48 protein-coding genes and 1 pseudogene (1 of these 49 running past the window's edge) are annotated in these 57,671 nt (G+C 41.4%); 20 read left to right on the forward strand and 29 right to left on the reverse strand.

The genetic code is table 11. The features are described from left to right. Window positions 1-295: 295 nt before the first annotated feature. The 3 genes from AACS98_RS11090 (at window position 296) to AACS98_RS11100 (ending at window position 4,214) form a co-directional block, all read left to right on the forward strand. The gene (locus tag AACS98_RS11090) at window positions 296-1,270 is read left to right on the forward strand and encodes an ABC transporter ATP-binding protein (RefSeq protein ID WP_066379638.1); all 975 of its coding nucleotides are present in this window, start codon (window positions 296-298) and stop codon (window positions 1,268-1,270) included. Window positions 1,271-1,647: 377 nt separating this feature from the next. Beyond that, a complete protein-coding gene (locus tag AACS98_RS11095; RefSeq protein ID WP_066379641.1) occupies window positions 1,648-3,171 on the forward strand; it encodes a polysaccharide biosynthesis/export family protein in 1,524 nt (507 codons plus the stop codon). A 206-nt stretch (window positions 3,172-3,377) separates the two neighbouring features. After that, window positions 3,378-4,214, forward strand: a complete 837-nt coding sequence (locus AACS98_RS11100) for an SPFH domain-containing protein (protein ID WP_066379643.1) — start codon at window positions 3,378-3,380, stop codon at window positions 4,212-4,214. A gap of 36 nt (window positions 4,215-4,250) precedes the next feature. Here AACS98_RS11100 and folP read toward each other — a convergent pair whose 3' ends face one another. Both folP and tpiA read right to left on the reverse strand, forming a co-directional pair. Beyond that, window positions 4,251-5,099 (reverse strand): dihydropteroate synthase, encoded by an 849-nt coding sequence (gene folP / locus AACS98_RS11105; RefSeq protein ID WP_082803690.1) that lies wholly within the window; start codon window positions 5,097-5,099, stop codon window positions 4,251-4,253. 101 nt (window positions 5,100-5,200) lie between these two features. Beyond that, window positions 5,201-5,926, reverse strand: a complete 726-nt coding sequence (tpiA, locus tag AACS98_RS11110) for a triose-phosphate isomerase (protein ID WP_082803703.1) — start codon at window positions 5,924-5,926, stop codon at window positions 5,201-5,203. Window positions 5,927-6,277: 351 nt separating this feature from the next. On the opposite strand from tpiA, the gene AACS98_RS11115 reads away from it, so the two are divergent. After that, complete coding sequence (locus tag AACS98_RS11115) at window positions 6,278-7,732, forward strand: GTP-binding protein (protein ID WP_066380065.1); 1,455 nt, start codon at window positions 6,278-6,280, stop codon at window positions 7,730-7,732. A gap of 65 nt (window positions 7,733-7,797) precedes the next feature. After that, window positions 7,798-8,766: an N-acetyl-gamma-glutamyl-phosphate reductase gene (gene argC / locus AACS98_RS11120; protein WP_066379662.1), complete on the forward strand. Its 969-nt coding sequence runs from the start codon at window positions 7,798-7,800 to the stop codon at window positions 8,764-8,766. 53 nt (window positions 8,767-8,819) lie between these two features. On the opposite strand, the gene AACS98_RS11125 is transcribed toward argC, so the two are convergent. The 6 genes from AACS98_RS11125 to AACS98_RS11150 all read right to left on the reverse strand — a co-directional run bounded on the left by AACS98_RS11125 (window position 8,820) and on the right by AACS98_RS11150 (window position 19,184). Continuing rightward, window positions 8,820-10,046: a calcium-binding protein gene (locus AACS98_RS11125; protein ID WP_066379664.1), complete on the reverse strand. Its 1,227-nt coding sequence runs from the start codon at window positions 10,044-10,046 to the stop codon at window positions 8,820-8,822. Window positions 10,047-10,475: 429 nt separating this feature from the next. Beyond that, entirely contained in the window at window positions 10,476-11,780 is a 1,305-nt protein-coding gene (locus AACS98_RS11130; protein WP_066379669.1) for a calcium-binding protein, read from the reverse strand. Window positions 11,781-12,530: 750 nt separating this feature from the next. After that, window positions 12,531-12,857, reverse strand: coding sequence for a hypothetical protein (locus AACS98_RS11135; RefSeq protein ID WP_066379671.1), 327 nt, complete (start codon window positions 12,855-12,857; stop codon window positions 12,531-12,533). A 679-nt stretch (window positions 12,858-13,536) separates the two neighbouring features. Continuing rightward, window positions 13,537-14,289, reverse strand: coding sequence for a peptidylprolyl isomerase (locus AACS98_RS11140; RefSeq protein WP_066379673.1), 753 nt, complete (start codon window positions 14,287-14,289; stop codon window positions 13,537-13,539). A 187-nt stretch (window positions 14,290-14,476) separates the two neighbouring features. Next, a complete protein-coding gene (locus AACS98_RS11145) occupies window positions 14,477-16,021 on the reverse strand; it encodes an HlyD family efflux transporter periplasmic adaptor subunit (RefSeq protein WP_066379675.1) in 1,545 nt (514 codons plus the stop codon). Window positions 16,022-16,115: 94 nt separating this feature from the next. Then, entirely contained in the window at window positions 16,116-19,184 is a 3,069-nt protein-coding gene (locus tag AACS98_RS11150) for a peptidase domain-containing ABC transporter (protein ID WP_066379676.1), read from the reverse strand. 828 nt (window positions 19,185-20,012) lie between these two features. Here AACS98_RS11150 and AACS98_RS11155 point away from each other — a divergent pair. The 4 genes from AACS98_RS11155 (at window position 20,013) to AACS98_RS11170 (ending at window position 23,444) form a co-directional block, all read left to right on the forward strand. Then, window positions 20,013-20,471 carry an SRPBCC family protein gene (locus tag AACS98_RS11155; RefSeq protein WP_066380066.1) on the forward strand — a complete coding sequence of 153 codons (459 nt, stop codon included), beginning with the start codon at window positions 20,013-20,015 and terminating at the stop codon, window positions 20,469-20,471. A gap of 274 nt (window positions 20,472-20,745) precedes the next feature. Then, window positions 20,746-21,060 carry a GNAT family N-acetyltransferase gene (locus tag AACS98_RS11160; protein ID WP_255362889.1) on the forward strand — a complete coding sequence of 105 codons (315 nt, stop codon included), beginning with the start codon at window positions 20,746-20,748 and terminating at the stop codon, window positions 21,058-21,060. Window positions 21,061-21,170: 110 nt separating this feature from the next. Further along, window positions 21,171-21,902 (forward strand): RadC family protein, encoded by a 732-nt coding sequence (gene radC / locus AACS98_RS11165; protein ID WP_066379679.1) that lies wholly within the window; start codon window positions 21,171-21,173, stop codon window positions 21,900-21,902. A gap of 288 nt (window positions 21,903-22,190) precedes the next feature. Further along, complete coding sequence (locus AACS98_RS11170) at window positions 22,191-23,444, forward strand: GTPase family protein (RefSeq protein ID WP_066379681.1); 1,254 nt, start codon at window positions 22,191-22,193, stop codon at window positions 23,442-23,444. A 34-nt stretch (window positions 23,445-23,478) separates the two neighbouring features. On the opposite strand, the gene AACS98_RS11175 is transcribed toward AACS98_RS11170, so the two are convergent. From AACS98_RS11175 to AACS98_RS11185, 3 genes are all read right to left on the reverse strand, one after another. Continuing rightward, window positions 23,479-24,711, reverse strand: a complete 1,233-nt coding sequence (locus AACS98_RS11175) for a DUF4336 domain-containing protein (protein WP_066379684.1) — start codon at window positions 24,709-24,711, stop codon at window positions 23,479-23,481. Between the two features lie 263 nt (window positions 24,712-24,974). Beyond that, a complete protein-coding gene (locus AACS98_RS11180) occupies window positions 24,975-25,781 on the reverse strand; it encodes a TIGR01548 family HAD-type hydrolase (protein ID WP_066379687.1) in 807 nt (268 codons plus the stop codon). Between the two features lie 83 nt (window positions 25,782-25,864). Further along, window positions 25,865-25,990, reverse strand: coding sequence for a hypothetical protein (locus AACS98_RS11185; RefSeq protein WP_255362887.1), 126 nt, complete (start codon window positions 25,988-25,990; stop codon window positions 25,865-25,867). Between the two features lie 155 nt (window positions 25,991-26,145). Between AACS98_RS11185 and AACS98_RS11190 the strand changes: the two genes are divergently transcribed. Next, window positions 26,146-26,445 carry a 30S ribosomal protein PSRP-3 gene (locus tag AACS98_RS11190; protein WP_015141290.1) on the forward strand — a complete coding sequence of 100 codons (300 nt, stop codon included), beginning with the start codon at window positions 26,146-26,148 and terminating at the stop codon, window positions 26,443-26,445. 163 nt (window positions 26,446-26,608) lie between these two features. Here the strand turns inward: AACS98_RS11190 and AACS98_RS11195 are convergent, their stop codons facing one another. The 7 genes from AACS98_RS11195 to AACS98_RS11225 form a co-directional block, all read right to left on the reverse strand. Further along, window positions 26,609-26,770, reverse strand: a complete 162-nt coding sequence (locus tag AACS98_RS11195; RefSeq protein WP_197480103.1) for a WD40 repeat domain-containing protein — start codon at window positions 26,768-26,770, stop codon at window positions 26,609-26,611. A 323-nt stretch (window positions 26,771-27,093) separates the two neighbouring features. Next, window positions 27,094-27,507: an ATP synthase F1 subunit epsilon gene (atpC, locus tag AACS98_RS11200; protein WP_066379690.1), complete on the reverse strand. Its 414-nt coding sequence runs from the start codon at window positions 27,505-27,507 to the stop codon at window positions 27,094-27,096. Between the two features lie 94 nt (window positions 27,508-27,601). After that, window positions 27,602-29,050: a F0F1 ATP synthase subunit beta gene (gene atpD / locus AACS98_RS11205; RefSeq protein ID WP_066379693.1), complete on the reverse strand. Its 1,449-nt coding sequence runs from the start codon at window positions 29,048-29,050 to the stop codon at window positions 27,602-27,604. Between the two features lie 288 nt (window positions 29,051-29,338). Continuing rightward, window positions 29,339-30,274, reverse strand: coding sequence for an alpha/beta fold hydrolase (locus AACS98_RS11210; RefSeq protein WP_197480102.1), 936 nt, complete (start codon window positions 30,272-30,274; stop codon window positions 29,339-29,341). Window positions 30,275-30,296: 22 nt separating this feature from the next. Beyond that, window positions 30,297-31,121, reverse strand: coding sequence for an SDR family oxidoreductase (locus AACS98_RS11215; protein WP_066379698.1), 825 nt, complete (start codon window positions 31,119-31,121; stop codon window positions 30,297-30,299). 165 nt (window positions 31,122-31,286) lie between these two features. Continuing rightward, window positions 31,287-31,934 carry a pentapeptide repeat-containing protein gene (locus AACS98_RS11220; RefSeq protein WP_197480101.1) on the reverse strand — a complete coding sequence of 216 codons (648 nt, stop codon included), beginning with the start codon at window positions 31,932-31,934 and terminating at the stop codon, window positions 31,287-31,289. A gap of 241 nt (window positions 31,935-32,175) precedes the next feature. Beyond that, entirely contained in the window at window positions 32,176-32,670 is a 495-nt protein-coding gene (locus AACS98_RS11225) for a hypothetical protein (RefSeq protein WP_066379705.1), read from the reverse strand. Between the two features lie 344 nt (window positions 32,671-33,014). Between AACS98_RS11225 and AACS98_RS11230 the strand changes: the two are divergent. Next, window positions 33,015-33,335: pseudogene (locus AACS98_RS11230) on the forward strand (RNA-guided endonuclease InsQ/TnpB family protein); the annotation flags it as partial. A gap of 807 nt (window positions 33,336-34,142) precedes the next feature. On the opposite strand, the gene hetR reads toward AACS98_RS11230, so the two are convergent. The 5 genes from hetR to AACS98_RS11260 all read right to left on the reverse strand — a co-directional run bounded on the left by hetR (window position 34,143) and on the right by AACS98_RS11260 (window position 42,171). Beyond that, entirely contained in the window at window positions 34,143-35,042 is a 900-nt protein-coding gene (hetR, locus tag AACS98_RS11240; RefSeq protein WP_066379710.1) for a heterocyst differentiation master regulator HetR, read from the reverse strand. A gap of 1,387 nt (window positions 35,043-36,429) precedes the next feature. After that, window positions 36,430-38,814 (reverse strand): DMT family transporter, encoded by a 2,385-nt coding sequence (locus AACS98_RS11245; RefSeq protein WP_066379715.1) that lies wholly within the window; start codon window positions 38,812-38,814, stop codon window positions 36,430-36,432. A 605-nt stretch (window positions 38,815-39,419) separates the two neighbouring features. Next, a complete protein-coding gene (locus AACS98_RS11250) occupies window positions 39,420-40,700 on the reverse strand; it encodes an inorganic phosphate transporter (RefSeq protein WP_369815982.1) in 1,281 nt (426 codons plus the stop codon). Between the two features lie 179 nt (window positions 40,701-40,879). Next, entirely contained in the window at window positions 40,880-41,926 is a 1,047-nt protein-coding gene (locus AACS98_RS11255) for a zinc-dependent dehydrogenase (protein WP_066379717.1), read from the reverse strand. A 65-nt stretch (window positions 41,927-41,991) separates the two neighbouring features. Beyond that, window positions 41,992-42,171 carry a hypothetical protein gene (locus AACS98_RS11260; RefSeq protein ID WP_066379720.1) on the reverse strand — a complete coding sequence of 60 codons (180 nt, stop codon included), beginning with the start codon at window positions 42,169-42,171 and terminating at the stop codon, window positions 41,992-41,994. A 237-nt stretch (window positions 42,172-42,408) separates the two neighbouring features. Between AACS98_RS11260 and AACS98_RS11265 the strand changes: the two genes are divergently transcribed. The 4 genes from AACS98_RS11265 (at window position 42,409) to patX (ending at window position 47,263) form a co-directional block, all read left to right on the forward strand. Continuing rightward, window positions 42,409-43,485: an RNA-guided endonuclease InsQ/TnpB family protein gene (locus AACS98_RS11265; protein WP_066379723.1), complete on the forward strand. Its 1,077-nt coding sequence runs from the start codon at window positions 42,409-42,411 to the stop codon at window positions 43,483-43,485. A 118-nt stretch (window positions 43,486-43,603) separates the two neighbouring features. After that, window positions 43,604-45,064, forward strand: coding sequence for a serine/threonine-protein kinase (locus AACS98_RS11270; RefSeq protein WP_066379726.1), 1,461 nt, complete (start codon window positions 43,604-43,606; stop codon window positions 45,062-45,064). A 90-nt stretch (window positions 45,065-45,154) separates the two neighbouring features. Beyond that, window positions 45,155-46,921, forward strand: a complete 1,767-nt coding sequence (locus tag AACS98_RS11275; protein ID WP_066379732.1) for an FAD-dependent oxidoreductase — start codon at window positions 45,155-45,157, stop codon at window positions 46,919-46,921. 111 nt (window positions 46,922-47,032) lie between these two features. Next, window positions 47,033-47,263, forward strand: a complete 231-nt coding sequence (gene patX, locus AACS98_RS11280; RefSeq protein ID WP_066379735.1) for a heterocyst-inhibiting protein PatX — start codon at window positions 47,033-47,035, stop codon at window positions 47,261-47,263. Window positions 47,264-47,713: 450 nt separating this feature from the next. Here the strand turns inward: patX and AACS98_RS11285 are convergent, their stop codons facing one another. Next, window positions 47,714-48,772, reverse strand: coding sequence for a class I SAM-dependent methyltransferase (locus tag AACS98_RS11285; protein WP_066379738.1), 1,059 nt, complete (start codon window positions 48,770-48,772; stop codon window positions 47,714-47,716). Window positions 48,773-49,018: 246 nt separating this feature from the next. On the opposite strand from AACS98_RS11285, the gene AACS98_RS11290 reads away from it, so the two are divergent. Continuing rightward, window positions 49,019-49,222 carry a hypothetical protein gene (locus AACS98_RS11290; protein WP_066379740.1) on the forward strand — a complete coding sequence of 68 codons (204 nt, stop codon included), beginning with the start codon at window positions 49,019-49,021 and terminating at the stop codon, window positions 49,220-49,222. 103 nt (window positions 49,223-49,325) lie between these two features. Here the strand turns inward: AACS98_RS11290 and glnA are convergent, their stop codons facing one another. Then, window positions 49,326-50,741 (reverse strand): type I glutamate--ammonia ligase, encoded by a 1,416-nt coding sequence (glnA, locus tag AACS98_RS11295; protein WP_066379743.1) that lies wholly within the window; start codon window positions 50,739-50,741, stop codon window positions 49,326-49,328. A gap of 357 nt (window positions 50,742-51,098) precedes the next feature. Between glnA and apcB the strand changes: the two genes are divergently transcribed. Together apcB and AACS98_RS11305 are read left to right on the forward strand one after the other, a co-directional pair. Further along, entirely contained in the window at window positions 51,099-51,608 is a 510-nt protein-coding gene (gene apcB / locus AACS98_RS11300; RefSeq protein WP_066379745.1) for an allophycocyanin subunit beta, read from the forward strand. Window positions 51,609-51,790: 182 nt separating this feature from the next. Beyond that, window positions 51,791-52,609: a TlyA family RNA methyltransferase gene (locus tag AACS98_RS11305; RefSeq protein ID WP_066379747.1), complete on the forward strand. Its 819-nt coding sequence runs from the start codon at window positions 51,791-51,793 to the stop codon at window positions 52,607-52,609. Here the strand turns inward: AACS98_RS11305 and AACS98_RS11310 are convergent. The 4 genes from AACS98_RS11310 to AACS98_RS11325 all read right to left on the reverse strand — a co-directional run bounded on the left by AACS98_RS11310 (window position 52,606) and on the right by AACS98_RS11325 (window position 56,327). Then, complete coding sequence (locus tag AACS98_RS11310; protein WP_066379749.1) at window positions 52,606-52,884, reverse strand: Calvin cycle protein CP12; 279 nt, start codon at window positions 52,882-52,884, stop codon at window positions 52,606-52,608. The genes AACS98_RS11305 and AACS98_RS11310 overlap by 4 nt on opposite strands. A 311-nt stretch (window positions 52,885-53,195) precedes the next feature. Next, window positions 53,196-54,542 (reverse strand): GTP-binding protein, encoded by a 1,347-nt coding sequence (locus AACS98_RS11315; protein ID WP_066379751.1) that lies wholly within the window; start codon window positions 54,540-54,542, stop codon window positions 53,196-53,198. Between the two features lie 296 nt (window positions 54,543-54,838). Then, complete coding sequence (locus AACS98_RS11320; protein ID WP_066379753.1) at window positions 54,839-55,186, reverse strand: hypothetical protein; 348 nt, start codon at window positions 55,184-55,186, stop codon at window positions 54,839-54,841. A gap of 163 nt (window positions 55,187-55,349) precedes the next feature. Further along, complete coding sequence (locus tag AACS98_RS11325; RefSeq protein ID WP_066379755.1) at window positions 55,350-56,327, reverse strand: metal ABC transporter substrate-binding protein; 978 nt, start codon at window positions 56,325-56,327, stop codon at window positions 55,350-55,352. 95 nt (window positions 56,328-56,422) lie between these two features. Here AACS98_RS11325 and AACS98_RS11330 point away from each other — a divergent pair, with 95 nt between their 5' ends. Together AACS98_RS11330 and AACS98_RS11335 are read left to right on the forward strand one after the other, a co-directional pair. Next, window positions 56,423-57,220 (forward strand): metal ABC transporter ATP-binding protein, encoded by a 798-nt coding sequence (locus tag AACS98_RS11330; protein WP_066379757.1) that lies wholly within the window; start codon window positions 56,423-56,425, stop codon window positions 57,218-57,220. Window positions 57,221-57,291: 71 nt separating this feature from the next. Next, window positions 57,292-57,671, forward strand: partial view of a hypothetical protein gene (locus AACS98_RS11335; RefSeq protein ID WP_231866959.1) — the beginning only. 2,725 nt of this gene lie beyond the right edge of the window; only the first 380 of its 3,105 coding nucleotides appear in the window; its start codon is at window positions 57,292-57,294; its stop codon lies off the right edge, out of view.

The following is a 57,671-nucleotide window of genomic DNA, read 5'->3' on the forward strand; positions in this document are numbered from 1 at the left end:
TAAGGGAGTGCTGTGAGGTAGGGGTGTAGGGGTGTAGGGGTGTGGGGGTGTAGGGGTGTAGGGGGAGATGAGGGGGATGAGGGGGATGAGGAAGCAGAGGAGATTTTTTCCCCAGAATTCTTGAATTTTGAATTTTGAATTTTGAATTTTGAATTTTGAATTGATTTGTCCCCAGTCCCCAGTTTTGCAACAATTAACAAATTGGTGGCGATCGCAGTTATCCTATGGGGTAACTTATAACCAATACTGAGTTAAACTGTCACTCTATCCATTAGTATCTGTTACTTGAACCGAGATGAAGTCTTTAGCAGACAACCCTGATTCTCACCAGACTCCTCCAGACACACCCGCAGTAGTCATTACTTCCGAGTTGCGAAAAGTCTATCGTACTGGCTTTTGGATGAATCAAAAAGTTGTCTCCCTTAAGGGCTGTTCTTTAACGGTTTATCAGGGTGAAACTTTTGGGTTACTGGGGCCTAATGGTGCTGGTAAAACAACTCTGTTAAAACTGTTGCTAGGGATTATCCGCCCTACGACTGGCAGAGGCTTATTGTTAGGTAAACCTTTAGGCGATCGCACCGTTAAGCAACGCATTGGCTACTTAAGTGAAAACCCTTACTTGTATGAGTATCTTACTGGTTGGGAATTTTTACAATTAGCTGCTGGGTTATTCCAAATTCCTGCCAGTGTGCAACGTCAACGCATTCCTGAACTACTGGATTTAGTGGGTTTATCGGTACGGGATGCCCAAAAAAAACAAATGCGCCGCTACTCCAAAGGAATGTTACAACGTGTGGGAATGGCACAAGCATTAATTAATGATCCAGAATTGATATTTTTGGATGAGCCGATGTCTGGATTAGATCCTTTAGGACGCTACCGGATGCGGGAAATTATCTTATCTTTGAAAGCGGCGGGAAAAACAATTTTTTTTAACAGTCACATACTCAGTGAAGTAGAACAGATTTGCGATCGCATTGCCATTCTGGCTCACGGTGAATTAATTTGTATGGGTTCTCTTGACGAACTATTGGGTGGCAATCAAACATATCACGTTAAAGGTGAAGGTGGTGATGCTGCTATTCTCAACAAATGGCTATCTAATCTAGTATTTGAGCCTGATGGATCTTGGCACGGTATACTGCCAGAAGATTACTACGATTTTCTCTCCAGTCTCCGCTTGATGGGCGGGAAAATTATTTCTATGCAGTTATCTCGTCCATCCCTAGAAGAATTTTTCATTCAACAGCTACAAAAACAACTTCACTAAGTTTCGGTATGTATAAAATCCAAATATTAACTTGAGAATTTTGTATGGATTTACACAATTACCATTAATTAATAATCATGCGTCATCACCTAGCGATTAGGCAGAGATTAGTTTTTTTTGCTACTTTTTTTCAGAATACAAAACCCATAGCAAAATATTTAATTTTCCAGTGAGGTGAATAGTTATTTTATAGTTAATCCTGTAAAACTTTAAGCTAAATTTACTAAAAATTTAAAAACCACAAAAAATATTCTTCCGAAAAAGATTGGTTTTCAAGGAAAATTAGATGGTCGGGCAACTTAAATACTTAAGTATAGTCAAGATTAAAAGGTTTAGACAATACTTTACCGATCATAGTCTCAGAGTTTAAGGTAAATATGCTTAACACAGGTTCGCTGAAATTTCCAACCCAGCCAGCTGTGGGTGCGGCTTTATTAACGGCTGTTCATCTCATTGTGCCATCTGCCAGCATAGCTCAGGGACGACCAACTTCGCCAAATCAACCAGCAACATTTCCCAATTCACAAACTGTAACTCCCAGTCAAGCGCAAGTCTTCCCAAATACACAAACAATACCTCCGAGTAGTCAACCAGTATCTCGACAAACACAACAACCAGATACGAATTACTTATTGGGAGGCGGCGATCTTATCCGTGTAAATGTATTTGAAGTACCAGAATATACAGGTGAATACCAAATTCCTCCAGGCGGAGCGATTAACCTCCCTTTAATTGGCAGTGTTAATGTTCAGGGTTTAACAACAGAACAGGCAGCTGATATCATTACGGAAAAATACCGCCGATTTCTCAAACGTCCCCAAATTTCGATCAATCTTTTATCCCCACGTCCGATTAATATCTTAGTTGCTGGAGAGGTAACACGCCCAGGAGCTTATACTTTGAGCCTGCAAGGAGGCGCAGGTAATAATCCAGGGGTACAATATCCCACTGTATTAGCTGCACTGACCATAGCTCAAGGTGTTACCTTGGCGGCAGATGTCACCCAAGTACAGCTCAAGCGCAAAACAGCAGGTGGTGAGCAAATTGTTACTCTCAATCTCAAGGACTTAATTCAAACAGGTAATACAGCCCAAGATATTACCTTACGGGATGGAGATGTAGTTGTTGTACCAACTGCAACCACCTTTAACGTTGCAGAAGCACGTAATTTATTTGCGGCTAACTTTGCTGCTAGCCCAACTGCACCCCGCACAGTAGCCGTAATTGGTGAAGTTAATCGCCCAGGCGCGTATGTTGTCGCCGCAGCAGGTGGCACAGAGGCTGGAGGTGGTGGTTTACCCAATGTGTCACGAGCCTTACAATTAGCTGGTGGGATCACATCCCAAGCAGATATTCGGAATATTAAACTACGCCGACCCACAAGAACAGGTTCAGAACAAACTATCGATATCAATCTTTGGGAACTTTTACAAAGTGGTGATGTCAATCAAGATGTGATTGTGCAAGATGGAGATACGATTATTATCCCCACAGCTACAGAGATTAGCCCAGCAGAAGCTACTCAATTAGCTACTACCACTCTATCACCTGCCAGTATTCAAGTTGGTGTAGTGGGTGAAGTTAAACGACCTGGTGCGGTAGAACTACAACCCAATAGTTCTTTAAACCAAGCCCTACTCGCTGCTGGTGGATTTAATGATGCTAGAGCGCGTACCGGAACTGTAGAATTGGTGCGTTTGAACCCTAACGGTTCAGTTACTAAGCGGGAAGTAAAAGTTAACTTGAGCCAAGGAATTAACGAGCAAACTAATCCTATTCTCCGCAATAATGATGTGATCATAGTTAACCGTTCTACTCTTGCCAGAACTGGTGATAGTCTCAACATTGTAGCTGGGCCTCTAGGTATTATCGTTAATCTTTTGAGATTGTTCGGATTTTAACTTTATATGTACTGTGTGATTGGGGATACAAGTTAATGCTTGTAGTCCCCAATTTTTATTGAATAGTGGTTTTTACTGGTTGACAGGGCGAATAATTAAGGCTCTACTATGCCATAGCTATCCTGAAAACATGAAATTTCAACTAAAAAATGGTAGTAGGATGTCCGATCAACTAAAATCTCCTTAACAGCTAATTAGGAGTATATATGGAGCCAATTATTGCTATAGTTTTAGCACTCATGGGTTATGGTTTCGCATCTACAAAAATTATCAATGAAGGAAATGCAGCCCTAGTTGAACGTTTGGGAAGAAGACACCGCACACTCAAGCCAGGCTTAAACTTTATAGTGCCTTTGGTTGATCAGGTGGTGATGGAAGACACCACACGCGAACAGTACATAGACATCAAGCCGCAGAATGTAATCACTAAAGATAACATTTACCTAGAAGTCGATGCGGTGCTGTTTTGGCGGATTAAAGATATTGAGAAAAGCTTTTATGCTATTGAAGACTTGCAAGGTTCGTTGAATCAACTGGCTACAACCACACTCCGGGAAGTTATCGCCCAAAATACGGTAGAAGAAACCAATGTTTCTAGAGCCGAGATGGACAAAGCAATTTTAGACCAGTTGAATCATATCACAGCAGATTGGGGTGTTGATATTACTCGGTTGGATATTCAAAGAATTACACCACCGGAGAGTGTACGCAAGTCAATGGAGGAAGAGCGAGCGGCGGAAATTAAAAAACGGGCTTTGATTACGGAAGCTGAAGCCGAAAGACAAGCTGCTATTAAGAAGGCAGAAGGTACTATGACTTCAATGCAGATAATTGCGGAAGGTTTACGGAGTAATCCCGAAAGTAAGGAAATTTTGCGTTATTTGGTAGCTCAAGATTATATCAATGCTAGCTATAAGTTGGGAGAAAGCACAAATGCCAAAGTTGTATTTGTTGATCCTGGCAAAACAGGTGAATTGATGAAAGAAATGATTGCTGAATCAGCTAATACTGAAGGTAATAGTAGAAATCCTGAGCATAGTTGAAATAGGGAGTAGGGAGTGGTTGGTAGACAAAATCACCTATTGGGAGGCGCGAAATAGTGCATCTGTAACTAGAGATACATCAGACATTTCTTTAACGTCGTGAACTCGGAGGATATCCGCTCCATTCACAATCGCCGCACAACACGCCGCCGCCGTTCCCCAGACTCTGGCTTTTGGCTCTGGTTGATTTAAAATGCGACCGATGAAACTTTTGCGGGATACTCCTACTAAGATAGGACAATTGAGCGATCGCAAGGAACGCAAGCGGCGCAGTATTTCTAAATTCTGCTCATAGTTCTTAGCAAAACCAATACCAGGGTCAATGATGATTTTTTCGGCATTTATACCCAAATTCGTGGCTATTGCTATCTGTTGCCTTAAAAAACTGGCAATTTCTCCAACTACATCCTCATAGTCAGTCATTTGTTGCATTGTCTGGGGTGTACCTCGGATGTGCATCAACACAATTGGTACATCTAAACTCGCCACTGTCGGCAACATTTCCGGGTCAAATGTCCCACCAGAAATATCATTAATTATATCTGCACCTGCTTCTATAGATGCTTTTGCAACAGTAGCCCTAGTGGTATCTACGGATATGGGTACAGAAATTTCCGGTCGTAATGCCTGGATGATTGGCACTACCCGATTTAATTCTGTCTCTAAGCTGATTTGTTCTGCTCCTGGTCTAGTTGATTGACCACCGACATCGATGATATCAGCACCAGCCGCTACCAAAGCTTGCGCCTGGGAGAGAGCCGCAGACAGACTATTAAATTCACCACCATCACTAAAACTGTCAGGCGTGACATTCAACACACCCATGATATAAGTACACTGTCCCCACTCGAAACAGCGATCGCGTATAATTAGTTTACTACCCATATAGTTAAACAATAGTAGAGACGCGATTGATCGCGTCTGTACAAAAGGTAATAGTCAACAGTCATTCCTTCTCAAAACTCAAGCTAAGGACTGATGACTCTTTACTGATAATTGACAATGCGAGCAAAACTAGCAGGTTCTAGACTTGCTCCACCCACAAGCGCACCATCAATTTCTGGTTGCGCCATAATCTCATCAATGTTATTTGGCTTTACTGAACCACCATACTGAATTGGCACATCAACATTTTTTAACTGACTGCGAATCAAGCCTATAACTCGATTGGCTTCCGTCGCTTCACAAGTGTCACCAGTCCCAATTGCCCAAATTGGTTCATAAGCAATCACCAAATTATCTTGATCAACGCCTACCAAGCCGTGATGTAGTTGGCTAGTAATTAGTGATTCAGTTTCCCCAGCGTCTCTTTGCTGTTTAGTTTCACCTACACACAAAATCGGAGTTAAACCACACTTTTGGGCAGCTTTCAGGCGTAGATTCACTGTTTCGTCGGTTTCGCCGAAGTATTGCCGTCGTTCGCTATGACCGACAATTACATAACGTACACCAATTTCTACTAACATGGGGCCGGAAATTTCACCAGTGTACGCGCCACTTTCCTCCCAATGGACATTTTGCGCTCCTAGTTGTACACGGCTACCGTGTAAATTCTGGGACAAAACGCTCAGATCAGTGAAAGGAACGCACAGCAGGACTTCCCGTTCTTCAGGGGTTTCCTGTAATGCAGGCAGAAACCCTTTTAAAAACTCTAGAGATTCTGCCTGGGTTTTGAACATTTTCCAGTTACCGGCAATAACGATTTTTCGCACAGGTGATTTAGTCAAGTTCCTAACGCTACTAGATGCAATTTTCACTGTACTACTTTTTCGGATCAACCGATGCAATTAGGAATGGGGAATGGGGAATGGAAGGGACTGGGGAAATCACTGATAGTAATATTCTCGTCTGTTTAGCTGCTTTCTTAGCTAAATCAAAAAGAAGCCCCACATCTGACCCGGAGGGCAGTGTGGGATGAATTTTTGGGCGATGACGAATTGACCCACAACCAACTAGGATCAAGAGGGATTGTTAATTTTGACTTTTGTAGGCGTAAGCCTTCCCTACGGGACGCTACGCGATGCCGTAGGCTATTTTAAATTTTGAATTTGGAGCGCAGCGAGGTGACTTCCATATTGCCTGAACCGCATCACAGCAACTCACCCAACTGGGAGGAAGAACTAGATCATGCTATTTTTAGCTTTGAAGATATTCAAGCGGAACTCAACTATAAACAAGCTCAAACCGCATTACGTAACTTGGTGGAAAATCTTGACCTGAGTTCCCAAGAAAAAGCGGGTTTAGAGTCAGAAATCGCTGATTTGGAAACTATGCTGGCAAAATTAGACAGTATGGTGGTTCAAATTGCGGCTTTTGGCATGGTGGGACGGGGTAAGTCTTCTCTGTTAAATGCTTTGGTGGGACAATCAGTGTTTGAAACTGGCCCTTTACATGGTGTCACCCGTGCGGCTCAAAGTGTCAATTGGACTATTAGCGAAGAAGCCATTGGTGAAACAGAACGGGCTTTGAGGGTGACTTTACCTGCTGTTGGTAAATCTCAGGTGGAATTGATTGACACCCCAGGTTTAGATGAAATCGATGGAGAAACCCGCGCTGCATTAGCGGAACAAATAGCAAAACAGGCGGATTTGATTCTGTTTGTGATTGCGGGTGATATGACTAAGGTGGAGCATGAAGCTTTATCTCAATTACGGGAAGCTGGTAAACCGATTATCCTGGTATTTAATAAAGTAGACCAATATCCTGAAACTGACCGGATGGCAATTTACCAAAAAATCCGGGATGAAAGGGTGCGGGAATTACTCACACCGCTAGAAATAGTTATGTCCGCAGCCTCACCACTGGTAAAGACGGCTGTCTATCGTGCTGATGGTAGTAGGGGTTTACAGTTGCGTCAGGGTGCGGCTCAAGTGGCAGAGTTGAAGCTGAAGATTTTAGAGATTTTGCAGCGTGAAGGCAAGGCTTTAGTGGCGTTGAACAGTATGCTGTATGCTGATAATGTGAATGAGCAACTGGTGCAGCGTAAGTTGATGATTCGGGAGCAGAACGCTAATCAGTTGATTTGGAAGGCGGTGATGACTAAAGCTGTAGCGATCGCTCTCAATCCGGTTACGGTCGTAGATATTCTGAGTAGTATAGTGATTGATATTACTTTAATCTTAGGTTTATCTAAACTCTATAATATCCCCATGACTGAAGCTGGTGCTGTGCAACTGCTACAAAAAATCGCCATCAGTATGGGCGGTATCGGTGTCAGTGAATTATTAGCTAACTTGGGGTTAAGTGGGTTAAAAACTTTACTTGGTATCTCTGCATCAGCCACAGCCGGACTTGCGATCGCCCCCTATATTTCAGTCGCTCTCACCCAAGCGGGGGTAGCTGGTGTATCTTCCTATGGAATTGGACAAGTGACTAAAGTTTATTTAGCTAATGGTGCAACATGGGGGCCAGACGGGCCTAAAGCTGTGATTAATCGGATTTTGTCCACTCTGGATGAAACTTCAATTCTCAACCGCATCAAAGATGAACTACTGCACAAGGTAAAATTCAAAAATTAACCTGTAAAGACGCGATAAATTACGTCTGTACAAGAGTTATTGTTTCAAAATTTAAAGATAAGATTATGAATAAACCTAAAATTTTCATTGACGGCGAATCGGGAACTACAGGCTTACAGATTTACTCACGTCTCAATCAACGTGATGACATTGAGTTAGTCAGTATTGAGCCATCTAAGCGTAAGGATACGACTGAACGAGCCAAATTAATTAATGCTGTCGATGTTGTGATTCTATGTTTACCTGATGATGCAGCCCGTGAAGCTGTTAGCTTAGTTATTCATAATCAAGTGAAAATTTTGGATGCTAGTACAGCCCATCGTACAGCAACAGATTGGGTTTATGGTTTTCCAGAATTAAACCCTGAACAACGAGAAAAAATTGCTCATGCCCAGTTTGTCAGTAATCCTGGTTGTTATCCTACAGGATTTCTGGCTTGTATTCGTCCGTTGATAGTTAAGGGTGTGATTCCTGTTAATTTTCCCATCACGATTAATGCTGTGTCTGGCTACTCTGGCGGTGGTAAGAATTTAATCCAGAAGTATGATAGCTTTCATGAACAGCAAACGGGAGCAAATTCTCTTTATCCCTATGGGATTTATGGTTTGCAGTTTGGGCATAAGCACGTTAAAGAAATGCACCAGCATTCAGGGTTAGCATCCCCACCGTTGTTTGTTCCCGCAGTCGGAGATTTTGCACAGGGGATGTTAGTACAAATACCTTTACCTTTGTGGACGCTGGAAAATCCGCCATCAGGTGAAGTGATTCATCAGGCGATCGCAGACTATTATCAAGGTGAAAAGTTTGTACAAGTAGCCCCATTTCAAGATGCTACTCTCCTGCGAGATGGTACATTTTTAGATGCAATGGCAATGAACGACAGCAATATTGTACAGGTGTTCGTCTTTGCTAACGATGCTACCAAAGAAGCTTTATTAGTGGCGCGTCTCGACAACTTAGGTAAAGGCGCATCAGGTGCCGCAGTCCAGAATCTTAATATTATGTTGGGAGTTCCAGAAGATTTAAGCTTGTAATTTTGTCGGGATGAGGGAGTAGGGAGTTCAAAAAGTAAATTTGTGAGCGTTTCTTATGCGAATGCTATGGAGTCAGGTGTAATTTGGCTAGAATGTACATCTTTAATTAGGAATGCTCCTTGATTCCATGCCACATTAAACTGGAAAAGAGTTCCATTTTCAGTATCAGTGATGTTAACGTGAGACATAGGATTAACACTACCCCAGTATTGGAAAACAATCTGATCCTTACCAACCTGGAAATCTTCAATGACATCTAACTCACCCTTAAGCAAGCTATCAAAACGGTGAAAAACAAATTTATCACTTCCCTCTCCACCAACTAAGACATCATTACCACGACCACCAATCAAGATATCATCACCCCAACTACCATGCAGTTTATCGTTACCATTACCTCCTAACAGAGTATCATTGCCTTGGCCGCCTTCGAGGATGTCATCGCCTCTTTTTCCTCTGATTAAGTCATCTCCCAAGCTGCCATACATTTTGTCTGCGCCATCGGTGCCTCTGAGGTTATCATGGGAAATTGTGCCATAGATAACATCTTCACCCAAGTTGTCAATTAACGCGTCTCCTATCAAGCTAACGTCACTGAAATTAATTTGTATTACAGCGATTTGAGTATCATAATAAAACTTTCTCTGATAATTTCCGATAGCTTGACCTCTCACAACTCCTGTACCATTATTACTATCAAGACCAGTGAATTCTTCACTGTCAATAATGGTAACTTTATTACTTTCGGTTATACGTAGTTTACCTTTTTGTCGTTCTGAATCTAATTCACCTCGAATGAGAAATCTATCTAAAACCTGGATTCGATTAGGATTAGATATATCTACTACTAGGAAACCTAGTTTAGACTTAGCTGCATTATAATGAGCATTCTGATTTTCTATTTGTTGATTTCTCAGTGTTAATTCAGCTAAAAAATCAAAAGAAAATAACTCTCCAGAGGCAACAGAAAAAGTGTTGACAAGTTGAAGATTTATCTGACTATTGCCTTGAAAAGCACCGTCTATGCCAAAGATATTATTCTGACTATCAAAAACACTAAATGAGGTTTCTTGGCCAGTTGTAGCGTCAAATTCAGTAATGGCTGTTGCTACTCCCCCTTTGATGATGTTGTCTGCGTCTACAGAATTAGAAGTACCTAAAGGGTTTCCCTTAAAATTGTACAAGAACCCGCTTCCTGTTGCACTGACGAAGTTACTAACAGAATTATCACCATTTCGGGGAGATTTTTGTGGTTGTAAAAACAGAGTATCTGAAGTCATAGTCTTAAAGAATTTTGTGGTTCAAAAGGAAAGATTTCCAGAAAATTTTTACTGCTTTCAGCAAATATAAATTGAGAATTGCTAATACTCATTGGCACAATAATCAAAGTACCTGATATCTTTCATCAGTTGGGTTAGGGCAATTACAAGGCGGCGATGCACAGCTAAAAGTTCGCTCAAAAGATAGATTTTTAAGTTGTGGGCATTGCCTACCCGACTTTGATTAAAAATGGTGTAAGATATCAGGTACGCAATTATTACCCTAAACCGCGCATTCGGGTGCTGGAATATTGAGATTTTCTTATCTTTGGCTCAATGAATTGAAGAGCTTATATCCCAAATCAATCAATTATTCCAAGACATCGTAATTGGGAATTATCAACGGCAAATTACGAATTATTTGGTACTGAAAATGCAATGAAGACTTACCTATACAGTGCTTGTAGGTTCAGTAATAAATGTGTTAGCTGCAAAAGGTTGATTAAATCCAACAACTTGAGCAATCACTTCAAAGTTATTGTTAACGGTAACTCCAATCAGTGTATTTGCGCCGAGGGTGAGAAATCTGAGAGAATTTGGGTCATTGACTTGGATTTTATCTACACCATTCTCGAAGTCTACAATATCAGCGCGATCGCCAAAACCAGTTATCACAACACCTCCTAAAATGCCGGATATGCTAGCAGAACCGGCAGTGTAGAAATTAGCATTGCTATTTCCAACCACAAAGGTATCTGAAGTAGGTAGACGGAAAGCCCTACCTTCACTAAAGATTGATTCTGGTTGACCATCACCGTTGAGATCGAAGTATAAACCACCGATTAAGACATCGTACTCACCAGGTAAAGCACCACCACCATTGAGAGTGTCACTACCCAACCCGCCAACTAAGATATCATTACCATTGCCCCCAAATAGTTGGTCGTTACTGCCCAAGTCTCTGACAGCAAAGCCAGGAATATTATCACCACCGTCAAGGTAGTCATTGCCATCGCCACCATAGATGGTGTCACTACCGCCACCACCAAATACAGTGTCATTGCCGCCACCAGCATAAATTTCATCATTACCGTCGGCAGATCCAAAAGAGTCGCGATCGCCAAAAATTCGATCATCACCGCTACCAGCAGTAATAAAGTCATTACCGCCTTCGCCTACAAGGGTGTTATTACCAATGCCCCCGTATAGAGAATCATTGCCACTACCCCCGTACATTTCGTCATCACCAAAGCCGCCTGAGAGTAAGTCATCGCCACTACCCCCATCCATTTTATCGTTGCCAAAGCCGCCAATCAGCATATCATCGCCATCACCAGCTTTTAAGATGTCATCGCCACTACCCCCATTGAGGATATCGTTGCCATTACCCCCATCAAGGAAATCGTTGCCGTTACCACCCGTGAGAATGTCATCACCACTTCCTGCAATGAGGATGTCATCTCCATTACCTCCATTGAGGACATCGTTACCACCCCCAGCCCAAATAAAATCATTACCATCGCCCCCGTTGAGGATATCGTCGCCATCGTCAGGGTTTTCAAAAAAGTTGGGGTTAGGGCTTGTTAAGTCAATAGGTTGATCACCAAAGATGATGTCATCACCTTCATCTCCTCGGATGATATCGCCACCACCTAATCCTGTTAATCTGTCATTTCCCTTGAGGCCATATATCGGATCTGCACCTGATGTACCCAAAAGAGTATCATCTTGATCAGTTCCTCTGATGAAAACCATAAAATATCTCCTCCAATTTAAAATCTTTGCAATGATTGAACTGTTGTTGTTGTTTGCACAGATAACTACTCTGTTTATCAACCCAGTAGTCTGGTTGAGGTATTTGAGAATTTTGAAAAGTTGCTCAGGATTTTTGGCATTTGATTAACCATATCAACCCAGGTTTTGCTATCTCATTCAAAATAATCTGGTATCTAGTGGATATTTAAGTTTTGAGCTTTTTGATAGCAGACAGATGCTTTTTGTGATTTACCTTGTGTTTGTAGTGTAAAACTTAAGTTGTGATCAGCATCTGTAAAGTCTGGTTGCCAGGCGATAATTAGCTATATTCATTGTGAATGACTGCCAGCTAATGGCTGATCAAATCAAAATCTTTTTCTCTCATGAATATCTCACAAGATATATCAGCCTATATCTGAACAATTGCTATTTTACAACATAGAAAATTAATAGTATACAGATATGAAACATCTTTAATTTTAATAGTAAAATATTCGTTTTTATTATTAATTACATCACTGATTACTCTGTTAATAGAAAATTGAGTAGGAATCCAAAAACTCACATTTTTGGATTCCTTCTACCTGATGACTAAAACTTGGCTCGCTATGAGAAAACTTTTGACATCAAGGTACACTCAACTTTGATGCAAATCCAATTGCCTAGGCTTTGAGAAGAAATAACTAGCAGTTTAAACCATACATATAATTGTATATGATTATGATTTAAACTAACTAGCTCTTCTAAAGATTAGTCAACAGCAGAAACTAGCTTGAAGTATTGGCTAGATAATTTATTTTCAATGGTTAATTGTCCAGCAATAGCTTCAACAAGGGTATCGTAACCATAAGCTTCGTTGTCAACGGCTAAGGTAGCTGAATTACCATGAACATCAACGTTGAAGTTGATATGTCCATCTTTGTAGAAGTCCTGGTCGATATAGCTATCAAAATCGAAATCAATATCTGTGTCAATATGGGTGTTTAAATCTTTGTCGAAATTGACAACAGTTCCACCCCATCCACCGAAAACTTCTTGATTAGCAGTTTCCAAATAGTTCAAATCAGAAATAATCATTGGTTTCTCCTGAAAAAATGAGATTTATTTCTAGCAAACAATTTATTGTTTTTGCTTGCTTTTTCGTGAGAAGCTTGTTTGTTTCTCCTCACAATTCAAATATAACCGATCTCCACGATAAATCTATGATTTATTTTTCGATTTTCTTGATTATTTTTTGATTCAAAATCATAAAACTGCTGTAGATAAAACTTTATTTTATTAAACACAAAAACGACGACAGAAAATATCTTCTGTCGTATAAAATCAAGTTTTTTTATATTTTGACGGGAGGAAAATTCTATTTTATTTACAGTAGACAAACGAAAACATGATTAATTCAAGCATTATGTTCTTTATATATTGTTAATAATGTTGCAACAGAAGACTTTAACTTTTGATCAAGCATTTTCGACTTTGTATCCTGCTAAGTAGGAAACATAAATTAGGCATTAGAGGCTAGTATTTTTTACTAAGGTAGTAGTCTGAGTAGTTTCTATGTTTTTGCTTTCCCATCAAGGCAGTTACTACCCTTGGGGTTTCCCCAAGACTGTATTCCTCTGCCAATGCAAAGCTGCATAAGTATATTTATTTCTGGATAGCTAGTTAGCAATACATACAAAATATTGTAACTTTCTCAACTATTTGAGATTGTTGATTAACTAAGTCAAGACTTGTTGAAAATTTGCTGCTCAGGCTGCTAATTAGCGTCTAATTCTAGTTGAGTGAAAATTTTTAAGCCTTGTGTTTTTTGTTTTAACCACTCGGAAAACAATTCTGTAATGATTTTTTCGCGTAAATCTTCATTTAATGTAGCTTGATTAATTTCTTCTACCCAAATTAAATACACTCCTTTAGGAGTCGTAATAGGTTTGATAATTTGTGGCGGTGTTGCAGCAAAGACAATAGCTGCAATCTCTGGACGAAAATCTTTACGGTGTTGCACACCTTGATAACCATACATACTACGCTGTTCTGGTTCTTTGATATACATCCGCGCAATGTCTGGAAAAGTGATTTCACCTTCTTCTATGGCATAAAAGATTTCTAAAGCCACATCTCTATCATCAAATATGACTTGATATGTAACAGCCGTGACATAATCTAGTTGGTGTTGATAAAAAAACTTTTCGACTTGAGAAGCAAAGAGATGATTAGCTAACTTCTTAGCGAGGATTTGATTGCAGATTGATGCTTCAAAATCATGTTCAGAAAGATGGTGTTTTTCTAGCCATGTCAATGTATCCTGGGCTTTGACTAGCTTCTTAGTTAAGCGGAAGTTATCCCCAGCTTGCTGTATTTCCTCTGGTGTGACGGTAATTCCGGCTTCCTCTGCTGCTTGTGCAATCACTTTTTGGGATGCGATCGCCTGTAAAATCTCTGGCAGTTGGTACGATATCTTGAGATGCTGAATAATCTCTGAACTATCAATATTCAAACTTGAGATTGTCATAATCATCCTGGGGTATTTAATTTTGAATTTTGTAGGCGTAAGCCTTCCCGTAGGGTATTTTGAATTTTTAATTTTGAATTCGGAGCGTAGCGACGTGACTAATACCCTTTCTTCATGAAGATGCACTTTATTCTGTGGTGTAGAGACGTTGCATGCAACGTCTCTACATTATTTATTTGATGCAACTTCATAGAGAATTGGTATAAGGTTCTAACTTATCTTTTTGCAGTCTCTTGAACGGATCTAGAACAAAGTCAATCACTCGTTTCTGGCGAATAATTACCTCAGCAGTTGCCGTCTGACCAGCAGTTAAGCGAATCGGTTTTTCACGATTTTGGATATACTGCTGCTGTAGAGTAACTTCTAATTCAAAAGTTTCTCCAGGACTTTGGGGTATTTGACTAACTTTAGAGTTGGGAGAAATCCAAGTAACTTTACCTGGCACAATGCCATACTCTTGGAAAGGATAAGCATCAAACTTGATTTTGACTGGCATTCCCACCTTCAAGAAACCACTATCTTGACTGGGTATTTGGGCTTTAAGTACAAATTCTGCATTTTTAGGAGCAATTTGAGCAATTCTTTGCCCTGGTTGTACTACTGCCCCTGGTTTAGTGATGGGTAACTCAAAAATCATCCCATCAATAGGTGCGCGTACTACTCTTTGACGCATCTGCAACTTTAAGGATTGGATTTGGCTGCGAGTTTGGGCGATTTGCGATCGCACCGTTACTACTTGTTGTTCTAAATTTTTGAGTTGTTCCTGAATCTTCAATACAGCCAGTTTACCAGCTTGCAGAATGCTTTGATAGCTGTTTTCTGCCTCTTGTAGTCGAAGTTGGGCTTGCTTAATATCAGACTCCAACTGACTCATTGTCGCCTGATAACGACTCATCTCTTCAGTTAGGCGCAATTGTGATTGTTTAACATCAGATTGCGCTGTTTTGTAAACCCGCTTGCTTTCTTGTTCTTCTTTTTTGAGTTGATCAATTTGGGTGACAGACACCGCACCATCTTTAACAATTTGGTTAAAGCGTTCCACTTGCCTAGAATCTATACTTAGCCTTTCCTGAGCCGAATTGAGGTTATTTTGCGCCGCCTGAATCTGCTGCTGTGCTTGATTGACTAATGCTTGTTTTTCTAACTTTTGTAGGCTATGAATACTCTGCCTTAATTCCAGGTTTTGCTGTGCTTGGTTAACCTGGGACATTTTTTCTAAAGCTTGAGACTTGTTTTGTTGTTCCTGAACGTTCAGCGTTAATTGTATTTGGTTAATGATTACATCCAACTGCGCCTGTTGATTGAGTAAACCAGATAGTCTTGCTTGTGCTTCTTGCAGTTCAGTCCGTAAAATATCATCCTCCAGTTCCAACAACACCTGTCCAGCTTCTACAATGTCGCCTTCTTTCACCATCACAGTTTTGACACTGCCACCAGCAGGAGAGTCCAATTTTTGGGTTGCACCTTCAGGTTCTAGTCGTCCTCTTGCGCTTCCTGTCTCATCCACTTTAGAGAAGGTAGCCCAAGGTAAAGCAATGAACACAAAGCCGACTAATGTATATAAAACAAGGCGTGTCCATAACCTTGGTAAAGCATCCAGTAATGCTTCAGTACCATAATATAAACCTTCGCTATCGTTAGGTGTTTCTGTTTGCTCCTGAAATTGAGTAAGTTCCTGAGTCTGTTGAGGACTTACATACTGATTCACAGTTTCGGAAGTTGCATGAGGCATAGATAATTGTTGATTGTTGACTGTTGACTAATGACCAATGACTAATGACTAATGACCAATGACCAATGACTAATAACTAATGACTAAACTACAATCAACCGACTTTTGAGAGTTGCTGTTGATTTAGGTAATAGTAATGACCTTGTTTCGCAATTAATTCTTCGTGAGTACCGCTTTCCACCAATAAACCCCGATCCAAAACGAGAATCAAGTCTGCATTGCGGATAGTAGACAAACGGTGGGCAATGATCACACTGGTGCGCCCTTTGAGAATGGTTTTGAGGTTGTTTTGAATAATCCTTTCTGTTTCCGAGTCTAGGTGACTGGTAGCTTCATCAAATAACAATAAACGAGGATTTCCCATCAGCGCACGGGCGATCGCTAGACGTTGGCGTTGTCCACCAGATAGCATCCCACCACCTTCACCAATTTGGGATTCATAACCCATTGGTAGTTTCTGAATAAATTCATCTGCACCAGCTAATTTTGCGGCTTCTATGATTTCTTCTAGAGAGGCTTCTGGATGGGCTATAGAAATGTTTTCCCGAATAGTACCACCAAACAAAAAGGTATCTTGGTCAACAACACCTACTTGAGAACGGAGCGATCGCAGGGCAATACTTGTAACATCACATCCATCAATCAACACTTTCCCTTCTGTGGGCGGATATAAACCCAAAATTAACTTACTCAGGGTAGTTTTGCCAGAACCGCTACGCCCTACTAACGCTACCATCTGCTCAGGCTGGATTTCAAAGCTGATATTTTCCAACACGTTAGTCTCACTTTCTGAGTGATAGCGGAAGGTAACATTCTCAAAACGAATATGACCGCGAATTCTACCTAAAGGTGTGCGGAGTTGATGTTGTAAATCTTCTTCTGGTTCTGCCTCTAAGACATCATTAATCCGTTCTGTAGAAATCAGGATTTCCTGAAGTTGATTCCACAGTTGTGAGAGTCGTTGGAAAGGACTCAAAACGTGACCCACCAACATATTAAACGCCATTAATTGACCAATGGAGAGTTCTCCTTGAATCACTTGCCATGCACCAAACCACATCAGTGCTGCACTCACAAAGGTATTGATTGCACCACTGATCATCGAGAGGCGAATCCCAATTATTTGACCATTGAAAGCTTTTTTAACCAAATTATTCAGCAGTTCTTCCCAACGCCAACGTACTGTCTGTTCAATTGCCAAGGAGCGAACTGTGCGAATGCCTGTGAGAGATTGGATAATATAGCTGTTTTCTTCTACCCCAGCATTAAATACTTCTCTAGAAATGCGACGGAGGATACTTGTGCTAGCCAGTGCCAGAATAAAAAATGGTGGAACGGTCAATAGTACAAATAATGCCATCTGCCAGCTATACCAGAACATCAAGGCTAGATAGATGACCAAGGTCAGCATATCCAGAATGACTGATAGTGTCTGACCAATGAGGAATTGCTGAATTTTCCGGTTTTCTTGGATGCGTGAGACAATATCCCCCACGTAGCGCGACTCAAAGTAGGAAAGAGGTAAGCGGAAGGTATGCTGGATAAAACCCACCAGTAAAGAGATGCTGATCCGATTGGCGGTGTGACTGAGCAGATATGCCCGCACTCCGTTCATGGTAATGTTAAACAGACCAAAAATAATCATCCCTAAACCAACGGCGTTTAAGGTGACAAGGCTACGTTGCACAAGCACACGATCTAGCAATAACTGGGTAAATACTGGAGTGACTAGCCCAAATAATTGCATCACTACGGAAGCCATGAATATTTCTAACAACACTCCATAGTGAGGCTTGAGTAATTGAAAAAACTTCCAGACGCTGGTATTTTCCTCTTCAGTATCGTTCAGTCGGGCTGTAGGTTGTAGTAGTAAAGCAAAACCTGTCCAACCTGCGAGAAATTCTTGCTTGGTGAGACTACGTTGACCGATGGCGGGATCGCAGACAATCACTTGTTGTGTAGTGATTTTGTAGACAACTATAAAGTGTTTGTTTTCCCAGTGAGCGATCGCAGGTAGAGGTTGTTCTGCTAATTTATCTAAACTCGCTTTGACAGGACGAGCAGCAAAACCCAAGCTTTCTGCTGCTGTTGCTAGGGCTGTTAAGGATGCGCCATTACGGTTGATGTTCGTCATCTGGCGCAAGCGATTCAGACTAAAATGCTTACCCCAGTAGTTACAAATCATCACCAAGCAAGCCGCACCACAATCTGCCGCACTTTGTTGGGCGTAAAAGGGATAGCGTTGAGCAAAATTTCTCCACCAATGACCAATTTTGACTTTCGGACTCGGAAAGTAAGGGCGTGGTTTTTCTGGCTTTGATTGTTGTGCAGTCTGCATCGGAAACGGAATAACTTTCCGGTTCAAACTCATGTCGGGTGCTTGCAACCGACTCTGGCGAGGTTTTCGCGCAGTATTATTAGTAGCAGATGCTTCTAAATTGATAGATAATCCCAATTCTGGCCAATGTTGTACCGCCGTTTGCCAGTGAGAGTTTTTCAGTACATATACAATTGCGGGTTGTGTGACTTGCCAATTCTGCTGTTGAATCAGGCGCATTTCTCCAGCTACTAGCTTGCGTCCTTCTGCATTTGCCAGTTCGCCTCGATATACTAACCACCACTGAGAATTTTGATAAAGTTCTGCCGGTACTTGCCCAACTTCCAAATCGTAACGCTCAAATAAAAATAATGCTTTGAGAATACCCGGTACAGATATCGGACGCTGGGGTGTCTTGGCACAATAAGTTAGTAATAAATCCCAAACTTCAGCATGAGCAAATAAACGCGAGCGAATACTGGGATATTTCAGCATCAAAGTTTGCAGGATTTCGCCAGAAATGTAACATAATTTCAGCCCATCTGACGCTCTAGCTGTATAAATTTGCCAATCTGTTTGTGAGAATAAAGTTGCTTCACCAAATGCAGTTCCTTTAGTGAGAGTTGTAATTAAATTATCAGCATAATCCAACAACCTGACTTTACCAGCCAAGACCATATAAATTCCTGGTTCTGCGTTGGCTAATTGCCAAAACTGTTTGGCAACAGGTGGGTCTAAAACCTCTACCATTGTTAAGCAGCTTTCCAGGTCTGATTCAGAAAGCTTTTCACCAAAAAATGAAGTAATATCTTCACTTAACTGATACTTGGAAAACGCGGTTTGCACTTGTTCACCTCTCAGAAAGCATCAGATAATTAAAAATTATAATTTCTGTTTTCTCTGTTTCTAAGTTACTCAGGAATTGAAATTTCTGGCTTTTAGCAGAGAAAAACTCAAGGGAGTCCAAAAATTAATTATTCAATTATTCGGGTATTTTATCGGATAATTAATTTAGATTTTATGAAATACATATAAATAATTTGTTGGAAAAATAAAGTAAATTTTGATAAAAAATTATTATATGTATTTTGTTAGACCAAGCAACAATGTTGCATCTATGGGCTGATAGTTAACTCCTTAAAGACAATAAAACATTTCTGAATAAAGTCAATATAATGCTGATAAATTAATGCCATCTTGGCTAAAAGTGTTTTTATATATTGCATCTTTTCATCCCAACGCTAGCGACATAAAAAGACATAAAATAAAGCTACATAACTTTGCCATATTTTCACGTTAAATCAAGGGTTTTGCTGACATACTGAGTAATAAAAATACAATGAATTTGATAGTGCCAAATGTGAGCAATGCTAGTGTTAAAGGAACACCAAAAAATAAATTATCCCTATCGACTGTTAGTAGGGTGCGTCAGTAGTATATTTTCTTGGTATAGCTAGGGTTTCTCGTACTGACGCACCCTACATTTTAGAGATTTTTTTATCTAGAAGTCCCTAAAATTATGAATTTGGCAACATTTTAAGAGTCGGATATATTGCCTTAAAATCAGCCAAATTGGCAAAACAATGGAATTCTTGAGCAAAAATCCCACGGCTAAAAGCCTTGGGAAGTGTCAAAATATCCTAAATGCAGCTACCACCAACTAAAACATTGAGAATGTCCCAAATTTTTGAGCAATCAATTCAAATTAATGCTACAGCCACAGTAGTAGAACGCTGTATTACAGATTTAGCTTTGATGCACCGTTGGCTTAACCCAGTGCTGCGTTGCGAACCTGTGGGTGAAACTTGGAGTACGGATATCGGTAGTAAAAGCCGCTTTTTGATTCAAATACCACTACTGCAACCGACTTTAAACAGTGTAGTGGTGGAACGTCAACCAGGTTTAGTCGTGTGGGAATTTCAGGGATTTTTTCAAGGACGCGATCGCTGGGAATGTCAACCCACCGAAAGCGGAACTTTGCTAGTCAACCGCTTTGAGTTTAATATTCCCAACCCCTTAGTTAGTTGGGGTTTTAACTCCTTCGCCGCCAACTGGACAAAGGAAGATATGCAAGCCCAATTACGCCGTCTGAAGCGAGTCGCTGAAGAAGTACAGATTAGTAGAGGGGTGTAGGGGGAGACAAGTAAATTCAAAATTCAAAATTCAAAATACCCTACGGGAAGGCTTACGCCTACAAAATTCAAAATTAAAGAATCCTTGGGAAATGGGGATGAGGGGGATGAGGGAGAATAGCTGATAACTAATGACTAATAACTAATGACTAATGACTAATAACTAATGACTAATGACTAATGACTAATGACTAATGACTAATGACTAATGACTAATGACTAATGACTAATGACTATTAGCAACCCCAGATTTACGAACCACTTCCCGTGAAAATCTGGAAGCGCATCAAGCTACAGCTAACCATTGGGTGTTAGTCGCAGAAGATCAGCCGGTTGCATATTCTGCCTTTAGTGGACGTTTACCTGATGTGGTGCAAATCGGCGGAGTTTGGACACCGCCAGAATTGCGGGGTAAAGGTTACGCTAAATGTGTGGTAGCTGGTTCATTACTAGAGGTGCGATCGCAAGGTGTTCACCGTGCTATCCTGTTCACCAGTCCAGAAAATCTAGCCGCACAAGCAGCATACCGAGGAATTGGTTTTCATCCCACTGGTGAGAAGTTCGGATTAGTCTTGTTTAAGCAAGATTAATCTTGATGCAACAGAAAATTAAAGATTTGCTCAAGTTAAGATAATTGCGATCGCAAACAGGGCATAAATAAAAATAGTTGTATCTACTATGACTATTCTTTAATTGTTTTATGACCTATTGCCTAAGAATTGCTGACATCCCAGAAAATGAGCGTCCCCGTGAACGATTAATTACCTATGGCCCAAAAACTTTAGCCACGGCCGAGTTATTAGCAATTCTTTTAGCTACTGGGCAAGGGCCAGGCAAACTTTCCGCCGTCGGGTTAGGACAATATATCTTACAACAGTTGGGTCAACATCAACGTGACCCTTTAGCAGTATTGCGAGAAGTCACACCCGCCGAATTAATGCAAATACCAGGAGTTGGCCCGGCAAAAGCCACTACTATTTTAGCTGGGATTGAATTAGGTAAACGCGCTTTTCAATCCCGTCCCTCAGAGCGTACTCTCATTGATAGCCCAGTTGTTGCGGCTGCGGCGTTGAGTCAAGATTTAATGTGGCAAGTCCAAGAACGTTTTGCTGTGTTGTTATTAGATGTGAAAAATCGCCTACTGGGTACACAAGTGATTACCATCGGTACAGCCACAGAAACCTTAGCTTCTCCCCGTGAGATTTTTCGAGAAGTGATTCGCCAAGGTGCAACCAGGGCAATAATAGCCCATAATCACCCCTCTGGTAACTTAGAACCCAGCCCAGAAGATATAGAATTAACGCGCCAATTATTAGCAGGGGCGCAATTATTAGGAATACCGTTATTAGACCATTTGATTTTAGGCAATGGTAATCATCAAAGTTTGCGCGAAATTACCACCTTATGGAATGAATACCCCCAAGGGGATTAATTTATCTGACTTTTCACGTTATGTGGAAAAGCTAACGTGAAACCTAACCCCCTAACCCCCTTGCCTACTAGGGAAGGGGGAAAAATCAAAGCCTCTCTCCTTGTAGGGGAGAGGTTTGGAGAGGGGTTTTCCAGATTCCGCGAAAAGTCAGATTAATTTATAGTCTACATCCGCTAGTATCACTATCGATAAATCGATGGTGAATGTCAATAAGTTAACGGCACAATTGTAGTGGAAGAACTGTAATCATCCAGTTCTTAAAAGTTCAGTGAACCGAACAATGGCGCAATGATTAGACCGAACTCTTGGAAAAATCGCCTAACTAATGTCTGGAACAAGACAGGCAAAAATGTCATCCAACGCTTACCTGTAGACCAAGTTAAACAAACAGTAGCGCAATGGTTTAGCGTCAGCGAAACTGAAATTACCGAAATTTTAGAGAAAGTCCGTCAAGAACTACCAACTACAGAAGCTTTGTTAATTGGTAAGCCGCAAGCTGGTAAAAGTTCTATTGTCCGGGGACTAACAGGGGTTTCGGCGGAAATTGTTGGACAGGGATATCGTCCCCACACACAACACACTGAACGTTATGCTTATCCTTCTAATGATCTACCTTTACTGATTTTTACTGATACAGTAGGACTAGGTGATATTAGCCAAGAAACTGAGGCGATTATTCAAGAGTTGGTAGGAGATTTAGAGCAGGAAACTAAACGCGCTAGAGTCTTAATTTTAACAGTAAAAATTAATGACTTCGCCACTGATACACTCCGCCAAATTGCTCAACAGTTGCGTGAGAAATATCCAGAAGTTCCCTGTTTATTAGCTGTTACCTGCTTACATGAAATTTATCCGCCCAGTGTTTCGGATCATCCGGCTTATCCGCCAGACTATGAGGAGCTAAACCGGGCGTATACTGGGATTCAAGAAGCCTTTGCTGGATTATACGATCGCTCGCTTCTCATTGACTTTACTTTAGAAGAAGATGGTTATCATCCGGTCTTTTACGGCTTGGAAGCACTCAGGGATAATCTAGCTGAATTACTTCCCGAAGCAGAAGCACAGGCAATTTATCAGTTATTAGATAAGCAAGCGGCTGAGAAATTGGGGAATATTTACCGTGATGTGGGTAGACGTTACACTTTATCATTTGCGGTGATGGCGGCTACTGTGGCGGCTGTACCATTACCCTTTGCTACAATGCCTGTATTGACTGCTTTGCAAGTCTCGATGGTGACGCTATTAGGTAAACTTTATGGACAGAACTTGTCACCATCTCAAGCTGGTGGTATTGTGAGTGCGATCGCCGGTGGTTTTTTAGCCCAAGCTATTGGAAGGGAGTTAATTAAATTTGTACCAGGTTTTGGTAGTGCGATCGCAGCTTCTTGGGCAGCAGCTTATACTTGGTCTTTAGGGGAAACAGCCTGTGTTTACTTTGGTGATTTAATGGGTGGTAATAAACCCAACCCTCAAGAAATTCAGTCTGTAATGCAAGAGGCGTTTGAGAAAGCAAAAGAACGGTTTAAAGGAATCAAAGGTTAATCGGGTTTTGCTGTCCAAAAATAGGCTGTTACTGCTAAACTTTCTCCTTTGGTGGTGGTACAATTCGACTTTGATTTAAACCCTGATCAATCTGTCTGAGCAGTTGAAAATCTGCCTCTGGTAAAGGATAACTATCACTACTAAATAAACCAGCACTCACAGCCGGTTGTTTTTCTAAAAAAGAGAACGCTTGGCGAAACTGATATGGTTCAGCTTTAATTGGTGCGTCAAAATGACAGGGAATAATCCATTGAAAATCCCAACTGGCTACTTTCTCAGCCCAATTAATCGTTTCTCTAGGTGCGCGGTTGAGAATTAACGCCTGTAATATGGGTGCGACAAATAAACGCCCATCCCCCCGCACCGCCTGAAACGAACGCTGCCAATCGTTGCGCCATTTGAAGGGAAACAAGCCAAAATAAGCTTTATATGACCGGTCAGGGGCTTTGAAAGCCTCACGGAATACCTCCCCCCATTTGGGTACTTCTAACACGCTGGGACGGAAATACAAAGCAAATAAGGTGATGCGCTCCCATCCTTTACGGCGATTAGCTTGGTTATCGGCAACGATATCTGAGGCTTGATCTTTAGCGTGAAATAATAAGGCGTAAGGATCTAACTGAACTATAGCTGGGGGATTTTCTGGGACGGAAATCACCGCATCTGTGACTAATAAAGTGTGCGATCGCTTGTGGAAAAATGCGACTTCTGCAAATTTGCCAGGGCCAAGGTCAATAGTATCTAATATGGCATAATCAAATTCATCAGCAAAGGGGGCTTGACTGCTATCTGCTGGTAGTACAGAAGTGCGTCTACCAGGTAAACCCAACCAACTTAATGGTAAATTTAGCGGAAAACTCCATTGATTAGGTGCTACAAATACCTGTGCTTGCGGAAAAAATCGAGCAAAAGGGCCGACAAAGATTTTATGTTCTAAACCGGAAATTGTGGGCAGAATGATATATTTCACATCTCCGTGTTCTGCCACTAATTCATTCATCAGCCTCATACATTCAGGAGTCGGTGCAACAGGCGCATATACCAGCAGTCCCCCCGCATCTAACTTGACTACAGTCATGCGAATCGGGACAATCACGTAAAAAATGCCCTGCATCTGGTCAAAAGTCCAGATAGTGTCTTTAATCACCTCTTGACGCAGTGTTCGCCGCTTACCGTAAGGGTAAAGTGGCAAAGTAAACCAGAAAGGCCAGGTAAAATCTTTCTGAGTGATCTTGTCTAAATTTTCTGCCAGTTCGTCATGCACCACTCCGCGACTTCCTCCCAATTCCCAAGACTCAAACTATTTTTACTTAGGACTTACGCAAGTGTCACATTAAATATATCTTGTAGGGTGCGTCAGACTGCTTAAATGTTTTCAATAAATGTATTTTTGATATCTGACGCACCTTACTAATATGCCAGTCACATTAAATATATCTTGTAGGGTGCGTCAGACTGTTTCAATGTTGTCAATAAACGTATGTTTGATAACTGACGCACCCTACTAATATGCCAGTTGCGTAAGTCCTGTTACTGTTTTTGTTGTAGTAATAATTCCTGAATTTTATCTGAAGTGAGCTGTTCAACATTACTTAAAACCACTGCTGCACCTGCTGTGAGTAGTTTTTGTGTATAAGCCTCACTGCGGGCTGTGGTTTCCTGTACATGAGGCGGTAGAATACCCACACCAATCCAAGTCCGGTGAGGCTTCAGTTCTCTAGCTTTACCTACAGTGTACATATCCGCCACGGTATCACCTACGTAGATGACTGTTGATGTTGCCTCTAATTCATTCTCTAACTTGTTGACGGTGGCAAAAAGTCCTGTAGGATCTGGTTTACCGGGTGCATCTTCCATTGCAATCAATACCGGAGACTGTAAACCCAAACGTTTCTCTAAAACATAGGTAGCAGAAGCACGGGTTGCACCACTGAAGAACCCCCAAGCTATATCCGCTTGTGTCAATTGCTCTAAGTAGCTCTTTTGTAATAATAAGGGTTCATCACAAATATATCCCGTCCAATTGTCGGGATTTGAACCACGATAACGGGATTGAAAAAAGGCAACAATACTGTCGTAATTTAGTTGTAATTGTTCGCGGGGCTGTCCTTGACTGGCAAAGTAGCGATAAATTAATTCTTGGGATGCTTCCCAGTCATTATTCCAAATGCCTTCTGATTTGAGTTGGTCAATTTCTAAGGATGTAGGACGATAAGCACTGTTAGTAAAATATTCTACCGTGTCTGCTAATGCCCGACGATAGGAATTACCCACATCGCGGATAACACCATCAATATCAAATATAGCGATCGCTTTTGCTGAAAAGTTTTTACTCATAATCGGGGAATGGGGCATGGGGTATGGGGTATTTCCTGCTCTTGCTTTATGCCTATAAGTTTCTAGGCTCTAATTTCTATTGCCTATGGATTTGAGATAACTGTATCTTTAGCGAAATTATCCCATTTATTGACTTTCTGCCAAATCACATTAGCCAACTTTTCAGCCAGTCGGTAAATTTCCAAATCCTCAAAATCAGGTCTATTCACAATTATCTCTATCTATACAATCATCCCTAATATCTAAAATGCCCCATTCCCCATACCCAATTCTCCAACCTCTTTTGTCAAGTGACTGAGTATTAGGTTAAAATAAGCGATCGCAAACTTAGTAATTAGTAGCCGGAGATTCCCCGGAGGTATAATTGTCCAAGTTCATTTTGAAAATTCTTTGGCTAGACGAGAACGTTGCCCTAGCAGTTGATCAAGTTGTAGGCAAAGGTACAAGCCCTTTGACTAAGTATTTTTTCTGGCCTAGAAATGATGCCTGGGAAGAGTTAAAGAAAGAACTCGAATCTAAACACTGGATTTCTGATATAGATCGCGTAGAGTTGCTCAACAAGGCAACAGAAGTGATTAACTACTGGCAAGAGGAAGGTAGAAACCGTCCGATGGCAGAAGCACAGTTAAAATTCCCTGAAGTTGCCTTCACAGGTAGTGCTTGATTTGAGGGACTGGGGACTGGGGACTGGGGACTGGGTACTGGGGACTGGGGATAGAGGAAAAATATCATTCTTCACTCAGCACTCGCAACTCAGCACTCAAGACTCAACAGTGTGAACATTCCACAATTTAATGGTGTTATCATCGCCGCCTGTGGACAGAATTTTAGTGAGCATCTGGACTAAAAGCGATCGCTAAAACTGCCCGTGTATGTCCTGTTAGTGTTGCTAGCAAGGTATCACACGGGCGGTTTTGTCTTTCTAAAAACAATTGATCTGACTGGTTGGCAATATCCTGATCAAGTATCACTTCATCCGAACCGAGCAAGATTTCTTAAACTTAGTGTAACTTTTACCTCTAAGTACAAACTCTTCACACTCCGCGCGACGGCAGTCGCTTTAAGTCGGGAAACCCGCCCAACGCGCTGCCTCCCCTCCGCGTTTACCTCCGCGTTCCCACCGTACCCCTACGGGGAAGCAAGCTACGCGCAGCGTCTCCGTTAGGAGAAGTTATGATGTCTACAACAAGCCGCTTGCGCGTCTACGGCGGTAGCCGCCGCTCATACTTCTCTCCGCGTTAAAAAAACTCCATCTAAACAAAATAGGGTGAGCCAATAGCCCACCCTAAAAAATAATCTACTTACCGTACCTTTAAACCAAACCGCCAGCAGCTTGAAAGCGAGCGCGAGCGCGTTTAAAGGCTTGATTAGCCTGAATTTGAGCTTGGCGATCGCCGGCTGGTACTTGGTTCAATTTTGTTTGAGCTTGGCTATAAGCAGCACGAGCTTCTTCTTGGTTAATGCTGTCGCCACGTTCAGCACCATTCACCAGAATAGTCACTTCGTTTTCTTCAACTTCAGCGAAACCACCTAAAAGAGCGATCGCTTGCCAATCTGCGCTTTTGTTAGGGCGTACTCTTAATACACCTGTATCCAGTGCGGTTAACAGTGGCGCGTGTCCACTCAAGATACCTAGCTGACCGGTAGTGCTGGGTAAAACCACTTCATCAGCTTCAGCATCCCACACTGTTTTATCTGGGGAGATTACACGGACAGTTAGGGTCATAATTTCAAGTCAAGGGTCAACAGTTAACAGTCAACAGCCATTAGTCAAATAGCTTTGCACTAATAACTAATGACTAATGACTAATGACTAATTTCTAGCCTTTGAGTTTTTCAGCTTTGGCGATCGCTTCGTTGATGTCGCCTACCAAGTAGAAGGCTTGCTCTGGCAGATCATCCAATTCACCAGATAGAATCTTCTGGAAGCCTTTGATGGTGTCTTCCAACTTCACGTACTTACCAGGGGAACCGGTAAATACTTCCGCTACGAAGAAAGGCTGAGACAAGAAACGCTCAATCTTCCGCGCCCGTGCTACGGTGAGACGGTCTTCTTCAGACAATTCATCTAGACCCAAGATAGCGATGATGTCCTGCAATTCTTTGTAGCGTTGTAGGGTTGCTTGTACAGCGCGTGCAGTGTTGTAATGTTCGTCGCCTACAATGTTGGGTTGCAACATGGTAGAAGTAGAACCCAGAGGATCTACTGCGGGATAAATACCCTTAGCTGCCAAGCCACGAGATAGTACAGTTGTACCATCCAAGTGAGCAAAGGTGGTTGCTGGTGCGGGGTCGGTCAAGTCGTCCGCAGGTACGTATACAGCTTGAATTGAGGTAATAGAACCTTCGGTAGTGGAGGTAATCCGCTCTTGCAGTTCACCTACGTCAGTACCCAAGGTTGGCTGATATCCTACAGCAGAAGGCATCCGACCTAACAGTGCGGATACTTCAGAACCAGCTTGTACGAACCGGAAGATGTTGTCAACGAACAGCAATACGTCTTGCTTGTTCACATCCCGGAAGTATTCTGCCATTGTCAAACCAGACAAACCAACGCGCATTCTCGCTCCGGGTGGTTCGTTCATTTGACCGTAAACGAGAGCAATCTTAGATTCGTTGAGGTTGTCTTTGTTGATTACCCCAGATTCAATCATTTCGTTGTAGAGGTCGTTCCCTTCACGGGTACGTTCTCCCACGCCAGCGAACACAGACACGCCACCGTGTTGAGTTGCGATGTTGTTGATCAACTCCATCATGATCACGGTTTTGCCCACACCTGCACCGCCGAACAGACCAATTTTACCACCACGACGATAGGGGGTGAGCAGGTCAACGACCTTAATCCCTGTCTCGAATACGGATGGTTTGGTTTCTAGGTCAGTTAGCTTAGGCGCGGAACGGTGGATGGGTAGAGTTTCCTCGTTATTGACTGGCCCTTGGTTGTCTACGGGTTCGCCCAGGACGTTGAAAATTCGACCGAGGGTAGCTTTACCAACGGGTACGCTAATGGGTGCGCCTGTATCAACAACTTCCAAACCACGCACTAAACCATCGGTAGAACTCATAGCAACGGCGCGAACTTGGTTGTCGCCCAAAAGTTGCTGTACTTCGATGGTCAGGTTGATTTCTTGTCCAGCTTCGTTAGTGCCTTTGATGGTCAAGGCGTTGTAGATTTGCGGTAATTTGCCGCCGGGAAATTTTACGTCTACAACCGGACCAATGATTTGGGTAATGTAACCGATGTTTGTTTTTTCTGCGGTGGTGACCATGCTGCGCCTAATGATTGAAGCTATATTTCAGAATGGGTCTTACAAGACATAAGATTATGCAATGTCATCTTTAACTGTAGCACCGGAGGGGGACAGAGTTCCGTTAGCAATTCCTTAAAAAACAGTTCGCTGACTTTCTTCCCACCAGCTTGATTGAATGACCCAATTGTTAATCATAAATTGATTCTGAAGTTTTAAAACCTAGAGGCGAAATTAAGGTAATGCTGCACTAGCAGCTAGGGCAGCAAGGTGGGTAATTGCTGTATCTGCACCGCTTAGGATAATTGACTAATAAAGGGTGCGATAAGCGAAGCTTAAGCCTTCGGCGATCGCCTTTGATATTGGCGAAGCGATCGCTTGCACAAATTCCGTAGTAGACTCATAAGGTAAAACATTTCGCCCTGGTATTTTCACCCCTGTACTTTGCGGTAAACAAGCCAGGTACTCAGCCAAGCGATCGTCAGGTGTTTCTGTTTCCCCTTCTTTGCTAATACTAGATGCTGCTTCTCCCATCACTACCAGCGTCGGTTGCTGGATAGCAGCCATTACACTCCTATAATCTTCTCGCCAAAATCCAGCTAAAAACGAAAATACTGCATGGCGACTGTCTGGGTTAACTGCACCTGCAACTAAAGTATTTAACCATTCTTGATCAACAGCATCGGCTGAAGCAAACAGTTGACGAGTAGAGAAAGAACTCAAAAACTTAGGAGTGCGTGCATAGCGATAAAAAGCACTACCAACTGGTGAATCAAAAATATTCCACAATAGTTTTTGTCGCCATGCTGGTATCTTTTTACTAATCAAAGGCCAAGATGGAGGTACTGAAAGTACCAAACCAGCAATTAAATTTAATTCTTGTTGAACTAATTCCAGTCCTATTGGTAATGAAGCACCTTGCACTACTAAAATTACAGGTTTTTGAATAACATTTTGTAAAAAGTATCTTAACTGATTTGCCCAATCTCTAGAAGTATAAACTACACGAGGTTTATCACTTTCACCACATCCTAATAAATCGGGATTATAAATTATATTCTTGTTACCTGTATTCAACCATTCATCACAAAAACGTTGCCAGAATTTTCCTGATAACCCCACCCCAATGGGCTGAACTAATAATAAAGGAATGCTGTCAGGCTGAGAATTGCTATGTTGATGTACTGTATATGCACAGCGATAATTCTGCCAAGTATAAAACTGGGTAGATGGAGATAATTGCATATTTCCTAAGATTTACTATTTACTAAAAAATCATTTGAGGATGAATTAACGTATATCCGGCTGTTTTGATTTTCTCATTAGAAACTTTAGCATTATAAGGACGATTACTCTGAGTTGTATCATCCCAAGTTACTTTAGGTAAATTATATTTCTCTAATAGCGTATCGAGTAATTCTTTACTGGTGAGATGGGCATCATCTACTAAATTATAAATACCTTGTAATTGGTGTTGTCTGGCAAATTCTATAGCTGCCACAATATCATCTAAATGAATCCAGTTGGTGACATCGCTACCATTACCAGGGCGGGTTGTACCAGGAACTCGGCTAAAGATTTTCATCAGTTCTCTGTCTTTACCATAAATTCCGCCCAAGCGCAAGATACAAACGCGGAGATTTTCGCTAGATGCTGCTAGTAAAGTGTCTTCTGTGGCTTTCAAGATTTCTCCGTTACGATTGCTAGGTTGAGGTGGGGTTTCTTCATCTACCCATTCGCCATTCCTATCACCATAAACAGAATAACTGCCTGTATATATTAGTTGTTTAACTGTAGAATTTTGTTCTAAAACTGAAACTAAAGTTTTAGCAGTATTTAAATAAGTTTCTTCATAGACATCTGCACCTTTTGCACCCACACTTAACAAAACAACATCTTGATTTTGTAGTGCTGATGTTAATCCCTCTAAATTATTGCCTTTAGTTACTATAACTTTGTCAGCTAATGTTTGTAATGTGGGAACACGCTCAGGTGTAGTGGTGGTGACGGTAACAACAAAAGATGAGTTTTGCTGCCAATATTTAGCAATTGCACAACCAACATAACCACAGCCAATAATTGTAATATTCATGCTAATTAAGGAATGGGGGACGGGCGATAAAAAAGAGAATGACTAATGACCAATGACTAATGACTAATGACTAATGACCAATGACTAATGACCAATGACTAATGACTAATGACTAATGACTAATGACTAATGACTAATGACTAATGACTAATGACTAATGACTACTTAACGATGAATTACACCATCAGGCATAATTGCACCGGCTAAGTTAGCACCTATTAATTTTACCAGGAGGCGATCGCCTGAGCGAATTCGCGCCCCTGTTAAGTCAGCACCACGCAAATCAGCACCACTCAAATCAGCACCAATGAGGTTGGCAGCACGTAAATTAGCCTCTCTCAAATCAGCTAACAGTAAATTGGCTCGGAATAAATTAGCCTCTGATAAATCTGCACCTCTCAAATTAACTTTGTGCATGAAGGTATCACTGAGATTCGCACCGCTTAAGTTAGCATAACTGAGATTCCTGCCAGATAAATCTCGATTACTGAGATTAGCTCTGCTGAAATCTTTACCACTCAAATCTGGATTTGGGTTGGGTGGCTGATAGTTTTTCGGTGCTGTTTTTTTCGGTTGAGGTTTGGGAGAATGATGAATATGTTGATGCTTACCATTTAAAGAGCGCAACCTATCACGCGCCTCATTAATGGCTTTGAGTTTTTCTTGTGCTTTCTGTTGTAAGCGGGTGTTATCTTTAGGTAGACGATCTGGATGCCATACAAACACCAAATCTTTATAAGCTTGGTTAATTTCCTCCAGGCTTGCTCCTGGTTCTAATTCCAATACCCTATAATACCGCTCCAGATCGCTCATAAGATGTGTTAATGGAGAATCAAATTATTTTCAGACAAATGTAGCCCTCCATATATTTAAATAGGACTGGGCAGCACCGTAGTAACTATTTGTACAGTTTTATTCTACGGTAAAAAGTTAGCACTCAGAGATTATATTCAGCCTATCGCAACCTGCTAAGGCTATCAATAACCTTTTATACAAAAATTCTCTACTCCTTTTGATCTGTAAAATTCTCAGTTGTGAATTCTACATTTTTGCATTATCTTTCTATCTGTCGGTTTCTCCATCTATTAATGGCTCGCCAATATGCCGATATTGGTATTTGATAAACTTCTATAAAAATCCAAATAATAATTGATAAATGTGATAAAAAAGTTAATATTGTCCAAATATATGGCAACCAACTAATAGGATCATGAGAACTAGGAGGGAAATAATAAGCTACTATACCAATTAAAAATGTGGGTAGAAAGATAAAACTAATTGCTGCCAAGCCATAACCCCAACCTAGTTCTACACCTTCTAACTGCACCTCTGACCAATTCAACCCATTCCACCGCCACATCAAAGGAGGTTGTCGAGAAGGCATCTTAATCTGTTGTTGTTCCACATTAACAGTAAAGATTTCGTGGCAGAAATCGCAACCCATCGCTTCCATCAATGGGATGTGAGAAATCTTACCTACCCGGCAGACTGGACAGGGATAAACACCTTGAGGATCAAAAGGTTCAGAGAAGATTTTAGACCTGGGCATAATCAAACTAGGTTGTGCTTAAGAGTTAATTAGACAGATGCACAAGTAGGTTAAAATTAGTACAGCGTTAGAATTTTTCCGTCTAGTTTTTGATCATCCTCATCACCCACACCACAACACAAATAGATAAATCTGGTATCTCCAGCTAGATAAGCAACAAACTTTGCCTCCCAGATTTGTAATGAGTTTATCGCTTTTTTGCGACGTTGTGCTGGTCTTGACGCTACCAAATCAATCTGTTATCTTTATCTTCACATAAGGCATACATTAGCTTTTTTAGCTTGAACCGACAGAAGCCCCACGTCTGACACGAAGAGCAGCGTGAGATGAATGGCGGGATGATGGCACAGCGTAAAGTGTCTAGACGCAACAAAAGTTCTAATCGTCGTAAAAAAGCTATCCAAAAACTCGGTAAGCAGCACAAAAAAGTTGCTGATACTCGTAGAGATTTCCACTTCAAGACAGCTAAAGCATTGCTAGGCAACTATGATGTCATAGCTGTTGAAAAGTTGAATATCAAAGGACTAGCTCAAACAAAATTGGCTAAAAGCGTTAATGATGCCGGATGGGGGCAGTTTATAATGATACTTTCAAACAAAGCCGAAAATGCTGGTTTGAAAGTAATAGCTGTAAATCCAAACGGCACTAGCCAAGAATGTTCTAACTTTACTTTTGTTTTCTGGTTGGTGCTACTTTGTTGATTTAGCTAGCTTTGATTAGACTCGTTTTCGCCACCGAGTTGTCTTGATTATTTCCCGACCTGTCGTATTTCACTCAACAATTGAGTCGTCCTGTATCTGCGGATATTCTACCTGAGACAATTCAATTATACCAAAAAGCCTAACTAGAAGTTAGGGGAACCTCAAACCCAAATTTTCGGTAAATTTAGTTGCTAGTTTAAAACCCGTAGCCTTAGCCGTTGGGCGTAAAATATCGGCAACAACAGGGGTGGGTGCAGAACCTACCCCTATTTGTTGTGCAGCGTGAAGGTTTGTAGTGAGGGCTTGAGCCGCTTGCAAAACCCAGCTTATATGAGTTATGTTCGTTTGATTTTCCAGCCGGGCTAGCAACAATTTTGGGTAAAATTTTTACTTTTCCTGAGCGGAAGGTGAGATCATCAAGGTATTTGTTGGTATCCTGTCTAAGAGTCAAGTGTGGAATGTTTGATGCAACAATTCTGTTCATCTTACGTCTAAAAGACAAAGACAAGCAAAAAGTGTATACAAGCAAACATCAGACAGCAGTTGACTAAAATCAAAAAGCAAAATTACTTACCTACCTTCTTCTACGCTCAGGAAAAGGTTGCAGCAGGCATTGGTTGACACTAAGGAGTGATGATTGGGATGAGCAGTTGATATTAGTAGCAATCGGGATATAGAATTTCTGCTGAATGGTAGTTGAAACAATCAATGTTCGGCCAAATTATGGTTTTAATTCACAAGCATTTGAAAAACTTTCTATTCCCTGAGTGATTAGTCCTCTTTTTTGCCAAATACCATCTGTAAAATCATGGGAATACCCCCTGCTTGGTGATACTTATCTGCCCAAGCGCGGACGATTTCATCCAGTTCTTCCATTGCTTGATCCCATCGCTCTGGCGGAATATCCAGTTCTTCTACAGCGCGCATGACATTGGGTGTGCGTTCTGCCCAATCTTTCATCATGCGGAAGTATCGGGCGGTATCTTCTACCATGATGTAGGTGCGCTCTTGTTCATCTGCTGGGGCATAGAATGGACGAGTTAGAGCGTAAAAGGGCATTCCCCAAGGTGAGTCTATGCGTGTCACTGTGCCAGAGTAGAGCAGACGACGTTTAATATGCTCTCCTAAAGCCTCACTTAACGGCATTTGATGTTCTGGTGGTAAGTCTTCTTGCGATCGCCGATGCAAAAATTCGATTAACTCAATAAACTCGAAGGAGGTGACTAACTGAGCATCTGGGAGATTACTGGGTAGTTTCTGCTCTAGTTGCTTTTTCTCTTCACTGGTAAGGCTTGTGCCTGGAATGCGCGATCGCCCTGGTTGCCAAGGAAACTTTTCCATCCACACATAGGGGAACTGAATTAGATAGCGAGGTTCTTGAGAACCCAGCGTCTTCAGCAGTTTGCCCTCCATCAGAGCTTGTCTGACTTCCTCAACGATAATTTTGACTCGTTTCGGCTCTAGGTGGTGCAAATGCCCCGTCATGCGTAGGTTCTGCCCCTGCTCTAGATATGTCATGTATATGGCACACTTAGCTGCTGTCGCTGCTGCATCTAAAAACGCCCCATGTCTATGCCCGCTTGTCCGCATGGCACTGAAAGCCAGGTATAGCATGATCTGATCCATTGCACTGGGACCAAGACGTTTGATCAGATCGATGTCATTACTCATATTACAAATAGTTGAATAGCACGCTTATTAGTCTAAAAAAGTAGTAGGTCTACGCCTTAAGGAAGGTGTTTTCTTCCCTTGAGAATGTATATTATGGTCTTGCTAAAGGATAATTAGTAGCCAAAGTGTTGATTCCTCCACGCTGTAATTTCTAATAACCAGTAACATGGTTGTTACTGTCTTTATCCCTGTATCTTACCGAAAAATCGCCAATTACCTGCCAAATTTTCTCCATGATAGCCTTATCAGTTAGTAGCGAACTATATAATGGTTCTAATAAGTAACCTACAAGGACTTTTGACAGTATCCGGATTGTCTGTGTCCTTTATCCAGTCATCCTCTTTTTTGCTAATCTCACTACATTTTTTCTGTCTTAACTCTTGGGTTGCTCGGAGAGCAAAAACAGATTACTGGAGTCTATGACCAGAACCTCGATACTAACGGTAACTTTCCGACTCTGGATATTTTTGCTAATACATATATTTCCAGAGGTAACAGAGCCGAATATGATGAGAAAGTCACCTACCAACCCAGTTAACGCTCATATAATTCAAAAGGCGTTGTTACCTACCATGCAACCTGCAACTATCTTTGATTTCGTTGCAGTCTAGGCAGTTGGTTGGCGCGAAGGTCATAGATGCTAAATCAGGCAGATAATCTTACTTGCAGCTTTGCAATTGCTTTTATTTCCTCACAACATGATATTCCATATTCAGTTGTCATTTGATTTAAATTGTATGAATTAATCTATTCTTAATTTTTTTTGGCTTAATATTGAAAAAATTTATGATTATCCCTGGATCTATCAATTCTTAAAGTCATGATTTGATGACATTTAACTGAAAACCATCTCAGTTGTAAACCGTGATTATATCAATTTATCCTAAATATTTTTGGTTGATTGCTAGTGGGATCTACAGTAGTTGGCGATAAAACAACATATCATGCTTAGGGATCAAAGCCAGATATCAAAACAGTTTTGATTCTGACTCGCCTGACCCCCATTGATTGCTGTATATTTTACAGCAGATTTGGGATAAATGAGGTACAAATTTTATGAACAAAGCTTTATGCCAAGAGACTTTCAAACCTGTTCCCTGTTCCCTGTTCCCTGCTGTAGCTATGCTGTGTTGTTGATATCGTTGTTGTTAACAGTTTTTTGTGAAATCGAGAAAAAAGAGTAATTTGTAACTGAACTTGAGAACACTCCTGTGATAAAAAAGCAGAGATGTTCTGCCAGTGGCAACGTAAAATCTTTGGTTAAAGTTTTACGGTAGGATAATTTGCTTGAGAACAGTGAAACTTGACTGATAGAGGCAATGATTTTTTAGCTAGTTACTTTTACCTTTTTGGCCTAGGCTGACTACAGTGGCGCATTCGAGTTTCTTCAACCGGGTGATTGAGTTTGATTTCGCTTGGTGACGAAGTTAAAAGCTGCGGCACCAAAAGTGACGCATAAAACTCCGAAAATCTGGACGATGCTCAGGCTCTCTTGCAGCATCAATCCGGCAAAAATTACAGTTAAGATAGGTACACCAGCACCAATAATAGCTGAACGCGATGCACCTAGTTTGTTAACTCCAATGTGATTGGATACATATCCCAAGAGAGTTAATACACCCAAAATAGCAGCAGTTAAAACAATCTCTAGTATCTTAGACGGGTCAACTGCTAAATTCCAAGTGTTTGGTAAAGGTAACATCAAAAATACAAAGCTCAAAGCTAACATGGTGGCGAAGTTAATGAAAGTCAAAGACACTGGATGTATTTTGGCAGCGCACACCCTGGTGAGTAGTAAGTAGCAAGCGAAAGCGACTCCAGCCCCAATTGCTGTGAACCCACCGAAGATATTATTGCCGATCCCAGTAGTTGTAAGTCCAGCAAAGACTAGCAATTGTCCGCAGAAAATTGCGCCGAGGGCGATGGTACGAAATTTACTAGGGCGATCGCGCAGCAGTAACCAAGATAAGATGACATTAATGAGCGGGTAAATAAAGAACAGTGCGATCGCTGTGCCTGTAGCAACTTGACCAATAGCTAGGTAAATTAAAACTTGAGATAAAAACAAAAAGCAACCACTAGCAATGATCAATTGCAAATCGCTTTGTTTTTTCACACGAGTATTCGAGCGATTTTTCCCAAAAGATTCCTTAATATTTTGTAAATCTTGCCAAACTTGGGGGTGCATCATGGGAGCTAACAGCATCATCAGTGGTACAACCACCATCAAGCGTAAGGTGAGAATTAACATAATATTCCCCACAGTAGGCGAGATTAAACCTTCTAACACCAACCCTGTGGACATTTGAGATGTTTTATAAAACATCCCCTTGATGGCGACGTTATACAGCGATGACATCACTGTAGAGGACACAATCAACAAAAAGCCGATTTGGATAGGTGATAAACCAGATTTTCTGGGGCTTTGAGATGCTGGAGGTGGAGTTGATCCCCGGCGTGGTTGTGATGCTGGTGCTGGAGATGTCTGACTGGCTGATAAATTTCTGTTGAGTACAGAAATCGGTTCCTTAGCGGTAGTAGGAGTAGATGAAGATTGCGCCGGGCTGCTAGAGGTTTCCTGATTGAGTACAGAAATCGGTTCCTTAGCGGTAGTAGGAGTAGATGAAGATTGCGCCGGGCTGCTAGAGGTTTCCTGATTGAGTACAGAAATCGGTTCCTTAGCGGTAGTGGGAGTAGATGAAGATTGCGCCGGGCTGCTAGAGGTTTCCTGGTTGAGTACAGAAATTGGTTCAGGAACTTGTTTTGTTTCTGGTGCTTGAGATAGTGGGTTATGAAGTACAGAAATTGGTTCTGGGGGTGTTTCTGTAACTGGTGGTGTGTTAGTTTCGCTGTTTGAAGAAATTGTAGTCTTGCTTGTAACTGATTCTGAAGGCTGGTCTGCCGATGGTGAGACAATGATTGGTGATGGTGATGTGGGGGCAGACTGGCTGATGGTGTGACTCTGAGTAGACTTTTCCCTGAGAGTAGGAACTGACTCAGTGCGAGTGTGTTCATCTTCCTCTACAGATGACGGTGTTTGTTGAGGAGTTGAAGGACGTAACTCAGCAGGTTGCAACACAGTTGGTGGTGATACACTTACCACTGGCGCAGAATTAGACGGTGGCAGTTCCCCAGGTTGCAATACTGTAGGGGGTGACACTTTTGCTGCTATGCGAGAGGTTTCTTGGATGGTTTTTGTCAATCCCTCACGCATTTGATCAATAAAATCATCTAGAATCTTTTCTCCTTCCTGCTGTTGACTGTACATCCTAGACAACTGCTGGGAAAGATTGTTTTGATAGTTCTTGAGTTCTTGTTGTAGGGAATTAAAGGCGATCGTCAGGTTATCATCCAGAGTACCTAGGATTTTTTCAGCTTCCTGAGAGTTCTCATGAGCAGGGTTAATGCTTTGAGTTGACTTGAGTGCTGCAATTTGATGCTCTGTTTGGCTAGTGATAGCTGCTAGCGATGATTGCAGTTGGGAACAGATATGCTTGGCTAGAGCTTCTGACAATTGACGGATTAACACCTGCTGCTCAGTAATTCGCCGGACTTCTTGTAAATGTTCTTTTTCTTCGATCAGCTGGTGAATTTCATCTGTTAAACGGTCTTTTTCAGACTGCAACCGTTTAATTTCTTCTTGTAATGATCTGAGTAAATTTTGCTGGAGACTTTCTAAATCTTCCACAACAGCCCATAAAGCTGTTTCTGCTGCTCTAGATATTTCGCCTCGGACTCGTGGGTTGTCTGGCCGCTTTTCAAATCGCCCCATTAGCTTCTAACCTCTATACACCTTGACGATAAAGCTGCTTTGTGTGAATTTGCTGAGTGTTCATTCTGATTTCCACCGATTGTGTCAGATAAACTCAAAAATTTTAACAGCATTTACGGATATCAAATTCATTTGGTCATGGCTAACTCAGTGTTGGTAAGCATATAAATTTACTCACAGCCGATTACACTGAGTTTGTTTCAATGTCGCACACCTGAATAGCATCAGTCTGAGTTCATTATTCAGTGCCTAAGTGAGATTTTCTGCACAATAAAATAACTCACCTAATATAAATACTTATTATTTTTGTAGCAATACTAATTATCAGCTTATTGCAAGTCAGTACCTGAGTACAAGAGAATTGTTTAATTTGTTATATTTAGGGAAAATTGCTCAGAAATGTAGCTAGGAGAACAGTTTCTATCTTTGATATTGGGATGATGGAGTTGGTCGTACTGAAATTAAAATCATCCCATACCAAACATTTTAATTAATTAATTGCCATTTTGGCAAAATACTTCTTAACTTTGTAATTTCAGTAGATATGGGCGCAGTTAAATTAGCAAAGATAATAGTTAAACATGACACATCACGAGAATTGATATTTACAGCCAGAATATGCGCGCGATATTAAAGATCACAGCACTGAGAACTGCACTCACAGGAACAGTCACTAGCCAAGCTGCGGCTATACCTTTGAGGGTTTGGAATTTCACGGAATTTATATCTTGTACCAGTCCAATACCGACTACACCACCAACTAGGGCGTGAGAGGTGGAGACAGGTAAACCCAGGCGGGAGGCGAGTAAAATAGTGGTGGCGGTGGCAAGTTCAGCACAGAAGCCACTACTGGGTTGTAAGGAAATAATATTTTCGCCGATAGTAGCAATTACTTTTTTACCCCAGACGGCTAGACCGGCGACAATCCCAGCACCACCTAGGATTAAAATCCACAAGGGAATAGTCATGCTGTTTGTGGGTACTTGGCCTGTGTGATCAATATAAACGATCGCGGCTACAGGTGCGATCGCATTTCCCACATCATTAGAACCATGTGCAAACGCCACAAAGCAAGCACTGAGGACTTGAAAGCGGGCGAATAGGTATTCGGGACTGGGGACTGGGGACTGGGGACTGGGTAAAGGCTTTTCTTCCTCCGCTTCTTCTAACTGTCGCCAACTAATCATAGTCAGTGCAACTGCGGCGACTGCACCTATTACCAGGGGGATGTCGTGGGGTGGGATGTGAATTCCCAGTTGTGCAATTAAAAAATTGTTGATGGGTTGAGTGAACAGAGGTAGAACAATTACCCCAAATACTCCAATGAGGACTGTACTTAACCAGGGTATCCACTCTTGTAGTTGTTGAATTTGCTGTGGTTGATCCAAAATCCAGTGTTTGATTTGACTATAAAATAAAGCGGCGATCGCTCCACTGATAACTGGTGTTAAAATCCAACCAATAGTGATTGAACCAATTGTTGACCAATCAATCGCCCCGACTCCTAAAGCTACCCAACTAAAACCTGCGATCGCACCGACAACCGCATGGGATGAGGATACAGGTAAACCCCGTGTTGTGGCAATTTGTAGCCACATACCACAAGAAATCAATACTGTCAACATCCCAATAACTAAAACTTGGGGTGTAGCTGCAAATAAATCTGGTTTGGCTACTTTAGTTGCTAGGGTAGCTGTCACTTGATGACCAAATAAAACCGCACCAGTGAATTCTAAAACTCCCGCAATAATTAGTGCTTGCTTGAGAGTAATAGCTTTGGAACCAACAGAAGTTCCCATTGCATTGGCAACGTCGTTAGCTCCGAGATTCCAAGCTACATAGAAGGCTAGTATGGCTACTATCAGTAATGTAATCGATATTTCCATATAGGGGGGCAGGGGGTCAGACCAATTCAAAATTCAAAATTCAAAATTCAAAATTCAAAATTCAAAATTCAAAATTCAAAATGGGGATGGTTGACTGTTGATTGTTGACAGTTGACAGTTGACAACTGGGTAAAATTTATTCTCCTCATCCCCCCAGTCCCCAGTCCCCAGTCTCCAACTTAAGGATAAATGAGGATTTTATAAGTTTCTGGCGTAGGTGCGATCGCTTGGTCTACGGCTGCTGATAAATCTTGTAATGGGTAGCGATCGCTGATTAAAGCTTGCACATCGATGCGACGATTAAATACAATGTCTGCCGCCAGATTTTGCAGACGATAGGAGGAACTATAGCTACCCATTAAGTCGATTTCGCGACGGTAGAGAATATTGGGATTAATGGGAATTTCTACCTCGTCGGGAAATTCGGCAAAAAATAGGATTTTGCCGCCTTTACGGGTACAATCAAGGGCTTGAAAGAAAGCTTTATCACTGGGGACAGCTAATAGTGTGACATCAACACCTAGTCCACCGGTGAGACTATGAATTTTAGCAGCTAAATCGGGGTCACGAGCATCAAAAGCGGCTTCTGCACCGACACTGAGAGCTTTTTCTATTCTAGACGGTAATAAATCAGTGGCGATCGCTTTGCCCCCGAAATACTTCACCAACATCACAAACATTAAGCCAATTGGCCCTGCACCAGTTACCAATACCGTTTGTCCGGGGACAATTTGGGCTTTTTTGACAGCTTTTAAACAACAGTTGGTAGGTTCGACAAAACTGGCTTCTTCAAAACTAATATCGTCGGGGATCGGGATTAACCCACCATTCTGCACAATATGACCAGGAACTTTGACATACTCAGCAAAACCGCCACCACTGGGGTTAAACCCTGCTGTTGTCGAGATGTTTTTGTAAACATCGCACATAGAGAAATTATCATTCATGCAGTAAGCACAACGCATACAGGGGATATGGTGCATAACTGCTACCCGTTGTCCTACTTGCCAACCTACCACATCTGAACCGACTGCGGCGATCGTGCCGGCGGTTTCATGTCCAAAAATGCGCGGTGGTTCATAGAGAGGATAACGAATTTTTTTAATATCTGACTGACATAGACCGACTACTTGCACCTGTACCAAAACTTCATCTGCTTCCAGACTCGGTACGGGGACTTCTTCGTAGGAAAGTTGATTTACACCTCTAAATACCTGTGCTTTCACGTTGATTTTTCACCGCTCAACGTTACTAGATTTAACATTTCTCGCCTACGTTAAGCTATAAAGTTTTAAATTTCTAATTCCGACGATAAAACCTTGCTGGTAAATTCTAGTATCTGTTTACTCAGACATTTAAGTAATTCAATCAAAGTGAGGGGAGTTTTTTTGTAATTTTGGGACTGTCCCCGCAATACCTCAACCATTGTTTCTGGATAGTCATCGAAGTTGACAATTAAATAGACAAACATATACACCTATACATAAATATATAATTATACAGGTATTTTTATGTTTAAGCAGTATGAATTTGCTGAAAAAATTGGAGTATCGGTTAAAACCTGGCAACGATGGGATAAGAGCGTTAAACTTTCAGCTAAAAGAATATTCTCAAGAAATAAAGAAAAATCTTCAGAAAGCTATTAACAAAGCTGTACAGGAGCTAACAAACTCAGACAAGAAAGAAATTAAGTGTTGAAAAACTAGCAATGCTTTTAGCCATTAAAACAAAACTTAAGTTGAGCAAATCTCAAAAAGTAATAATGAGTAAGCACGCTGGTATTGCTAGATTTACTTACAATTGGGGTATTGCTACTTGGAATAGTTTTGTTAAAGATGGCTTAAAACCCAATAAATATCTGCTCAAAAAATTCTTTAACAATTATGTAAAACCTGAATTTACATGGATTAAACAAAAGGGAATTTGTCAAAAGATAACTCAATATGCTTTTGATAATTTAGGAGCAGCATTTGATAGATTTTTTGCTGGTAAAAGCGGTTATCCAAAATTTAAAAAGAAAGGGAAAGATGATTCTTTTACAATAGATGCTAGTGGTAAACCTATCCCCGTAGGCGGTAAATCAATTAAATTACCCACAATTGGATGGGTTAAAACTTACGAAGGTTTACCTCATACAGCTTGTAAAGCTATTACCATATCTAGAATCGCTGATAGTTGGTATGTTTCTGTTGCTTATGAGCAAGAAACTGAAATAACCGAAAAACAGCATGATGTAGTAGGAGTTGATTTAGGTGTTAAGGAATTAGCAACTTTATCAACTGGAGTAGTGTTTCCCAACCCAAAACACTATAAATATCATTTAAGGAAGCTCCAAAATCTTTCTAGAAAACTTGCTAGAAAAGTTAAAGGTTCTAGCAATAGTAATCAAGCTAAAATCAAGCTAGCTAAACACCACGCCAAGATAGCAAACCTAAGAAAAAACACCCTTCATCAAATAACTACTTATTTATGCAAAAACCACGCCAAAGTAGTTATCGAATATTTAAATGTTTCGGGGATGTTATCTAACCATAAATTAGCTCAAGTAATTGCTGATTGTGGGTTTTATGAGTTTAAACGGCAGTTGGAATATAAGGCTAAAAAATTTGGCTGTGAAATAATCATTATTGATACATGGTATCCATCTAGTAAAACCTGTTCAAATTGTGGGCATATTCAAGATATGCCACTTCAGCAAAGAACTTACAATTGTGAAAATTGTGGTTTTTCAATAGACAGGGATTTAAACGCAGCAATTAATATATCGAGGTTGGCTAAACCTTGAAAGCTTACTGAGGGATAACTGCTCCCATGCTCCCGATGAAGTAAGAAATAAATATCTAGCTTTGTCTAATATTTATATAGCAGTTAAAATACAGACATTCTTGTGTGCGATCGCCTTTATGTTGGGTCAGTTATTAGACGGACGCTATAAAATTACCAAAGTCTTGGGTGCTGGTGGTTTTGGTCAAACCTTTATTGCCGAAGACACAAAACTTTACAACAGTCTGTGTGTAGTCAAACAACTTAAACCAATGGCAACCGATCCGATGACATTACAGGTTGCTAGGCGGTTGTTTCAATCAGAAGCACAGTTACTACATAAGTTAGGGAACCACGACCAAATACCCCAACTATTGGCGCACTTTGAAGAAAACGAGGAATTCTTTCTCGTGCAACAATTTATTGATGGGCATCCCCTCAGTGATGAACTCACCCCCGGAAAACGACTGAGCGAAGCCTATACTATCTCCCTGTTGCAAAATATCCTACAACCCTTAGCCTTTGTCCATCAAAATCAAGTCATTCACCGAGACATCAAACCACCAAACCTGATCCGCCGTAATAGTGACGGCAAAGTTGTACTAATTGACTTTGGCGCAGTTAAACAAATTAGTACACAGGTAGTAACTGGCGAAGGCGTAACTAAAATGACTGTAGGTATTGGGACAGCTGGTTATATGCCCAGTGAACAGAGTCGGGGTAGCCCCAGGTTAAGTAGTGATATCTACGCAGTCGGGATGATAGGCATTCAAGCTTTAACAGGATTAATGCCCCATCAATTAGAAGAAGATGTACAAACAGCAGAAATTGTCTGGCGACACTTGGTACAAATCAGCCCAGCCCTAGCAGAAGTATTAGACAAAATGGTACGCTACGACTTTCGGCAACGCTACCAGTCGGCAGTAGAAGCTTTAGCATCTGTACAGCAATTGGGCAGTCCTTACGCACCAACACAGACAACAGCGCATCCAGAACATACACCAACGCTACCTGTTGAACCCTCACAACAGCAACCGATTAATGTTGAGCCTACCCTGTATTCTCCACCGCCCACAGTTCCAGAACAATATCGTCAAGAAATTCCGCAACCCTCTGTATCTCCTGCACCGGCGGTATCTACCCAACACCCAAACATCGGACTAGGATTTTATTTGCAATGGGTGTTAGTGAATGTCATGGGTTTAATAGGAGGATTTATTTTTGCAGCGATCGCCTATGCAATAGTAGAACCTATCTTCGGTAACATCCTAACTTATCAAACTGTAGCCATAACAATGGGCTTAACAGTAGCTTATATGCAATTATTAGTCCTAAGACGACACATACCCATCTCAGAAAAGTCGTGGCTATTAGGAACTACATTAGGTACTTGTATCTCCCTTCTCCTAAGCGGTGCTTACCCCGAATATTCCCTACTTTTAGTAGGCCCCATAGTAGGGATCATCCAATGGTGGATACTGCGGCGATATGTTGAACAATCAGGCTGGTGGATTTTAGTTAATAGTTTATTTGGTTGGATAGGCGGCATTATTTCAGGAGCAATATTAGTTTTCCTCTTAAAAAATCCCAAAAACTCCTAAAACCCTCCGCGTACCTCCGCGTTCAAAAAAATCAACCTCAAATCAGCAATAATAACCTCTCATAATCCAAAAATCCAGAGAGGTTAAAACATGACACATCAAACATACACAGCCGATATCTTAGTCGTAGGTGGTGGAACAGGAGGAACAGCTGCGGCTATCCAAGCAGCACGACGGGGTGCTAAAACTATCCTCGTGAGTGAATTTCCCTGGTTAGGAGGAATGCTCACCTCAGCCGGAGTATCTGCGCCAGACGGTAACGAACTCATAGCCTTTCAAACCGGGTTATGGGGTGCATTTTTGCGGGAATTGCAGCAAAAACAGCCAGGAGGACTAAATAACAGTTGGGTGAGCTTTTTTAGCTATGATCCCCGTGTAGGAGCAGAAATTTTTGCTAATTGGGTACGCGAATTAACAAATCTGCATTGGATTTCTGGACAAATACCACTAGAAGTTTTACAGCAAGACAACTGTATTACTGGTGTGCGGTTTGCAGATTTTACTGTGCAAGCCAAAGTGATTCTTGACGGTACAGAGTTAGGAGATTTATTAGCCTTAGCAGAGATACCTTACCGTTGGGGTTGGGAATTGCGATCGCAATGGCAAGAACCCAGCGCACCCCTTGAGTTTAACGATATCACCAGCAAATATCCCGTACAAGCACCCACTTGGGTAGTAGTGATGCAAGATTTTGGCGCAGATGTCGCCCCAGAAATTCCCCCGTCCCCTAATTATGATCCGGCGTTGTTTGTTGGAGCTTGGGAAAACTACGGTGCAGAGAAATTCTTGAATTATGGACGCTTGCCGGGCAATCTATTTATGATTAACTGGCCGATATGCGGTAATGATTACGCTGAAGGAGTAGGACGATTAATCGAGTCTAATCTATCTAAGAGTGAGTTTTTACAAGAATGTCGTTGGCACAGCCAAAATTTCGCCCATTTTATTCAAAATCAGCTTGGTCGCCGCTATGGTTTAGCAGAGCAAGTTTTTCCTCATGATTATCCAGCCTTTGCCCTGCATCCTTATTTTAGAGAAAGTCGCCGCTTGGTAGGACTGACCACAATTAGAGAACAGGATATTTTACCAGTCGCCGGGGGTAGGGTAGCAGCTTTATTCCCAGATGCCATTGCTCTTGGTAATTACGCCAACGACCATCATTATCCCAACTTCAATTTGCCACTACAACCAAAATCGATCCGTTGGGGAGGACGTTGGACGGGAACACCTTTCACTATTCCCTACCGTTGTCTAGTTCCCGCTACCACAGATGGACTATTAGTTTGTGAAAAGAATATTTCTGTTTCTCATATTGCCAATGGCGCAACTCGATTACAACCCGTAGTTTTGGGTATTGGTCAAGCGGCGGGAATGGCTGCTGCTATGTGTGTAGAGTTGAATTGTCAGCCACGAGATTTACCTGTAAACGCTTTGCAAGCGGCTTTATTACAAGACCAGCAAGCACCTGCGGCTATCATACCTCTATTTAATCTTCTGCCTAATCATCCAGAATGGCAGCAATGGCAATTGTATTACTTAAATGAACCTCAAGTCTACCCCCCAAGTGGTAATTGTCCCGCTTCATCTGTGGATGAGTATGACCACTCTGATTCTGATCAGGCGTTAACAGGGGAAACTGACTGCTTTACAGGCGTTCTGGATATTGTCAATCCGCAAGATTATCGTTTCACTGTGACTGCTCCTGCTGCTAGTGTAGGGCAGACTTGGCAGCTTGTCACCTGGCGATCGCATATAGACGCGCAGATGCAAATCTTAACTGATAAGCAACAGCTGACTGTTTGGGGTCGCATAAATCAAGCTGGTAACTGGTTATTAGTTGAAAAGCTGGCATTATAGACTGTTTCTGTTTTTTTCAGTAAAAAGCACTACTTTTTTTAAAATTTGTCCGGACTTATTCCATAGAAATCAGTAGCAGTAGTTAAGAAAGTTCACAAGGAGATGTCTGTGATGCGTGCTGCTGTTACTTTTTTAATTTCTAGTCTGGTGTTTGGTTCACTAGCTGTTGATTACCAAAAAATAGTCAATCAAAATTCCCTCCTCCCCTCGGCTAATTCGCCAGATATGATTTCACTCAGACCTAAATCTCAGCGTAATCTGCCAGAAGGTGCTAAACCTGTTCGTGGTAGTGGACGGAGGAATTTAATTGAATCCCAAGGGAATAGCCTTGTTAATATGTAGTAATTGCGGTTTAACGCCTGTGTGTGGTAATATCAATATTTATCTTGAACAAACAAATTCAAAAACTGTTCAACCTTTTTAACAAACTCTTTAAGCACAAAAAAACTTTTTAATCTGGCATTACCAGCACCCAGGAATTCGCCACCTGGAATCATAGAATCTCCATTCTTGAAAACAATGTGTAACTGTTGATTTGATTTCAAAATCTCATCCACATTGGTAATTTATATCAAGTCCGCTTAATGACTTACGATATGTCATTGCGAGTGCAACGAAGTGAAACGACGCAATCACCTGAATTGTGGGATTACTTCTCTTCGCTATCGCTACGTTCGTAATGACAAGTATTTAGCCGGACATGATATTATAGGTGATTTACCTAAATTAAAATATATGAACTACCCCTGTATAAAGCCCGTTTCAGCCAGAGGTAGTTCATTAGGAAATCCCTTAATTTGGTTTATGAGCAATAAAATACTTGCTCAGAAAATGGACTTGAATCTCGATATTCTCAAACCCTGCTTTTTCTAAACGTTCTACTAAGTTGTCAGTGGTGTAGTGCTGATAGTAGGGTTCATGAAAAGTACCTGAAAAATTATCCATTACCTCAGCCATATCAGGCGCATCACTCCTCTGAATTGAGTCACAAATAATAAAAGCTCCTCCTGGTTTTGTCACCCGATAACATTCGTCAATTACAGTTTGACGGACTGATGCTGGTAATTCATGGAAAAGGAATACAGAAGTTACAGCATGAAAATAATTATCTAAATAAGGCAACTCTTCCGCATTGGCTTGTACAAGTTGCGGTAATTCTCCGGGAATTTCTGAAAGTAACTGATTTGCTTTCCGTAAATAAGCTGGCGATAAGTCTGTCCCAAATAATGATACTTGCGGTAAAGCTGACCGAATCAACCGAAGAGTGCGTCCAGTTCCACAAGCTACATCTAAAACCCGTATTTGTTTTGCTGTAACAGAATTAAAGGCTGCTAAACTTTGTTTAAGCGGAGCTAGAATTCGCCGACGCATAGGATCAGCTGTTCCGCCAAAGAGAATTTCTACCTGTAAGTCATATAAATTGGCTGACAAATCGCTCAGGTAGCCATTACTTTGGTGATGGAAGTTTTGAACATAATAGCTCGGATAACCCTCTGTGTCTATTTCTGGCGCAAAATCTTGATATTTTTTTTGTTTAATCCGTTCCCAAATCTGAGGTAAGTCTAGCCACATCAGGGGATAGTAAAGGAAAAACTCTTCCCAAGGATTATCAAACAGTAGAGTTTCAGGATACACACCTTGTTGTGCATCCTGCCAGTCTATTTCTAAAAGTTGATTCACTTTTTCGCGCAGTTGGAGTAAAAGCTGCGTGGGAATGGGTTTAATCTTTCGCTGGAGTGTGGGATAAAGTACGTCTCTTAACTGCGTAGCTAATGTTTTATGAGCCAGACTAAAGTAATTTTTACCCTGTTGAAACGTTTGATAGGTGAGTTTAGTCAAAGTGTCAGACATGGCAATGACTTAAGTATTTATTACATTTAGAGGTTAAACTTAATAAATCTTAACAAAAAATTCATCTGCTTTGGGAAAGGTTTCCTCTGAAAACGGGTAATCAGATTAACTTAATATCTCAAATTTTAAGTTTTATTACAAAAACCGCATTTAGTAGTGTATGTTACAGAATTTTTGCTAGATTGATTAATAGAGAGACAAAGATTAATCCAACATATATTTTTAAAACCATCTGGAGGGAGTGTTATGTCTATTCAAGAAAAATCCCGTGCGATTATGATGCGCCAATATCAGCAAATCAAGAATCGTCAACAATCGATGCTGATGCGTGCTGCACAAGAAATCGGTGTTCCGGCGGAAGAAGCATCTCACTACTGGAACCCAATTCAAGGCAAGATTGACCCAACTACCAGAATGATTTACGGTCGTAGCAATGCGGCTATGAGCTAGGCAAAATTCACAAATTTGAGAATTATGTTGCGAAAACCAGAGAAAAAAAGCCACCCCCAAGGGTGGCCGATTTTATCTCTGGAATATGGCAAACAGGTATTAATTAAGCGTCGTAATAGAGGTAAAACTCATAAGGATGAGGACGCAGTTGTAACTGCTTAACCTCATTAGCTAGCTTGTAATCAATCCAGTTTTGGATAAAGTCTTCAGTGAATACGCCTGATTCTGTCAAGAAAGCGTGATCATTCTCCAGTGCTTCCAACGCTAGTTCTAAAGAACCGGGTGTAGAAGGAACTTTCGCCAGTTCTTCTGGAGAGAGTTCATAGATATTTTTATCTAAAGGTTCACCGGGATCGATTTTGTTCTTGATGCCATCGATACCAGCACACAGCATAGCTGCAAATGCCAAGTAGGGGTTAGCAGTTGCGTCTGGACAACGGAACTCTAAACGCTTGGCTTTGGGGTTAGTGCCAGATAATGGGATGCGAACAGAAGCGGAACGATTACCTTGGGAGTAAGCCAAGTTCACAGGAGCTTCATAGCCAGGTACTAAACGCTTGTAAGAGTTGGTGGAAGGGTTGGTGAGTGCTAACAGTGCTGGTGCGTGTTTGAGAATACCACCAATGTAGTGTAATGCCATGTCACTCAAACCAGCATATTTGTCACCGGCAAACAGAGGTTTACCATCTTTCCAAATAGACTGGTGGGTGTGCATCCCAGAACCGTTATCACCAAACACTGGTTTGGGCATGAAGGTAACGGTTCTGCCGTATTTCTTAGCTACGTTTTTGATGACGTATTTGTAGGTCATCAACCAGTCGGCAGCTTCGATTAATTTACCAAAGCGGAAGCCCAACTCACACTGACCACCGGTGGCTACTTCGTGGTGATGCTTTTCAATAGGCACACCTAGTTTTGCCATCGTCAACAGCATTTCTGTCCGCATATCTTGGAAGGTATCTGTGGGCGCGACTGGGAAGTAACCTTCTTTGAAGCGGGGTTTGTAACCGAGGTTGGGGCTTTCTTTTCTACCGGAATTCCAACGGCCTTCAATTGAATCGAGGTGGTAGTATCCCTCGTTGGCAGTTTGGTCATAGCGGACATCATCAAAGATGAAGAATTCAGCTTCAGGGCCAAAGAAGGCGGTGTCACCAAGACCACTAGAAACTAAGTAGTCTACTGCTTTTTGAGCAATAACCCGTGGGCAACGGTTATACCATTCGCCAGTACGAGGTTCTTTGATGCTACAAATGATGCTGAGTGTTGGCTCTGCCATGAATGGGTCGATCCAAGCGGTCTTGGCATCTAACACCATTGTCATGTCTGATTCTTCGATGCCTTTCCAACCCCGAATGCTGGAACCGTCGAAGGGTACACCATCAGAGAATGAACTTTCGTCAATCTGGTCTTGGTAGACGGTGAGGTGCTGCCAAGTGCCGAGGGTATCGACGAATTTCAGATCAATCATCTGGATGTTTTGGTCTTGAATCATTTTCAAGACTTCTTGTGGGGTTGTCATTTTTACTCCTTCTCTGCCAATTTCTTAACGTAAAACCAGAATCTGCCAAAGCATCCTAACCCTACTGAGCGGAACAAAGTTGTGACACACCTGAAATATCGTAAATTCTAAACATTAAAGAATTTTGTAGTCTTTGCTACAGATTGTCTGGATTACAGGTAATATTAACCTTTCTTTCGACATCTGCACAAAACGGGAAAGTTAATCTCAGTGGGGTCAACTTTGGCATAGAATCCTTAAATAATGGATATAGGGTTTTTGTGCCGAACCTACTTTTAATAGCACAAAACTTTACTGGTGCGTAAGTGCAGCCAAATAAATATCAAACCAAGATAGCAATGATTGGGAGAAGAAGGAATGCGTGACGCGGTAACAACTTTAATTAAGAATTATGACGTAACTGGTCGTTATTTTGACCGGAATGCGATTGATAGCTTGACATCTTATTTTGAAAGTGGCACAGCGCGTGTACAAGCGGCGGCGGCAATTAATGCGAATGCGGCTGCTCTTGTGAAGCAAGCTGGTTCTCAGTTGTTTGAGGAATTACCAGAGTTGATTCGTCCTGGTGGGAATGCTTATACAACTCGTCGTTACGCTGCTTGTTTACGAGATATGGATTACTACTTGCGCTACGCTACTTATGCGCTGGTGGCTGGGAATACCAATGTTTTAGATGAGCGTGTGTTGCAAGGTCTACGGGAAACTTACAATTCTCTAGGTGTACCCATTGCGCCTACGGTGCGTGGTGTGCAGATTCTCAAGGATTTGGTGAAGGAACAAGTGGCTGCTGCGGGTGTGAGCAATACTGCTTTTGTGGATGAGCCTTTTGACCACATTACTCGTGAGTTGAGCGAGCAAGATGTGTAGGCTGGTTAAGGCTGTCAAGATGTTTGTTAGATAGTTTAATATAGCGATCGCCTCTTTTCTTGGCTATGTTCAGAAGCGATCGCTTTTTTCGCCATCCTAGCAATTGTAGTGAAATTAACATAAATAAAAACTTATTGATTAAGTGTGTTAGAAGCTTAAGATCAGCAGGAGAGTCAATTTAATTGGTTAAACAGCGACTTGATACTTTATTAGTAGAGTTAAATTTATGTAATTCTCGCGCGTTAGCACAGAGGCTAATTCAAGCGGGGGAAGTGACGGTTAATGAACAGGTGATTGATAAGCCGGGGACAGAAGTTGATGCGGCGGCTCAAATTAAGATTAAGGAGCGATCGCGCTTCGTTTCCCGTGGTGGTGATAAACTCGCTAAGGCTTTAGATTTATTCGCTATTCCCGTCACCGGGCGTGTTTGTTTGGATGGGGGAATCTCTACAGGCGGTTTTACTGACTGTTTACTGCAAGCTGGGGCAAAATTAGTTTACGGTATTGATGTCGGTTACGGTCAAACTGATTGGGGTTTACGAAATAATCCCCTGGTGGTGTTGCGCGAACGTACCAATTTACGGCAACTACAACCAGGGGATTTATATCGGGAAGATGACCCAATTCCTGATTTGGCGGTGGTGGATGTCTCGTTTATTTCCTTAACCAAGATTTTGCCAGCTGTCTGGCGACTCACTCAACCCCCTCGCGAAGCAGTGTTACTGGTCAAACCTCAGTTTGAGGTGGGAAAATCTCGTGTGGGTAAAAAAGGTGTGGTGCGTGACCCGAATGACCAAGCTGATGCGATTTTCCAGGTGTTGCGCGTCGCTGCTGAATTAGGTTGGCGATACAAAGGCTTAACTTGGTCGCCCATTACTGGCCCGGCGGGAAATATCGAATACCTGTTATGGTTAAAAATGGACAGTGAAATCCCACCGCCTGATTTAATTGCAATTCAACAAATGACGTTATTGGCTGCTGCTGATTTTCAAAAGCCTTAAACATCGTAAATCAGACACTCTAATGCTTCTGGATGTAATTCACAGTATTCATCTAAAGAGGTTCTGTATTTGATGGCTTCTGCTTGATGGGATTTTTCGGCTTGTAGTTCTTCTACAATATCCCAAGCGACAGCGCAATTAGGAGAATCTTCGCCAGTTTGCTCACAGGTCATCCGGGCTTCGGCGATCGCTGCTAAAATAGCTTTTTCTAAATCTGTCCCCCCATTGTGGTTAGAGTTAGCACTATTGGGGGTGAAGTTAAATGTTGCTGTCATGATATTTTCGCCTCTGTTTACTGCGATCAAAATGTAATTAGGAGTTTCTACTCCCAGTGTAGAAAGGCTTCCCAAAAGATGCAGTGTGGAACACCGTCCTGATTTTCAACACATCTGATGGGGAATTCCTGCTTTTCTCTGGTCATAAAAACAGGTATAAATACATGGGTAGATTCACTTCTGAGCTAATACCTGCCTTTTCTTTTATGTTGCCCTGAAAATCAGATTTTAGACCAATTATCAGAGGAATTTGATACAAATTGACAAAATATCAATAACAGCAACAATTCAGCAAATATTTTCATATATTTTCAATATTTTATGCCTAATTCTTGTTGCAACCGATACAGAATGGTATTTTGATCAACTTGAGAGAGAATTTCTTGAATAACGGTACTAGCACCGAATTGACCCCAAGTACAGCCTTTTTCTAGATAGACTTGTGCGGCTTTCCCGACAGCATAAGCTCCATAACCAGCAATTCCAGCTTGAGCGATCGCAGTTCCAGTAAAAGCAGTAATATTGATCGGATTATCACCACTGGTTAAGGCGGCTGTACTTTTACCTATTCCTAATAGAAAACCACTACCTAATTCTCCCAATAATAACCCGCCGGAACTCAATAAAATTGTTTTGAAAATTTTCCCGGCTTCATAGCTAGTCATGGGTAAACCATACAATCTTGCTAACGCCCGAATTAAAGCTAAATCCGCGACTGTTCCGCCGAGAATATCGAAAACAGCGATGGGATTTAACCCGACTGCTAAGGCTTTATATTTAGTAAATTGCCAGATGATATCTTCTGCTTCTTGTTCGCGGATATCAAGAGTTTTTTGAGCGATCGCTGCTTCCGCTTCTCTGGCTTGAATGAGTGCATTTAAAGCGAGGAGCGATCGCCCTTCCCGATTCAGTATATTTAAAATAGTTTCTTTGAGTTCGTCTACCTGGGGCGGTGGAGTTTCCCATTCATAAGTTACACTGCCATCAGGCCATTCAACTCTCACTTCCATTGCTGCGGGTTCAGCCGCTACCATGACAATTTCATCAGGTAATAAAGGCTTGGCTTGAGGATTAGCTGCACCTAGTTGTTGTAAATTTTTATAAATAGCTGCCCTGTCTGTATCTGGGTATAGGTCGATTTTATTAAATACTAAAATTAGGGGTTTTTGTGCTTGGCGTAGTTCCAAAAGTGCCTGATATTCTGTGCGGGTAATATCCCCAGACACGACAAACAAGATTAAGTCAGCTTGACGCGCTACATCTTTTGCCATTTGGGCGCGTGACTCCCCTTGAATTTCATCTAATCCGGGGGTGTCGATTAATTCTACTATGACTTTACCGCCTGGTTGCCAGCGCACTGAACGCGGCCATTGAGTTACACCGTTGAGGGGGCCTGTTTGTAAGATTTTGCTTCCTAATAAGGCGTTTAAGACTGCTGATTTTCCACGACTCACTAAGCCAAAGGCGGCTATTCTAATCACGTTGGAGTCGAGTTTGCTGAGGGTAGAGGTTAAGGTTTCTATTTCTGGTTTGACTAAGGCTGCTAATTCTGGGTTTGCTGAGAGTTGTCCAGATTTGCGAAGGTGTCCATACCAAGACAGTGCTTGTCTCAGACTAGCACGGGCGCGGTTGAGGTGGGTTTCTTGCAGGTTACGCACGGAGTTGGGTTGATTCAAGTTTTGAGAAACAAGGGGTTATGTTTCTATTGTGGTATATGAGAGAAGGTGTTGGTGGTTTTTTTTGAAACGCAGAGGGGCGCGGAGGTAAACGCGGAGGAGCGCGGAGTTTTAATGAAACGTCTCTACAAGGTTTGAAATTTGATTTTGTGAATCGTTTACCTGAAATATTGCTGTAATTGATAGTTAATATATACGGACAAATTTGCTCTAGTTAATAATTATAAAATTGAGACGCGAACAGCATCACGCCTCATATTAATTCCGGCTATGAACGATTACCACCAAGTCCGATTTCCTTCTTCGTCTACTCTGGCTTGGCGAATGACATCAGAAATTTCTTCTGCATCTTTGACATGGTGCAGTGCTTTCTTTTCACCATCTGGATATTCGACGACAAAATAAGTCGGGACTGTAATCTGATCGCCTGTGATGTCTGGTACATCTACAGCCACTTGTTTGGCTTTCTCTTCTATTGATTGCGGCTGCTCAGAAATTTTATCTCCTGGGTTGGCTGTTAAGTTTCTTTCTTTAACGTTGGGTTCTTCACGAGAATGCCAATCTTCACTGACTGGTTGTCTAATTTCTTCTGTTTGTTTATTTTGTTTGTCTCCTGCTTTAGTCATGGTGATTTATAAAAATATAGTTTTTGCTTTTACTCTTACAATTTAAAAAATATTCTATTTAATTGTGTCTTTCTCTGGAAAGAGTTATCTATCAAAAATAAAATTACATATCTGAGGTTATATTTAAACTCGTGGTTATGAAATATAACCTCTAACTTTCTATTTATTTCTTTGGTTGAAAAGGTGTATATTTACCACCCAATGCTTCTACAATAGTTCGGGTATTTGACTCCATCATTTTGATGTAGGTATCACCATCACTACCTTTTGCGCCAATGGAATCGGAGTAAAGTTGATTTGCCGGTAATTTCACTCCTGCTTCTTGTGCTACGGTTTTAATTAAGGCTGGGTTAATTGTAGTTTCGGCAAAAATAGCGGGGACACCAATTTTTTTAATGGACTCTACTAATTTCTGTACTGTTTGTGCGCTGGGTTGTTCTTCGGTACTAATTCCGATTAATGTGCCAGCGATCGCTAGTCCGTAAGCTCTGCCATAATATTGGAAAGCGTCGTGTGTTGTCACCAGTTGGCGTTTATCTGCGGGTATCGTTTGAATTTGTTGATTAATCCAGCTATGCAGTTGTTTTAATTCTTGTGTGAGTTGATCTGCATTTTGCGTAAATTTTTCCCTATCTTCCGGTGATAATTTAATTAACTCATCCCGGATAGCATTTACCATTGCGATCGCATTTTCTGCACTACCCCAAACGTGGGGATCTGGAACTACTTCACCTTTTCCTTCTTCCAATTGTAACGGTTTGACAACTTCCCCCACCGCTAATTTTCGCGCCTTCCCTCCAGACGCATTCATTAATTTAATCAGTCCCGGTTCTAAGTTGTAGCCGTTATACAAAATTAAGTCTGCTTCTTCCAACAACTTACTATCTGCGGGGACTGGTTCGTATACATGAGGATCAGCACCGGGTTGCAGTATCCCAGTTAGCTGAATTTCTTCACCCCCAACTTCATCAGCTAAATCAGCAATGATGGTGTTTGTTGCTACTACTTGCGGTTTATCATCCGTCACGTTGGCGGTACTGTTAGAGTTTACTTGAGTACATCCCTGTATCAAAAGTGCCACAAAAACACCGCAGATTGCTTTACCGTAATCTCCCGCTTTTGAGTGAGTGATTGCTGTCATAAACTTGTTATCTTAATTTTCATATTTTTCTCATTTTTTACGATACTATATTTTCATATTCTTTTCATTTTTGTCCCTGTCTCGGAAATGACACCATGAGAACTGCTGATTTTTCTTTAGAAGGTAATTCCCATCTAGTAAGGGTTAATACTGTGACAGCCACAACAAATATTAACATTGCCCATCTAGGGGTACACTACCGGACACAGGAAGCTTTGCGGGATATTAACTGTATTGTCAAACCGGGACGACTGACTGGGATTTTTGGCCCTAACGGTGCGGGGAAAAGTACCTTAATGAAGGCGATGTTAGGTTTAGTTCCCGCTAGTAGTGGGAGAGTGTTGTATCAAGGGAAACTCCTAAACCAGCAATTACAACAAGTGGCTTATGTTCCCCAGCGTAGTCAAATTGACTGGACTTATCCGGCGACAGTGTGGGATGTAGTGATGATGGGGCGAGTAAAAAAGACTGGGTGGTTGCGTAGTTTCTCTAATGTGAGTCGTCAGGTGGCAAAAAGTGCATTAGAGCGAGTAGGGATGATAGAATTAAGCGATCGCTCCATAGGACAATTATCCGGGGGACAGCAACAGCGAGTATTTTTAGCCCGTGCTTTAGCACAGCAAGCCGAAATTTTCTGTTTTGATGAGCCGTTTGTGGGTATAGATCAAAAAACGCAAGCAGTAATTTTTGATGTTTTTCATCAATTAGCGTCAGCTAATAAAATTGTGCTGGTAGTTAACCACGACTTAGGCGAATCTATCAGCCACTTTGATGATTTAATCTTACTCAACCGCGAACTCATCGCCACAGGTTCGAGACAACAGGTACTCACAGAAGAAAATCTGCGTTGTGCTTATGGTGGCAAGGTAATGTACTTCTCTGATGCAGCCTAAATATGTTGGTAGTAAGGACTTTAGTCCTTATTCCCAACCTATCAACCACTAGCAAAACTAGGTTGTACTATATGTCTAACACTTTTACATCATGGCAAGAATTATTTGTACATTTAAAATCCCAAAAATATAAAATTTCCTCAGCCCTAAAAAAATCCATCATTGAACCCAAAAATGAAACTTTACCACCCATCATCCTGCAAAACATCTCAGAAAGTAGCATTACCCTAGCTTATTTAGAAAGCATACAGTCTAGCCAGTTATGGCCAACTCTACCAAAACTAGCCAGTCTGACGCAAACCTTAAATATATCTACTCATTTACCCCTGATTAACAATTCAATTATTACCATTCAAGATTTTCAAACCAGTAATCCAATTTTTTATATTAATATTCCCCAAGTATCCCCAACCGAAGCCGCTACACTATTAGATAGCTTTTCTGAATTACC

The organism is Anabaena sp. CA = ATCC 33047 (assembly GCF_963870205.1).
In the GTDB taxonomy this organism is placed as follows: domain Bacteria; phylum Cyanobacteriota; class Cyanobacteriia; order Cyanobacteriales; family Nostocaceae; genus Trichormus.

Excerpts from the sequence above, each read along its gene's own strand:
- AACS98_RS11090 (WP_066379638.1), top strand. The coding sequence starts at position 296 with ATGAAGTCTTTAGCAGACAACCCTGATTCTCACCAGACTCCTCCAGAC.
- AACS98_RS11180 (WP_066379687.1), bottom strand. The coding sequence starts at position 25,781 with ATGAGTAAAAACTTTTCAGCAAAAGCGATCGCTATATTTGATATTGAT.
- AACS98_RS11245 (WP_066379715.1), bottom strand. The coding sequence starts at position 38,814 with ATGGGGCGATTTGAAAAGCGGCCAGACAACCCACGAGTCCGAGGCGAA.
- AACS98_RS11215 (WP_066379698.1), bottom strand. The coding sequence starts at position 31,121 with ATGAATATTACAATTATTGGCTGTGGTTATGTTGGTTGTGCAATTGCT.
- AACS98_RS11320 (WP_066379753.1), bottom strand. The coding sequence starts at position 55,186 with ATGACTAAAGCAGGAGACAAACAAAATAAACAAACAGAAGAAATTAGA.
- atpD (WP_066379693.1), bottom strand. The coding sequence starts at position 29,050 with ATGGTCACCACCGCAGAAAAAACAAACATCGGTTACATTACCCAAATC.
- atpC (WP_066379690.1), bottom strand. The coding sequence starts at position 27,507 with ATGACCCTAACTGTCCGTGTAATCTCCCCAGATAAAACAGTGTGGGAT.
- apcB (WP_066379745.1), top strand. The coding sequence starts at position 51,099 with ATGCGTGACGCGGTAACAACTTTAATTAAGAATTATGACGTAACTGGT.
- AACS98_RS11290 (WP_066379740.1), top strand. The coding sequence starts at position 49,019 with ATGTCTATTCAAGAAAAATCCCGTGCGATTATGATGCGCCAATATCAG.
- AACS98_RS11330 (WP_066379757.1), top strand. The coding sequence starts at position 56,423 with ATGAGAACTGCTGATTTTTCTTTAGAAGGTAATTCCCATCTAGTAAGG.
- AACS98_RS11210 (WP_197480102.1), bottom strand. The coding sequence starts at position 30,274 with ATGCAATTATCTCCATCTACCCAGTTTTATACTTGGCAGAATTATCGC.
- AACS98_RS11220 (WP_197480101.1), bottom strand. The coding sequence starts at position 31,934 with ATGAGCGATCTGGAGCGGTATTATAGGGTATTGGAATTAGAACCAGGA.
- AACS98_RS11310 (WP_066379749.1), bottom strand. The coding sequence starts at position 52,884 with ATGACAGCAACATTTAACTTCACCCCCAATAGTGCTAACTCTAACCAC.
- AACS98_RS11145 (WP_066379675.1), bottom strand. The coding sequence starts at position 16,021 with ATGCCTCATGCAACTTCCGAAACTGTGAATCAGTATGTAAGTCCTCAA.
- AACS98_RS11130 (WP_066379669.1), bottom strand. The coding sequence starts at position 11,780 with ATGGTTTTCATCAGAGGAACTGATCAAGATGATACTCTTTTGGGTACA.
- AACS98_RS11155 (WP_066380066.1), top strand. The coding sequence starts at position 20,013 with ATGTCCCAAATTTTTGAGCAATCAATTCAAATTAATGCTACAGCCACA.
- radC (WP_066379679.1), top strand. The coding sequence starts at position 21,171 with ATGACCTATTGCCTAAGAATTGCTGACATCCCAGAAAATGAGCGTCCC.
- AACS98_RS11275 (WP_066379732.1), top strand. The coding sequence starts at position 45,155 with ATGACACATCAAACATACACAGCCGATATCTTAGTCGTAGGTGGTGGA.
- AACS98_RS11095 (WP_066379641.1), top strand. The coding sequence starts at position 1,648 with ATGCTTAACACAGGTTCGCTGAAATTTCCAACCCAGCCAGCTGTGGGT.
- AACS98_RS11100 (WP_066379643.1), top strand. The coding sequence starts at position 3,378 with ATGGAGCCAATTATTGCTATAGTTTTAGCACTCATGGGTTATGGTTTC.
- AACS98_RS11125 (WP_066379664.1), bottom strand. The coding sequence starts at position 10,046 with ATGACTTCAGATACTCTGTTTTTACAACCACAAAAATCTCCCCGAAAT.
- hetR (WP_066379710.1), bottom strand. The coding sequence starts at position 35,042 with ATGAGTAATGACATCGATCTGATCAAACGTCTTGGTCCCAGTGCAATG.
- patX (WP_066379735.1), top strand. The coding sequence starts at position 47,033 with ATGCGTGCTGCTGTTACTTTTTTAATTTCTAGTCTGGTGTTTGGTTCA.
- argC (WP_066379662.1), top strand. The coding sequence starts at position 7,798 with ATGAATAAACCTAAAATTTTCATTGACGGCGAATCGGGAACTACAGGC.
- AACS98_RS11325 (WP_066379755.1), bottom strand. The coding sequence starts at position 56,327 with ATGACAGCAATCACTCACTCAAAAGCGGGAGATTACGGTAAAGCAATC.
- folP (WP_082803690.1), bottom strand. The coding sequence starts at position 5,099 with ATGGGTAGTAAACTAATTATACGCGATCGCTGTTTCGAGTGGGGACAG.
- AACS98_RS11265 (WP_066379723.1), top strand. The coding sequence starts at position 42,409 with ATGCTTTTAGCCATTAAAACAAAACTTAAGTTGAGCAAATCTCAAAAA.
- AACS98_RS11225 (WP_066379705.1), bottom strand. The coding sequence starts at position 32,670 with ATGCCCAGGTCTAAAATCTTCTCTGAACCTTTTGATCCTCAAGGTGTT.
- AACS98_RS11285 (WP_066379738.1), bottom strand. The coding sequence starts at position 48,772 with ATGTCTGACACTTTGACTAAACTCACCTATCAAACGTTTCAACAGGGT.
- AACS98_RS11250 (WP_369815982.1), bottom strand. The coding sequence starts at position 40,700 with ATGGAAATATCGATTACATTACTGATAGTAGCCATACTAGCCTTCTAT.
- AACS98_RS11270 (WP_066379726.1), top strand. The coding sequence starts at position 43,604 with ATGTTGGGTCAGTTATTAGACGGACGCTATAAAATTACCAAAGTCTTG.
- glnA (WP_066379743.1), bottom strand. The coding sequence starts at position 50,741 with ATGACAACCCCACAAGAAGTCTTGAAAATGATTCAAGACCAAAACATC.
- AACS98_RS11135 (WP_066379671.1), bottom strand. The coding sequence starts at position 12,857 with ATGATTATTTCTGATTTGAACTATTTGGAAACTGCTAATCAAGAAGTT.
- AACS98_RS11170 (WP_066379681.1), top strand. The coding sequence starts at position 22,191 with ATGATTAGACCGAACTCTTGGAAAAATCGCCTAACTAATGTCTGGAAC.
- AACS98_RS11260 (WP_066379720.1), bottom strand. The coding sequence starts at position 42,171 with ATGTTTGTCTATTTAATTGTCAACTTCGATGACTATCCAGAAACAATG.
- AACS98_RS11140 (WP_066379673.1), bottom strand. The coding sequence starts at position 14,289 with ATGACAATCTCAAGTTTGAATATTGATAGTTCAGAGATTATTCAGCAT.